Source organism: Nostoc mirabile CHAB5784 (assembly GCF_020829645.1).
GTDB classification, from domain to species: Bacteria; Cyanobacteriota; Cyanobacteriia; order Cyanobacteriales; family Nostocaceae; genus Nostoc; species Nostoc mirabile.
In genome coordinates this window covers 1-57,671 of record NZ_JAIVFS010000044.1, presented here as the reverse complement: position 1 = coordinate 57,671, position 57,671 = coordinate 1, and the positions used below count along the sequence as shown (strand labels likewise).

50 protein-coding genes and 4 pseudogenes (1 of these 54 running past the window's edge) are annotated in these 57,671 nt (G+C 44.2%); 32 read left to right on the top strand and 22 right to left on the bottom strand.

The window, feature by feature from the left end:
* The 15 genes from LC653_RS24865 to LC653_RS24785 form a co-directional block, all read left to right on the top strand.
* Positions 1–6,772, top strand: partial view of a type I polyketide synthase gene (locus tag LC653_RS24865; protein WP_229497383.1) — the 3' portion only. It extends 80 nt beyond the left edge of the window; only the last 6,772 of its 6,852 coding nucleotides appear in the window; its start codon lies off the left edge, out of view; it ends in the stop codon at positions 6,770–6,772.
* 109 nt (positions 6,773–6,881) lie between these two features.
* Positions 6,882–8,654, top strand: a complete 1,773-nt coding sequence (locus tag LC653_RS24860) for an NAD(P)/FAD-dependent oxidoreductase (RefSeq protein WP_372478222.1) — start codon at positions 6,882–6,884, stop codon at positions 8,652–8,654.
* A gap of 266 nt (positions 8,655–8,920) precedes the next feature.
* Positions 8,921–10,792 carry an NAD(P)/FAD-dependent oxidoreductase gene (locus LC653_RS24855; RefSeq protein WP_229497381.1) on the top strand — a complete coding sequence of 624 codons (1,872 nt, stop codon included), beginning with the start codon at positions 8,921–8,923 and terminating at the stop codon, positions 10,790–10,792.
* A 287-nt stretch (positions 10,793–11,079) separates the two neighbouring features.
* Positions 11,080–12,435, top strand: a complete 1,356-nt coding sequence (locus LC653_RS24850; protein WP_229497380.1) for an aldehyde dehydrogenase — start codon at positions 11,080–11,082, stop codon at positions 12,433–12,435.
* 65 nt (positions 12,436–12,500) lie between these two features.
* Positions 12,501–13,949, top strand: coding sequence for a carotenoid oxygenase family protein (locus LC653_RS24845; protein ID WP_229497395.1), 1,449 nt, complete (start codon positions 12,501–12,503; stop codon positions 13,947–13,949).
* 12 nt (positions 13,950–13,961) lie between these two features.
* A complete protein-coding gene (locus LC653_RS24840) occupies positions 13,962–14,906 on the top strand; it encodes a DUF1702 family protein (RefSeq protein WP_229497379.1) in 945 nt (314 codons plus the stop codon).
* 31 nt (positions 14,907–14,937) lie between these two features.
* On the top strand, positions 14,938–15,861 hold the full coding sequence (locus LC653_RS24835; RefSeq protein WP_229497378.1) for a DUF1702 family protein: 924 nt from the start codon (positions 14,938–14,940) through the stop codon (positions 15,859–15,861).
* Between the two features lie 211 nt (positions 15,862–16,072).
* On the top strand, positions 16,073–18,043 hold the full coding sequence (locus LC653_RS24820) for a calcium-binding protein (protein ID WP_267923169.1): 1,971 nt from the start codon (positions 16,073–16,075) through the stop codon (positions 18,041–18,043).
* Positions 18,044–18,302: 259 nt separating this feature from the next.
* Positions 18,303–19,457 carry a calcium-binding protein gene (locus LC653_RS24815; RefSeq protein ID WP_229497377.1) on the top strand — a complete coding sequence of 385 codons (1,155 nt, stop codon included), beginning with the start codon at positions 18,303–18,305 and terminating at the stop codon, positions 19,455–19,457.
* A gap of 102 nt (positions 19,458–19,559) precedes the next feature.
* On the top strand, positions 19,560–20,432 hold the full coding sequence (locus LC653_RS24810; RefSeq protein ID WP_229497376.1) for a DUF1702 family protein: 873 nt from the start codon (positions 19,560–19,562) through the stop codon (positions 20,430–20,432).
* Positions 20,433–20,776: 344 nt separating this feature from the next.
* Positions 20,777–21,136, top strand: a complete 360-nt coding sequence (locus tag LC653_RS24805) for a YciI family protein (protein WP_229497375.1) — start codon at positions 20,777–20,779, stop codon at positions 21,134–21,136.
* Entirely contained in the window at positions 21,136–22,371 is a 1,236-nt protein-coding gene (locus tag LC653_RS24800) for an RNA polymerase sigma factor (RefSeq protein ID WP_229497374.1), read from the top strand. Before LC653_RS24805 ends, LC653_RS24800 begins: the two co-directional genes overlap by 1 nt.
* Before the next feature lie 217 nt (positions 22,372–22,588).
* Positions 22,589–23,395 carry a nitrate ABC transporter permease gene (gene ntrB, locus LC653_RS24795; RefSeq protein ID WP_229497373.1) on the top strand — a complete coding sequence of 269 codons (807 nt, stop codon included), beginning with the start codon at positions 22,589–22,591 and terminating at the stop codon, positions 23,393–23,395.
* Between the two features lie 54 nt (positions 23,396–23,449).
* Positions 23,450–24,277, top strand: coding sequence for an ABC transporter ATP-binding protein (locus tag LC653_RS24790; protein WP_229497372.1), 828 nt, complete (start codon positions 23,450–23,452; stop codon positions 24,275–24,277).
* 271 nt (positions 24,278–24,548) lie between these two features.
* A complete protein-coding gene (locus tag LC653_RS24785; protein ID WP_229497371.1) occupies positions 24,549–25,856 on the top strand; it encodes a CmpA/NrtA family ABC transporter substrate-binding protein in 1,308 nt (435 codons plus the stop codon).
* 452 nt (positions 25,857–26,308) lie between these two features.
* Here the strand turns inward: LC653_RS24785 and LC653_RS24780 are convergent, their stop codons facing one another.
* Positions 26,309–27,316, bottom strand: a complete 1,008-nt coding sequence (locus LC653_RS24780; RefSeq protein WP_229497370.1) for a hypothetical protein — start codon at positions 27,314–27,316, stop codon at positions 26,309–26,311.
* Between the two features lie 195 nt (positions 27,317–27,511).
* On the opposite strand from LC653_RS24780, the gene LC653_RS24775 reads away from it, so the two are divergent.
* The 4 genes from LC653_RS24775 to LC653_RS47465 all read left to right on the top strand — a co-directional run bounded on the left by LC653_RS24775 (position 27,512) and on the right by LC653_RS47465 (position 29,224).
* Complete coding sequence (locus LC653_RS24775) at positions 27,512–28,051, top strand: TetR/AcrR family transcriptional regulator (protein ID WP_229497369.1); 540 nt, start codon at positions 27,512–27,514, stop codon at positions 28,049–28,051.
* Between the two features lie 154 nt (positions 28,052–28,205).
* Positions 28,206–28,418, top strand: coding sequence for a hypothetical protein (locus LC653_RS24770; RefSeq protein ID WP_229497368.1), 213 nt, complete (start codon positions 28,206–28,208; stop codon positions 28,416–28,418).
* 365 nt (positions 28,419–28,783) lie between these two features.
* Positions 28,784–28,984 carry a hypothetical protein gene (locus LC653_RS47470; RefSeq protein ID WP_372478219.1) on the top strand — a complete coding sequence of 67 codons (201 nt, stop codon included), beginning with the start codon at positions 28,784–28,786 and terminating at the stop codon, positions 28,982–28,984.
* 51 nt (positions 28,985–29,035) lie between these two features.
* The gene (locus LC653_RS47465; RefSeq protein ID WP_372478218.1) at positions 29,036–29,224 is read left to right on the top strand and encodes a hypothetical protein; all 189 of its coding nucleotides are present in this window, start codon (positions 29,036–29,038) and stop codon (positions 29,222–29,224) included.
* 66 nt (positions 29,225–29,290) lie between these two features.
* Here LC653_RS47465 and LC653_RS24760 read toward each other — a convergent pair whose 3' ends face one another.
* From LC653_RS24760 to LC653_RS24740, 5 genes are all read right to left on the bottom strand, one after another.
* A complete protein-coding gene (locus LC653_RS24760) occupies positions 29,291–29,905 on the bottom strand; it encodes a HEAT repeat domain-containing protein (protein WP_229497367.1) in 615 nt (204 codons plus the stop codon).
* A 136-nt stretch (positions 29,906–30,041) separates the two neighbouring features.
* Positions 30,042–31,367 (bottom strand): C-phycoerythrin alpha-cysteine-82 phycoerythrobilin lyase CpeY, encoded by a 1,326-nt coding sequence (gene cpeY / locus LC653_RS24755; protein WP_229497366.1) that lies wholly within the window; start codon positions 31,365–31,367, stop codon positions 30,042–30,044.
* A 166-nt stretch (positions 31,368–31,533) separates the two neighbouring features.
* On the bottom strand, positions 31,534–32,028 hold the full coding sequence (gene cpeA, locus LC653_RS24750) for a C-phycoerythrin subunit alpha (RefSeq protein WP_229497365.1): 495 nt from the start codon (positions 32,026–32,028) through the stop codon (positions 31,534–31,536).
* Positions 32,029–32,108: 80 nt separating this feature from the next.
* Positions 32,109–32,663 carry a phycoerythrin subunit beta gene (cpeB, locus tag LC653_RS24745; RefSeq protein WP_152591425.1) on the bottom strand — a complete coding sequence of 185 codons (555 nt, stop codon included), beginning with the start codon at positions 32,661–32,663 and terminating at the stop codon, positions 32,109–32,111.
* A 736-nt stretch (positions 32,664–33,399) separates the two neighbouring features.
* Complete coding sequence (locus LC653_RS24740; RefSeq protein WP_229488577.1) at positions 33,400–33,567, bottom strand: NblA/ycf18 family protein; 168 nt, start codon at positions 33,565–33,567, stop codon at positions 33,400–33,402.
* A 169-nt stretch (positions 33,568–33,736) separates the two neighbouring features.
* On the opposite strand from LC653_RS24740, the gene LC653_RS24735 reads away from it, so the two are divergent.
* From LC653_RS24735 to LC653_RS24725, 3 genes and pseudogenes are all read left to right on the top strand, one after another.
* A complete protein-coding gene (locus LC653_RS24735) occupies positions 33,737–33,895 on the top strand; it encodes a hypothetical protein (protein ID WP_229497364.1) in 159 nt (52 codons plus the stop codon).
* 56 nt (positions 33,896–33,951) lie between these two features.
* Positions 33,952–34,305 (top strand): hypothetical protein, encoded by a 354-nt coding sequence (locus LC653_RS24730; RefSeq protein WP_229497363.1) that lies wholly within the window; start codon positions 33,952–33,954, stop codon positions 34,303–34,305.
* Positions 34,259–34,564: pseudogene (locus LC653_RS24725) on the top strand (ABC transporter); the annotation flags it as partial. The gene LC653_RS24730 and the pseudogene LC653_RS24725, both read left to right, overlap by 47 nt.
* Positions 34,565–34,742: 178 nt before the next feature.
* On the opposite strand, the gene LC653_RS24720 reads toward LC653_RS24725, so the two are convergent.
* From LC653_RS24720 to LC653_RS24690, 8 genes are all read right to left on the bottom strand, one after another.
* Positions 34,743–35,105 carry a CpeR family transcriptional regulator gene (locus LC653_RS24720; protein ID WP_229497362.1) on the bottom strand — a complete coding sequence of 121 codons (363 nt, stop codon included), beginning with the start codon at positions 35,103–35,105 and terminating at the stop codon, positions 34,743–34,745.
* Positions 35,083–35,706 (bottom strand): chromophore lyase CpcT/CpeT, encoded by a 624-nt coding sequence (locus tag LC653_RS24715; protein ID WP_229497393.1) that lies wholly within the window; start codon positions 35,704–35,706, stop codon positions 35,083–35,085. The genes LC653_RS24720 and LC653_RS24715 overlap by 23 nt, the downstream gene beginning before the upstream one ends.
* A 345-nt stretch (positions 35,707–36,051) precedes the next feature.
* Positions 36,052–36,582: a phycobiliprotein lyase gene (locus tag LC653_RS24710; RefSeq protein ID WP_229497361.1), complete on the bottom strand. Its 531-nt coding sequence runs from the start codon at positions 36,580–36,582 to the stop codon at positions 36,052–36,054.
* A 406-nt stretch (positions 36,583–36,988) separates the two neighbouring features.
* Positions 36,989–37,747, bottom strand: a complete 759-nt coding sequence (locus LC653_RS24705; protein ID WP_229497360.1) for a phycobilisome rod-core linker polypeptide — start codon at positions 37,745–37,747, stop codon at positions 36,989–36,991.
* 286 nt (positions 37,748–38,033) lie between these two features.
* Positions 38,034–38,783: a phycobilisome rod-core linker polypeptide gene (locus LC653_RS24700; RefSeq protein WP_229497359.1), complete on the bottom strand. Its 750-nt coding sequence runs from the start codon at positions 38,781–38,783 to the stop codon at positions 38,034–38,036.
* Positions 38,784–38,824: 41 nt separating this feature from the next.
* Positions 38,825–39,685, bottom strand: a complete 861-nt coding sequence (locus LC653_RS24695) for a phycobilisome linker polypeptide (RefSeq protein ID WP_229497358.1) — start codon at positions 39,683–39,685, stop codon at positions 38,825–38,827.
* 688 nt (positions 39,686–40,373) lie between these two features.
* A complete protein-coding gene (locus LC653_RS47460) occupies positions 40,374–40,469 on the bottom strand; it encodes a hypothetical protein (RefSeq protein ID WP_372478221.1) in 96 nt (31 codons plus the stop codon).
* Positions 40,470–40,474: 5 nt separating this feature from the next.
* Entirely contained in the window at positions 40,475–40,813 is a 339-nt protein-coding gene (locus LC653_RS24690) for a hypothetical protein (RefSeq protein ID WP_229497357.1), read from the bottom strand.
* On the opposite strand from LC653_RS24690, the gene LC653_RS24685 reads away from it, so the two are divergent.
* A complete protein-coding gene (locus tag LC653_RS24685) occupies positions 40,798–41,028 on the top strand; it encodes a hypothetical protein (protein ID WP_229497356.1) in 231 nt (76 codons plus the stop codon). The genes LC653_RS24690 and LC653_RS24685 overlap by 16 nt on opposite strands.
* A gap of 73 nt (positions 41,029–41,101) precedes the next feature.
* On the opposite strand, the gene LC653_RS24680 is transcribed toward LC653_RS24685, so the two are convergent.
* Positions 41,102–41,761, bottom strand: a complete 660-nt coding sequence (locus LC653_RS24680; RefSeq protein ID WP_229497355.1) for a HEAT repeat domain-containing protein — start codon at positions 41,759–41,761, stop codon at positions 41,102–41,104.
* A gap of 345 nt (positions 41,762–42,106) precedes the next feature.
* Here LC653_RS24680 and LC653_RS24675 point away from each other — a divergent pair, with 345 nt between their 5' ends.
* Positions 42,107–42,262, top strand: a complete 156-nt coding sequence (locus LC653_RS24675; RefSeq protein WP_229497354.1) for a hypothetical protein — start codon at positions 42,107–42,109, stop codon at positions 42,260–42,262.
* Between the two features lie 475 nt (positions 42,263–42,737).
* Here the strand turns inward: LC653_RS24675 and LC653_RS47970 are convergent.
* The 3 genes and pseudogenes from LC653_RS47970 to LC653_RS24660 all read right to left on the bottom strand — a co-directional run.
* Positions 42,738–43,037 (bottom strand): annotated as a pseudogene (locus LC653_RS47970) (efflux RND transporter periplasmic adaptor subunit); the annotation flags it as partial.
* 188 nt (positions 43,038–43,225) lie between these two features.
* A pseudogene (locus tag LC653_RS47965) lies at positions 43,226–43,429 on the bottom strand (efflux RND transporter periplasmic adaptor subunit); the annotation flags it as partial.
* 116 nt (positions 43,430–43,545) lie between these two features.
* A complete protein-coding gene (locus tag LC653_RS24660) occupies positions 43,546–43,935 on the bottom strand; it encodes a hypothetical protein (RefSeq protein ID WP_229497353.1) in 390 nt (129 codons plus the stop codon).
* Positions 43,936–44,021: 86 nt separating this feature from the next.
* Here LC653_RS24660 and LC653_RS24655 point away from each other — a divergent pair, with 86 nt between their 5' ends.
* From LC653_RS24655 to LC653_RS24630, 6 genes are all read left to right on the top strand, one after another.
* Positions 44,022–44,699: a response regulator transcription factor gene (locus LC653_RS24655; protein ID WP_229497352.1), complete on the top strand. Its 678-nt coding sequence runs from the start codon at positions 44,022–44,024 to the stop codon at positions 44,697–44,699.
* A gap of 193 nt (positions 44,700–44,892) precedes the next feature.
* The gene (locus LC653_RS24650; RefSeq protein WP_229497351.1) at positions 44,893–46,167 is read left to right on the top strand and encodes a sensor histidine kinase; all 1,275 of its coding nucleotides are present in this window, start codon (positions 44,893–44,895) and stop codon (positions 46,165–46,167) included.
* A gap of 653 nt (positions 46,168–46,820) precedes the next feature.
* Positions 46,821–47,852 carry a FecCD family ABC transporter permease gene (locus LC653_RS24645; protein ID WP_229497350.1) on the top strand — a complete coding sequence of 344 codons (1,032 nt, stop codon included), beginning with the start codon at positions 46,821–46,823 and terminating at the stop codon, positions 47,850–47,852.
* The gene (locus LC653_RS24640; RefSeq protein ID WP_229497349.1) at positions 47,849–48,889 is read left to right on the top strand and encodes a FecCD family ABC transporter permease; all 1,041 of its coding nucleotides are present in this window, start codon (positions 47,849–47,851) and stop codon (positions 48,887–48,889) included. Before LC653_RS24645 ends, LC653_RS24640 begins: the two co-directional genes overlap by 4 nt.
* A 215-nt stretch (positions 48,890–49,104) precedes the next feature.
* Positions 49,105–49,914, top strand: a complete 810-nt coding sequence (locus LC653_RS24635) for an ABC transporter ATP-binding protein (protein ID WP_229497392.1) — start codon at positions 49,105–49,107, stop codon at positions 49,912–49,914.
* A gap of 235 nt (positions 49,915–50,149) precedes the next feature.
* Positions 50,150–50,311: a hypothetical protein gene (locus LC653_RS24630; RefSeq protein WP_229497348.1), complete on the top strand. Its 162-nt coding sequence runs from the start codon at positions 50,150–50,152 to the stop codon at positions 50,309–50,311.
* Here the strand turns inward: LC653_RS24630 and LC653_RS24625 are convergent.
* The 3 genes from LC653_RS24625 to LC653_RS24615 all read right to left on the bottom strand — a co-directional run bounded on the left by LC653_RS24625 (position 50,300) and on the right by LC653_RS24615 (position 54,020).
* Positions 50,300–51,094: an ABC transporter permease gene (locus tag LC653_RS24625; protein WP_229497347.1), complete on the bottom strand. Its 795-nt coding sequence runs from the start codon at positions 51,092–51,094 to the stop codon at positions 50,300–50,302. The genes LC653_RS24630 and LC653_RS24625 overlap by 12 nt on opposite strands.
* Entirely contained in the window at positions 51,094–51,783 is a 690-nt protein-coding gene (locus LC653_RS24620) for an ABC transporter ATP-binding protein (protein ID WP_229497346.1), read from the bottom strand. Before LC653_RS24620 ends, LC653_RS24625 begins: the two co-directional genes overlap by 1 nt.
* A gap of 131 nt (positions 51,784–51,914) precedes the next feature.
* Entirely contained in the window at positions 51,915–54,020 is a 2,106-nt protein-coding gene (locus tag LC653_RS24615) for an acylase (protein WP_229497345.1), read from the bottom strand.
* A 932-nt stretch (positions 54,021–54,952) separates the two neighbouring features.
* Here LC653_RS24615 and LC653_RS24610 point away from each other — a divergent pair.
* A complete protein-coding gene (locus tag LC653_RS24610) occupies positions 54,953–55,462 on the top strand; it encodes an RNA-guided endonuclease TnpB family protein (protein ID WP_229497344.1) in 510 nt (169 codons plus the stop codon).
* 105 nt (positions 55,463–55,567) lie between these two features.
* Positions 55,568–57,379, top strand: coding sequence for an ABC transporter ATP-binding protein (locus LC653_RS24605; protein WP_229497343.1), 1,812 nt, complete (start codon positions 55,568–55,570; stop codon positions 57,377–57,379).
* Positions 57,380–57,488: 109 nt separating this feature from the next.
* Here LC653_RS24605 and LC653_RS24600 read toward each other — a convergent pair.
* Positions 57,489–57,671: pseudogene (locus LC653_RS24600) on the bottom strand (IS4 family transposase); the annotation flags it as partial.

The following is a 57,671-nucleotide window of genomic DNA, read 5'->3' as shown; positions in this document are numbered from 1 at the left end:
GCTTTGGGAAAACATACTTTCGCGACGACGACAATTTAGAGAATCGCCAGATCGGCGGCTACCACTTGCAGATTATTACGATCCAGATCCAACAGTTCCAGACAAAACCTACGGGAAACGTATGGCTGTGATTGAGGGTTTTGAGTTCGATTGGGCAAGTAAGCGCATTCCTAAAACTGTAGTAGAGACAGCAGATATCGCTCACTGGGTGGCATTAGAAGTAGCGATCGCAGCTTTAGAGGATTCAGGTTATACACGAGTAAATGTTCCCAATGAACGTACAGGTGTAATTCTCGGTAATTCCTTAACAGGGGAACAAACACGCTCTAACAACATGCGACTACGCTGGCCATTTATCCAACGGGTAATACACGCAGCGGCAAAGGCGAAAGGTTTACCATTGCAAGTCATAGATGAACTGGCAATAGCAATGCAAGAATACTACAAGTCAGTATTCTCACCATTTACCGAAGACACATTATCCGGCAACCTTTCTAACACTATTGCTGGGAGAATTTGTAACTTTTTTAACTTTCATGGCGGTGGTTATACAGTAGATGGAGCTTGTTCTTCGTCCTTAATTGCGGTTGCCACTGCTGCTAACGCTTTAAGCAACGGCGACCTCGATTTGGCACTGGCTGGTGGTGTAGATATTAGTCTAGACACCTTTGAACTAGTAGGATTTGCCAAAACAGGTGCCCTGACTAGCAAAGATATGACCGTTTACGATCAAAAAGCCAGTGGCTTTATCCCTGGAGAAGGGTCTGGCTTCGTCGTTTTGAAGCGCTTAGAAGATGCTCGTGCTGACAATGATTATATCTATGCAGTGTTGAATGGATGGGGAATATCATCTGATGGCAAAGGAGGTCTAACAGCTCCGAGTCGGGAAGGACAAGCTAAAGCACTACGCCGTGCCTATAACCGAGCCGGTTACAGCTTAAGTAACGTTGATTTTATAGAAGGTCATGGTACAGGAACACCAGTAGGCGATCGCGTCGAACTAGAAGGTATTGCCCTAGCTATGGGTGCAAACAGTGAAACACCTTCCCGCTCTTGTGGTATTACCTCTTTCAAATCCCTAGTTGGGCATACCAAAGCCGCAGCAGGCATTGGAGGGTTCATCAAAGCTGTTATGGCTGTTAACCGCCGCATTATACCGCCATTGGCTGGCTGCAATGAACCAAACGAAGTATTTGACAAAGCTGCTCGCTGTCTTTACCCGGTGCTTCAAGGAGAAGTTCGCCAGACAACAGATACACTCAGGGCTGGAGTCTCCGCAATGGGATTTGGCGGCATCAATTGCCACGTCACTTTAGAATCTGGCGATGCTCCTGCTACTCAACTTGAACCATTAATTGATGAGCAGGCTTTGTTAGTTTCTGCTCAAGAAACAGAGATTTTTGTCTTGAGTGCAGCATCAATCCCAGCTTTGTTACAAGGCATAGATGCATTACTTCTGAAAGTACAAGGATTGAGTTTAAGCGAACTAATTGATCTAGCTGCACATCTTGCTCAACAACTAAACCAACAACTACCAGTACGAGCAGCACTCATCGCCCGTTCACCTGAAGAGTTAGTTGAACGTCTGAGTTTCTTGCAAGAATTGTTGAATGCTAAACCACTGGCTAAGGGAGAAATAATCCTCAACCCGCAGCAAGGAATTTGGATTGGCAATCAAGTCCAGCAAAGCCGCATCGGTTTTCTCTTCCCCGGTCAAGGTTCTCAAAAGTTGAATATGGCCCGTACCCTCGTACAACGCTTTAGCTGGGCCAAAGAACTAGTAAATCAAGCTGACAAATGGCTGCAAGAAATTGGCGCCCCAAGTATTAGTGAATCGATCTATAAACCTGTAGATCGTGCTATCAATCAAGAGCAGTTTGAAGAATGGTCTCAGAAAATCGCCCAAACTGAAATCGCTCAACCAGCCATCTGCCTCGCTTCCCTCCTTTGGATGCACTACCTCCAACATCTAGGATTAAAGCCGATCGCCGTAGGTGGTCATAGCCTGGGGGAACTAACTGCTTTTCACGCAGCAGGTGCGTTTGACGAGCAAACTTTGATCTGTTTAGCTGCTGTTCGCGGACGTGCCATGTCTGCTTCTGGCCAAGGCATGGGGGGAAGCATGGTAAGTATTGCTTGCTCCCGTGACAAAGCCGAGGAATTGTTAAAACAAGTCAATGGCTATGCCGTTATTGCAAATATCAATAGTCCTACCCAGATAGTCATATCTGGTGAGCACTTGAGCATTGAACAAGTAATTGAACTGGCCGCTGCTCAAGAAATCAAGACATACAAGCTTCCAGTTTCTAATGCTTTTCACTCTCAACTTGTCTCGGAAGCTGCCAAATACCTACACAACTATGAACTAGTTCCAGATACACTCCCGAAGACCACTATAGGCCTTGTTTCATCTGTAGATGGCAAACAGCCGCCAACAGGATTGCAATTGCGCGACCACTTTGCCCATCAGGTACTAGCGCAAGTGGACTTTGTATCGCTGGTGAAAACTCTAGAGCAGACATGCGACCTGCTAATAGAAGTTGGCCCAGGAAAAGTACTCTCTGGATTGGTAAGCGACATCAACGGGTTGCAAGGGCTGCAATGTCTGCCTGTGGAAGCCAAACCTGGATTTGACCAGTCGTTGAACATGATGTTAGCTAACGTATTTGCTCGTGGTCATGACATCAACTGGGAAGCACTTTACGAAGGTCGGCTTATACGTTCTTTTGTACCAGCCTCAGAACGCATCTTCATCGACAATCCTGTAGAACGACCATTTCATGTTGTATCTGCAACGCACTCATCTCCATCCTTGGAAATTACTTCTGAAAGCTTGCTGAATTATTCAGTGTTTGGCAAACACAACCATATTTCACCAGAGGTGCTGCAAGATTATTTAGCTCGACGCGGTAAGTTTATTGCTGAAGTTATCCGAGCCGATCTGCAAATGCCTTTAGTCGCAACTCCTCAAAATGCTGCCAGAACAACTCACACAGTTAATGGTAATGGCTTTCATACTGCTATTTCTACCTTACTTAAGCCTGTGCAAACCAATGGCGTTGTGGCAAATGGTAATCAGAGTGTTGAGTTTTTATTGGCAGACTTGATTGTTCAACAAACAGGATATGTCAAAGAAAGTATCACAGCAGAATTGCGATTACTTGACGATCTCAATCTGGATTCCATCAAAGCCGGTGAAATTGTCGCAGAAGCCGCCAAGCTATATGGTGTCGCCGGGAAAATTGACCCACCTGCTTTAGCTAATGCCACCATTCAAGAGATTGCCGAAACGATTCGCAGTTTTATGTCAAACGATCGCAGTACGAATGGTAATGAAGCAGCTTCTTTAGTATCGACAACTTTGATGGGTACAACTGATGCGATCGCCTCTTCACTGACCGACCTAATTATCCAACAAACAGGGTATGTCAGAGAAAGTATCACAGCAGAATTGCGATTACTCGACGATCTCAACCTCGACTCCATCAAAGCCGGTGAAGTTGTCGCAGAAGCCGCCAAGCTATTTGGTGCTGCTGGGAAAATTGACCCGCCTTCTCTAGCCAATGCCACGATTCAAGAGATTGCTGAAACAATTCATAATTTCATCCCAAATAATAACGGGAATGGAATTAAAATCTTAGAACCGATTTCAACAGTTTCTTTAAAGCAAGATTTCAAAAATCAAAACAACAGCAAAACACCAGCAGGCGGGCCAGAATTAACACGTAAGCAACTGGTGCGTGATTACATCATCCAAAATGTTCCAGAGGAACTTCCCTCAGTTGCTTTAGGCAGACAGATGCCAGAAAACTGGAAAACTGCGAATGTGCTGATTCTTTACGAATTCAGTAATGCAGACAAAATAGCAGTCTTGTCTGATGAGCTTCGCACTCAAGGTGCTCAAGTTCAAAGTGTAACCTTTGCAGAAGTCAGCCCTCAGACACTAACTAACAACGTCGATGTAACTCACTTCATTGCAGTATTGCCTTGTACACCCAACACCCAATTGTCGTCAGAAGCCCGTTTGATTGGCATGATTGAACGGTTACGCAGTGTCGCCACTCCACCTCTAGCATCCCGTGACCATACAACAGTTGCTTATGTCCAATTTAGTGGGGGACATTTCGGAGCGCAACTACCACTAGCAGATATTGAACAATGCTGTACAGTTGGGTTTGCAGCGAGTTTGCATCTAGAGCGAATCGATCTCAAAGTTCGGGTAGTTGATTTCTCCCCCACGGTAGATCCCAGCAGTCTGGCAGAATGTGTCTTCAGAGAACTCTCTACTCCCCATGTTTATACAACTGTAAGTTACGATGCCGATCTCAAGCGCTACGTTCCTCGACCTCAGGTGCAGCAACCTGTGGATTATCTAGACCGCAAAATTACCTGGTCATCTGAGGATGTCATCCTCGTCACGGGTGGAGCAAAAGGCATTACTGCCGAGTGTGCCCTGGCTCTAGCTAAAGACACAGGTATCCGTGTGGCACTTGTGGGACGTTCACCCCATCCTGATGACAACATTCAACAAAGTAGTAGTTCTGATATTACCCGTACTCTCCTGCGCTTTCATGCTGAAGGACTAACCTGCTGCTACTATGCGTGCGATGTTGCTGATTACGAGGCAGTAGTAAATCTCTTGCAAAAAGTCAGACAAGAACTAGGTGAGATATCAGGAGTAATTCACGGAGCTGCCCTCAATAAGCCAAGACTGATTGAGCAAGTTTCTACAGAAGCAGCATTTGATGAAATCAGTCCTAAACTTCTCGGTTTGATTAATCTATACAAAGCACTGGAAGCTACACCACTGAAGCTTTTCGCCGGTTTTTCCTCGGTCATCGGCTTTACAGGGATGCAACGCAATGCTTGGTATGGCTTCTCTAATGAAACTTTGGATCTGATTTTACGCCGTTTTAAAGCTCAACACCCTCAAACCGCCGTGATTTCAATGGCATATAGTGTGTGGGAAGAGGTAGGAATGGGAGCGCGGATGGGCAGCGTTCGGAGCCTGAACAAAATGGGTATTAGTGCCATTCCCAAAGATGCAGGCGTTAGTCGATTCTTGCATCTAATCAAAAATGAACCCGCAGATTTGCGAGTTGTGATCACAGCACCTATGCAAACCTTAGCTGCTTTTGAATCGAGTGGTTTTGATACCTGGTATCCAGGATTGTTCTCACCTCCTGCTTCGTCAAAGTTTTTAGAGAAGATTCTGATTTATCAACCGGGTGTAGAGGTTGTTCTGAGAGCGCACCTCAGTCTTGAGCGGGATTCATACTTACAGGATCACCTCTATAAAGGTTCATATCTGTTCCCGACTGTATTCGGTTTGGAGGCTATGGGACAAGCAGTTGCCTATGTCACTGGCAAAGATTCCTTACCAACTGTGCAGATAAAAGATATTCGTTTGGAACGTCCGATTGTTGTAGCTCCTGACAAAGGAGTGGACATAGAAATTCATGCAGAGGTACTTGAACGAGAACTGAAAAATGATCCACAGCAAGTTTATGTAACTATCAAAACCGAACAGACAGGATTTGCCATCAGCCATTTTTCAGCCACATTTTTACTAGGTGTTGAAAGTAATCCATCTGTAGAACAGGTTGAACTTCCAGAAGTACCTCTAGATATTGAGCCGAAAGCGGATCTTTATAGTTGGTTACTGTTCCAAGGCCCCAAGTTTCAGCGTTTACAAGAGATTTATAGCCTGAATTCTCACAGGTGTGTATTCAAAACCCATAGAAACTTGTATTCTGCCCAGGAGCAAGAACAATCTTTAGATAGAGCGCAAGGGCCTTTCTTGCTCGGAGATCCTTATTGCAGAGACTCATTGCTGCAAGCTGGACAACTAGTAATTCCGCAGGATCTTTGTTTGCCCATCCGCATCGACAGTCTTGAAATTGATCAATCAGATCGAGATGGAACTGGTTCATATATTGGTGTTACCACACCCCAAGGGCGAAAAGGTCAACAGTATCACAGTAATGTTTTTCTTTTAGCTCCCGATGGGCGTGTTATGGAAAGACTCAGTAGCTATCAATTGCGGATACTAGAACACCGTGAAGAGAATCCCACTGCTGAAGATTTGGCCGATCCCAGCCAGAGGGATGAACAGATTCTTTACAGAGAATTGAGCAATCGATCGCCTTTATTCAAAGTCGTTGCACCAGAGATATCATTGGCTTATCTTCCTGGTATCCATGCACTATTACCCACGGAACGTCATCAACTGGAACTACCTCTATTCCATAGAGCGATCGCTCAATTGCTGAACAATAATGCTAATCTCATATCCAAAGTGCGGATTCAGTGGACTGAATCTGGCAAACCAGTCGTTGTTGGACTCGCAGAAGAAAAAATAGAAGTATCGCTTGCCCATGACGAACGTGTTTGTTTCTGTGTTGCCGGTCGAGGAATGCAGGGTTGTGACATTGAACCAGTAACTCATCGAAGTGTGGAAGATTGGGTTGCCTTATTGAGTTCTTCTCGATACCCATTAATTCAACAACTAGAAAGCAAAGACTCGGTAGATCGGGCTGGTACGCGGATTTGGACAGCCATAGAAGCCTTGCGTAAGGCGACTAAGGTAAAAGACATTAACCTAGCGATCGAACGCATAGAAGGGGATAGCATTTTATTCAGTGATGTGGCTGCTAACAGTCAACTTAAAGTTCTCACTTTTCCCATTCAACTGACACGCAGCCCTGAAAGAATAATTGCCCTAGTTGTTGTCCCATTCCGCTCTTTAAATTGGATTGCTGGCTCAATTTAACTAACTTTAATCAATCAAAAATCTGCTCACGTCGCAAAACTTTTAGTCAACGAAATAGGAAATGTCAGTGAACAACACAACTCAGTCTCAAGCTTACGATGTCGTCATTATGGGTGCTGGGATCGCTGGAGTATGTCAAGCTCGTCACTTGCTGCTGAATATTCCCAACATCAAAATCGCCTTAATTGACCCACGTCCTGAAGAACGGACTGAAAAAGATTTAAAAATTGGTGAGTCAACTGTCGAAGTTTCCACTCTCTTTTTCGGCAAAGAATTGGGTCTTTATGATTACTTAATTGAGAATCATCCGCCGAAATTTGGACTAAACTATCATTGGCCCAAAGACCCAAAAAATACACAGACCATCGATGACTACTATCATGTCTGGTCTATTAAACAACCCCCGCTAGCTTCCGTTCTCATGAACCGCGCCAAGTTTGAGCGGGATGTCTTGAAAATGAATAAAGAGATGGGAGTTGACTTTTACAATGGTCGTGTAGTCAATATTGATTTAGGCTCTGGTGATATCCCAAACAATGTTAAGGTGAAAATAGGTAATGACTACCTAGAACTTACAGCCAAGCATCTTATTGATGCAGCAGGACGCAAATTTATCATTGGTCAGAAAACAGACAATCTACTCTTTGGCCCTGAGAAACTCGCTGATCTTAACAATGGTTCTGCATGGGTACGGGTTAAAAATGTCGATCGCACCATTTTTCACAGTGGTTATGATCCTACAGGTGCTACATGTAGCCATTACTATGCCACTAATCACATGATGGGTCACGGCCATTGGATCTGGGTCATTCCTACAGATACTCAGACTATGGAATTGTCGGTAGGGGTATCCCATCATCATGAAGTTATCCCAGCGCAGAGCGTTAACACCAAAGAAAAGTTTTATGCTTTTTTAGAATCAAATCACAACATTCTTTACCAACTAGTCAAGAGTGGAGAAGACATTGACTTTCATTACTTACCAAGGGTGGCACACAAGAGTAAAACTCTGTTTTCTCCAGACAATTGGTATGTGATTGGTGATGCAGCTGCCATCTTCGATCCTTTCTATTCCTTAGGAATGGTAATGATGACATTTCAAATGGAAAGTGTCACAGAAATTATCCGAGCAAAATTAGCAGGTGAACCGGATGCAGAGAAGAAGCGGGCTGTTTATAATGCATACAATCTTGGGTATGTAGAATCTTGCAATCATCTTCTCCACGACCACGCCAAACAACTTGGTCATGCTAGCATCATGAGCTGGCGCGTCTATCTAGAAAACATGTGGTGGTTCGGGATGATTGTGCCTTTGTATGTTGGCAAATGGCATTTAGATTTGAAGTTTCTCCGCAAATTTAGCCAACAAAGTCGTCAAGTGATCAGAACATTGATGTCTCATGTGTATGAACAGTTCAATGAACTCATAGAAAAAGATGCTAATATTGGCATGATGTATGTCCACCGAGGGCAGCAATTACCCTTCGGTTACTACATGACCCAAGAATTTGATAGCTATTTGCAAAACACAAAATATGAACCTCAAAGATGCAATGTTTTTGCATACATGAAAAACATTTACTTCTTTGTTGCTCTTTGGTATCTCAAATTCCTGTGGAAAGGTTTTGGACTAAAAGGTGTGTTGTCACCAGGGAATCTAAAACATGTTTTTGCTTTACTCAATGCATCTGCTCAATCTAGCTGGGATGATCTAATTTACCGACGCAAGACCAAAGGTATGGCAGCTAATAGCGAAATTGCTAGGGTAACAGAAGAGTTCAAGAGTTATAGACATCAACCTGAATTGGAGCCTTGGATCAAAAGTAAGAGTGCTGAATCTCAAAAATTGCAAGAGCAAGAGCTAGTCGCATCTGAGTTATAGCGATCCTATCTAGTAGTCCTTCATTTTCTAAGCACTAAAGTTATTACTACAAACTTTTCATTACTAGCTTAGAGATTGTACTAGATTGTGTTTAAAAGTAGCCGCAAAACGTCTACTTTTAAGAATTCTCTAAAAGAGTCGCCTGCTTTTGCTCATAAAGAAGCTCACAGAGGACACAAAGGAAAGAAGTAACTCAAAAGTCCTGAACTTTCCGACGAAATTTTTCAAATTCATCAAATTTTCTAGTTAGCAAAAAGGAAAATGCAATGAACAACACTCAGTGCCAAACCTCTGATTATGATGTAGTCATTATGGGTGCTGGATTGGCGGGAGTATGTCAAGCTCGCCACCTACTACTTAATGTTCCTAATATCAAAATTGCTTTGGTCGATCCTCGTCCTGAAGAACGGACAGAAAAGGATTTGAAAGTGGGTGAGTCAGCGGTTGAAATCTCTACCCTGATGATCTGCAAGGAGTTGGGTCTTTATGACTACATGGTTGAGCATCATCCGCCAAAATTTGGTTTAAACTTTCATTGGCCTAAGCATCCAGAAAGTACAGAAAACATTAATGACTATCATCATCTCTGGGCTATTCGGCAACCACCATTGGCTTCCGTTCTGATTCACCGCCCCAAATTTGAGCGGGATGTGCTGAGGATGAATCAGCAAATGGGCGCTGTCTTTTATCAAGGTCGTGTTGTTGATGTTGACCTAACGTCTGGGGATGGCCTGAACGTGGTGAAAGTCAAACTCGATCGTGAGTATCTCGAACTTAAAGCCAAACATGTTATTGATGCGGCAGGACGCAAGTTTATCATCGGTCGCAAGACAGATAATGTGTTGTTTGGCCCTGAAAACGTCCGTGGTGTTAACAATGGTTCAGCATGGATGCGCGTTAAAAATGTCGATCGCACTATCTTTCACAGTGGTTACGATCCTTTAGTTTCAACTTGTAGCCACTACTATGCTACTAATCACTGGATGGGACATGGGCATTGGATTTGGATGATTCCTACAGATACCCAAAATATGGAGTTGTCAATCGGATTAGTCCATCATCACGACTATATTCAGGCCCAGACTGTCAACACTAAAGAAAAGTTTTATGCTTTTCTAGAAGCAAACCATAACATTATGTATCGACTGCTCAAGAGCGGAGAGGAAATTGATTTCCATTACTGGCCCAAGCTAGCGCACAAGAGCAAGACCATACTCTCAAAAGATAACTGGTATGTAATTGGTGATGCAGCAGCTATCTTCGATCCCTTCTACTCGATGGGAATGACGATGATGTCCTTTGAAATAGACACTATTACAGAAGTGATTCGTGCCAAGTTAGCAGGTGAGCCAGATGCAGAGAAGAAGCGGGCGGTTTACAACGGTTTTAATTTAGGGATGATCGATCGCAACAATCTTCTTGTCAGCCATCATCCTAAGCATCTTGGTAACGCTAGCATCATGAGTCATCGCATGTTCATAGAAAACATGTGGTGGTTTGGTATGATGATTCCTTTGTATGTCGGTAAGTGGCATTTAGATTTGAAATTCCTGGCAAAAATTAAGCAACCAGGTCGTGTATATATTACCGAAATATTAACTGCTGTCTACAAACAGTTAACAGAGTTGGCAGAGAAGAACGCCAACATCGGGTTTATGTACACCCATCGAGCAGATGAATTGCCTTTTAATTACATAATGAGCCGGGATTTTGACGAATACATCCACCTCACCAAGTACGAACCCCAACGAACTAATGTTTTTGTATCTATGCAATACACTCACTTTTTCGTTGCTATTTGGTACCTGAAGTTTCTGTGGAAGGGTTTTGGACTAAAAGGTTTGTTAGCACCACAAAATCTTAAGCACATTTTCGCTTTGCTAAAAGCATCTGCTCTAGCTGGTTGGGATAACTGGATTTTCAAATTGAAAACCAAAGGTGTGCCAGACAACAGTATCACTGCAAAAGCTAGAGAAGATTTCAAGAGTTACCAACATCAACCCGACTTGCAGCCCTGGATTGGTTTGGCTAATGAAAAGACGTTACCAAATGGGACTCATGAATTCCCAAGCTTAAAGGACAAAAATACACTAAAGGTTCCAGAATTAGTCACACTGCCAGCGGAAATCAAGTCTTAATTTTAGCTGGAGAATAACAACAAATATGAAAATGGCAGTTGAGTTTTAAGAGGTTGTTTTAAAAGTCCTCTTATCGGTATCAAAACGTTCTAGATCCCTCTAAATCCCCCTTTTTAAGGGGGACTTTGATTCCAGTTCCCCCCTTAAAAAGGGGGGCTAGGGGGGATCAATAAGTGCCTAAAATCACAGCCAACCACTTTTCAAACATCCTCTAAGACTTGTATATTTAGCTACTGCCATCCTTTCTTTCAATTACTGTATAACTACCGTTTAACACCTAAAAAGCCATGCTAACTCAAGTAGATTATAATGAAATTGAATATCAGCAACAGTTTTTTCATACTGGTAAAACCAAAAATATTGATTTTCGGATTCAACAACTGAAAATCCTTCAACAGGCAATTGAGAATAATAAAGATAATATTGTTCAAGCTTTAAAAGCTGATTTGCATAAATCAGGCTTTGAAGCTTATTTTGAAATAATTGGAGTTTTAGAAGAAATTAAATATGCTCTCAACAATATTAGAGCATGGACAAAACCACAGAAGGCTGCTACTCCCTTTTATCAGTTTCTTTCTTCTGCCCAAGTTCGTTCTGAACCTCTTGGTGTGATTCTGATTATTGCCCCTTGGAATTACCCATTTCATTTAATGTTTGCGCCATTGGTGGGTGCGATCGCTGCTGGGAATTGTGCGATTTTAAAACCATCAGAAATAGCTCATCACACTTCTGAAGTCATAGCAAAAATAGTTGATGAAAATTTCGATCCATCTTTTATTGAAGTGATTGAAGGCGGTATTGAAACCAGTCAAGAACTATTGTCACAAAATTTTGATCATATCTTTTTTACTGGTGGCACTGAAGTTGGTAAACTTGTAATGGCAGCCGCCGCTAAAAATCTAACTCCAGTTACCCTTGAGCTAGGTGGAAAAAGTCCTTGTATTGTTGATGAAAATATTCATCTTGAACATACAGCTAAAAGAATTGTTTGGGGTAAATTCTTTAATGCAGGTCAAACTTGTACTGCACCTGATTATCTGTTAGTAAATCGCAAAATTAAACAAGATTTATTGACTAATATTAAAAAACAAATACGAATTTTTTACGGCGACGAACCTTCAGCAAGTAAAAGCTATGCTAGAGTCATAAATCAAAAACACTTCCGCCGCCTTTCGCAATTGTTAGAAAGTGGTAAGATTTTAGTGGGAGGCGAAACGAATTTAGAGAATCTTTATATTGCTCCTACTATTATCGATCAAGTCTCTTGGCAAGACAATATCATGCAAGAGGAAATTTTTGGGCCGATTCTTCCTGTTATAGAATATACAGATTTATCAGAAGCGATCGCCCTTGTGAATCGACAACAAAAACCCCTTGCTTTATACTTCTTTTCCAGTAATAAAAAAAATCAAGAGCGGATTCTACAAGAAACTGTCTCTGGTGGAGTCTGCATTAACGATACCATTATGCATTTGACTGTTCCTTCTTTACCTTTTGGTGGAGTTGGTGCTAGTGGAATGGGTCGTTATCATGGTAAAGCTGGCTTTGATAACTTTTCTTATCAAAGAGGCATATTAAATAAATCTTTTCTTATTGATTTGAAATGGAGATATCCTCCCTATCCAGAGAAAAAGAAACACTAAGTAATAATATTCTCAACCAACTGATTCTGAATTTCTAATCTACTAATCAAGTAGTCTTGACTATGATCGTCGCAAAAGAAATTAGTCCCTATCTTACAGATAACTTTTCTCCAGTACAAACAGAAATCACAGCCGATGACCTCCCGATAATTGGAGAATTACCAACTGATTTATCAGGAATATTTGTCCGCAATGGCCCTAATCCCCAGTTTCCTCCCAAAGGTGATTACAAGTGGATTGATGGAGATGGGATGTTGCATGGGGTGCAGATTAGTAATGGTAAAGCCACTTACCGCAACCGCTATGTCCAGACACGGGGATTTAAACTGGAGCAGAAAGTAGGTCGAGCCATCTGGACAAGTCTGATGGAATCGCCACAACTTCACAACCCTCCTAATAATCTTTTCAGTCCGTTCAAGAACACTGCTAACACTGGCATAGTGTGGCACGCAGGTCAATTATTGGCACTTTGGGAAGGAGCCGAACCATACGAAATTACGATACCTGACTTGACAACAATCGGGCCATTCACTTATGGAAATCAACTGAATTCTCCCTTCACCGCTCACCCCAAAGTTGATTTTGTAACTGGGGAGATGATGTTTTTTGGATATTCTCTACTAGAGCCACCTTATTTAAGATACAGCGTGGTTTCAGCCAAGGGAGAGTTACTAAGAACAGTTCCCATTGATTTGCCTACAGGGGTGATGATGCATGACTTTGCTATCACTGCAAACTACACAATATTTATGGATTTGCCCCTGACATTTAGCTTAGAAAGGCTACGACGCAGAGAACCAGCTTATATGTTTGAACCAAATCTGCCCAGCCGCTTTGGTATTATTCCCCGTCATGGCGATGCCTTTGGCAACCCCTCCGGTGTACGCAAAAATATCCGCTGGTTTGAAGTTTCTACCTGCTATGTTTTACATACTCTCAACGCTTATGAAACAGAAGAAGAAGTCGTCGTCATTGGCTGTCGCACAGATGATGCTCAACTACTGAACATACCTACAAAGACAAATTTATGTTACAATCAGGTCAATAAACCGCAGTTATATAGCTGGCAATTCAATCTCCGCACAGGTGCAGTGCAAGAAGGAACAATTGATGATTTGGCTTCAGAATTTCCTAGTTTAAATCAGCAATTTGTAGGAAGAGAGAATCGATACGGCTATACAGCCAGAATAGTGCCGGAACTGCTGCCTATTTTCGCTTTAGACGCACTAATTAAGTATGACTTTGCTGATGGTTATTCTCAAGTGCATGAGTGGGGGACTGGTCGCTATGGAGGAGAGGCAATATTTGTCCCTCGTTCCAACGCTACTCAAGAGGATGATGGTTGGTTGTTAACTTTCGTCTACGACACAGCTACAAAAACCTCAGAGCTAGTAGTGGTCAATGCCCAAGACATCACAGATAAACCTGTAGCCCGCATTCTTCTACCCCAGCGAGTTCCTTACGGTTTCCACGGAACTTGGATTCCAGAAAAGTCAATGCATCCAGCTTTTTAAATCAGGAGAACGATGATGATACAAGACGCTTGGCAATCAAGTTTGAATAAAGCGACACTGCCGACAAATTTGATAGCTACTTGGGCTGAACGCGATGTGCAAGAAAGTGATGGTGGTATACAGAAACGATTAGAACAGGTTGGTCGTTCGTTAATGAAAGGATACCACACAGCTGTTAATGATGAATTAGAAGCGATCGCCCCCAAGTTAAATGAAATCGATGAGGAGTTGCGGGGATTTGCTTACGAAGGCGTCGGTATGGGACTAGCACAGCGCGATTTTCTGACACCCACTAGCCAAAATCGCATAGCCACGTTTGTTGCAGGTGATGGTGCAGCTTATGCAAACATGGTTTATGTGGGTTTGGGTTTGATGTTAGCTAGAGTTGGGCGACCTGTAGAACCGCATTTGCAAAGACTCGACACCACCAAAGGTTGGTTATTACTCGATGGCTACGGGTACTATCAAGGCATGTTCTACTGGCGAGAATCACTCGATAATCAAGTCATCTCGCAACCAATTTCTGGTTATACCCGCAGTGTCTTTGACCAAGGTTTAGGTCGCAGTATTTGGTTTGTCGATGGTGGCGATGTCAATCGCATCGCACGCACGATTGAGGCCTTTTCACTTGATAGGCGAGAAGATTTGTGGGGTGGTGTAGGTTATGCCTGTGCTTACGCTGGTGGTGCAGAACGTGCAACCATAGAAGCCTTAGCAAATACAGCAGGTGCTTATCGCTTGCATTTAGCGCAGGGTACTGCTTACGCTGCTAAGTCCCGTCAATGTCTTGGCAACCAGTCAGTCTACACAGAATTGGCTTGTCAGGTGTTGTGGGGAGTGAGTGCTGATGCAGTGGCTGATAGTTTAGCTACTATTGGCGAAACTCCAGAATCTCGCTTATGGCAACATTATCGGGCACGGATACCTCATCCAGTTAGAACAACCTTAGCAGCTTAGTACTTATTGCTTCACGAGGATAATTTAGATAATGCAAATTAAAGCAAATCAGGCCAACACCTTAATGGCTGATACTTGGGCTAAACGAGGAATCCAAAAAAGTGATGCCGGAGTGCAAGAGCGATTAAGCAAGATTGGTAGTACAGTTTTACAAGGATATCATGTAGCGATCGCTAGTGAAGATTTAGAAGCGATCGCTCCCAAAATGAATGAAATCGATGAAGAATTGCGAGGATTTGGTTACGAAGGCGTAGGCATGGGTCTAGCACAACGCGACTTACTCACACCCAGCAGCGAAAATCGCATGGCAACTTTTGTTGCAGGTGATGGTGCAGCTTATCATAACTGGGTTTATGTGGGTTTGGGTTTGATGTTGGCTCGTGCTAGACTGCCTATCAAGCCACATTTAGAAAAACTCAACTTTGGTAAAAGTTGGTTAGCGATCGATGGCTATGGCTACTATCAGGGGATGTTCCATTGGCAAGACTCACTTGATAATCAAGTCATCTCGGAACAAATTTCTGGTTATGCTCGCAGTGTTTTTGACCAAGGTTTGGGACGCAGTATTTGGTTTATCGGTGGTGGCGATGTCAATCACATCGCACGTACCATCGATACTTTTGCACCAAATAGACGGGAAGACTTGTGGGGTGGTGTAGGTTACGCCTGTGCTTACGCTGGCGGTGCAGAGCGTGCAACCATAGAAGCCCTAACAAATACAGCAGGTGTTTACCGATTTCAATTAACCCAAGGAACAGCTTACGCTGCCAAGTCCCGCCAATCTCTTGGGAATCACTCAGTTTACACAGAATTAGCTTGTCAGGTGTTGTGGGGAATGGGTGCTGATGCTGTAGCTAACAGTTTAGCGACCAATGGCGAACCACCAGAATCTCAAACCTGGCAACATTACCGAGCGCGTGTTTTTCATCCAGTTATAACGACCATAGTATCCTAGTAATAAAATATACATTTATCTTTACCAAGACAGATAATGACATCATTGTAGCCGGTGATGGTAATATTCAAGTAACTAACGAATACGCGGTACTGTGGCGCTTGCTGATAAAAACAATACGCTTATACAAATCGGCGTCAGGACTACCGTACTGCTTAGATTTTAAGTTACACCCCACATAACTTTGCAAAAGTAAAGAGGTAAATAACGTATGGCTCAGTTTTTTGGTACTTCCAATGATGATACTTTTGTTGGCACTTTAGATGCTGACATCATTTATGGGTTAGACGGCAACGACACCATCTTCACCGAGACTGGTAACGATATTATTCTGGGTGGTAATGGCAATGACGATTTCACCGCTGGAGGTGGAGATGATTTTGTTGATGGCGGGGATGGAGACGAGCTATTTTTCGGTGACTTTGACCTCAACGAAGACTTAGACATCGGTGAGCCTGGAAATGATACGCTCAACGGCGGTGAAGGAAGAGATTTTTTCTTCGGTGGTGGGGGCAACGATAACTTGAACGGCGGTTCTGGGAATGATGTCTTCTTTGCACAGGATGGCAATGACATCGTCAATGGTGATGATGGAAATGATGACTTTAATGGCGGAAATGGTAACGACATCCTTAATGGGGGTGAGGGTAATGATCGCATTCTTGCTGGTGCAGGCAACGATAAAGTCATTGGTGGTCTTGGCAACGACCGACTTGGTGGTGACAGCGGCAACGACACCCTTGACGGTGGTGCTGGTAACGAGATTCTGATCGGGAATGCTGGTAACGACGTACTCTTGGGTGGCGAGGGTAACGATATCTTATTTGGTTCTAACCCCTTCTCCACCCCCGCATCCGGCGAAGACACAAGCGAAATAGATATTTTAACAGGCGGTGCAGGTAGGGATATCTTCTACCTGGGAGAGGAGAGGATTGTCCGGGACTCCGAAGTCTTTTACGACGAGGCAGGTGACAATGACTATGCTCTGATCACAGACTATCAGCCTGGTGTGGATCGTATTGCACTGCCTTCAAATCTCCAGTTTGTTCCTGGTGGTAATTATGCTATAGGTCTAGCCCCTTCTAACCTCCTACAAGGAACAGCAATCTATCACGAGGGTGACCTGATTGCTATAGTTGCAGGTATTTCACCTCCAGCAATTAGTGGTAACTTCATCTTTGATATCGCTGATAGCCTCACCCAGACCTCGTTCAGTGGCGATGAAAGCGACAATACCCTCGTTGGCACTTTGGGAAATGACACGATCTCTGGATTAGGTGGCGATGATACCATCTTTACTGAGTCTGGGAATGACTTAATCTTTGGTGGTAATGGAAATGATGATTTCACCGCCGGAGCCGGAGATGATGTCGTCAACGCGGGGTCTGGAGATGACCTGGTTTTTGCGGACTTTGACCTCAATGCAGACTTAGACGTGGGTGAGGCTGGAAATGATACCGTTAACGGTGGTGATGGCAGAGATATTATATTTGGTGGGGGCGGCAACGATAAGTTAAACGGTAATGCTGGAAATGATGTCTTATTTGGGCAAGATGGAAATGATGTCCTCAAAGGTGGAAGTGGAGATGATGATTTCAATGGTGGAAATGGCGACGATATAATCCGTGGAGGAGATGGCAACGACCGAGCTCTTGCTGGTGCAGGTAATGATCAAGTTTTTGGTGGAAATGGTTTTGATCGCCTGAATGGTGATAGCGGTAACGACACCATCAACGGTGGAGATGGGGATGACATCCTGATTGGGAATGCTGGTAGCGACATTCTCTTGGGTGGCAACGGCAATGATACATTCTTTGGAGCCAACCCCTTTTCCACACCAGAATCTGGCGAAGGCCAAAACGAGGTTGATATCTTAACTGGCGGCAGCGGCAGCAATATCTTCTTCCTGGGAGAAGAACGGATTATCCAAGACTCCGAAGTCTTCTATGACGATGCAGGGGATAAAGACTATGCTCTGATTACTGACTTTAAGCCTGGTCAAGACCGTATTGGACTGCCTTCAAATCTCGCGTCTTTTCCTGGTGGTAACTTTAGTCTTGGTCTAACCCCTTCTAACTTCCCAGAAGGAACAGCAATTTACTTCCGGGGCGATCTGATTAGTATCGTTCAAGGTGTTTCGTTTGCGGAGTTATCGTCTAGTGGTTCCTTTGTCTTCAGTTAGATAAGCTATTTTGCATTTAATTTTGATGCACTTTGTGCATCAAAATTAAAGTTCCCCATTCAAATTGCCTCATTTGAATGGGGAGAAACAGCTTATATGCATGTCTATCTCAAATGACATGGGTACGAACATTTTGGTATAAAAGCCTGTATTCGTTGTTTGATAAGCTTTACAGGCTTTTTTGGATTATGATTTCCACGCAACTTGGATTTCAGAGTAGTTTTTGAAATAGTTTCACTTTAGAGGGTAATTAAGAGTTATGGCTACGATTATTATTCCCGGAACTGATAAAGACGATTTCATTTTCCAAGATGCTGAAGGTGATACAGTAGTTGATGGTCTTGGCGGAAACGACATAATTATAGTCGGAGGTGGAAATGATGTCATTATTGGTGGAGAGGGCAATGACTTCGTTTCTTCGGGAAGCGGAGATGACCTGGTTATAGGGGGAAAAGGCTCAGATACTATTTTTGTTGGTGATGGCGATAACCTAGTTTCTGCATCAGAGGGAAATGATACCATAATTGGTGGTAATGGTGACGATAAGCTTTTGGGCGGACTTGGACGTGACTTGCTGATTGGGGGAGATGGTGATGATATTCTTTTTGGAGATACTGATGTAATCGCTGGAAAGGGAGGCGCAGACAAAATTTTCGGTGGTGATGGCAATGATGAAATTGAAGCCGGCGCTGGGGATGATTTAGTCTATGGGGGTGCAGGCAAAGATCGGATTTCAGGAGGACGGGGTAATGACATCATTGAGAGCGGATCTGGTAATGACTTGGTAGAAGCTAGCAGTGGCAATGATTTGGTAAAAGGTGGAGGTGGAAATGACGTACTCTTCGGTGCAGAGGGTAACGATCAACTCTTTGGTGACTCAGGTGATGACAAACTTAATGGTGAAAAAGGCAATGATATTGTAGCTGGTGGTGACGGGGATGATTTCCTGTTAGGTGGATCTGGAGATGACACATTAAGAGGAGATATAGGTAACGATCAGTTACTCGGTGCTGAGGGCGATGATGTACTAATTGGTGTTAATCCTGGGGGATTGCCAGGAACACCGATTTCTAACTTTGGTGTGGGTGAAATAGACGTTCTAATTGGAGGTGATGGTTCAGATACATTTGTACTAGGTGGCAACAATAATGTCTACTACGCTAACCCATTGTTAGAGCAGGGATTAGAGGATTATGCTCTAATAACTGATTTCAGTACCGAATCTGATACTATTCAGCTTTTTGGCAACTCAGATAATTATTTGCTACGCGAGTCGTTTGGTTCATTACCTGCTGGAACATTGATTTTCTCTGTTGATCCTACATCTTCGCCTGAACTTATCGGCATAATTCAGAATGTTTCGATCTCAGCTTTAGACCTAAACAATTCGAGTCAATTTACTTTAGTTTCCTGAGCTTTTGGCAAAAATTTAAGTAATTTTTGATGCTGCTTAAAAAGGAGAATCAAGATGATACAGGATGCTTGGCGAATAAGCGCAGATGAGGCTAGAGCACAAATGAAAGCTAATTTGATAGAACGTAAAGTTGCAGTGAGGAATGCCAGAGTGCCGCAGCGATTTGGACACGTTGCTGAAGGAATGTGGCAGGGCTATCATGCAGCAATCGCCGATGAAGAACCAGAGGCTCTGGTAGCCAGACTGAATGCAATTGAATCCGAGTTGTTTGGATTCGCCTTAGAGGGGGTAGGCATGGGTCTTGCCGAGCTGGATGCACTCAAGCCTAAGAAGCAGAATCGAGTGCAGGCATTTCTGGAAGGCGCTAGGACAGCTTATCAGACTATGGTATACTTAGGCGTGGGTTTGATGCTAGTTCGACGCGAACTGCCCATTAAGCCATATTTAACACAACTTAATCCCATAAGGAGTTGGCCGATAATTGATGGCTATGGCTTCAATCATGGTATATACCGATGGCGAGAATATATTGATGGTCAAGCTATTCCAGAGCAACTTGTCGGCTACGCTTGCCGCGTCTTTGACCAGGGTTTGGGTCGTAGCATCTGGTTGGTGGACGGTACTGATGTCACTCGGATCTCGGTGACTGTAGGTGCTTTTTCCTCTATAAGACAAGCAGATATTTGGGGTGGTGTTGGTTACGCTTGTTCCTCAATCTGTGGTGCGGAACGTGGAACCATAGAAGCCTTAGGAACAGCAGCGGGGTCTTATCTATCTGAGTTGGCTAAGGGAGCAGCTTGTGCCGCCAAGTTCCGTAAACTGCTCGGTAACCCAGCAGGTTATACAGAATTTGTCCATGAGGTACTGTGTGAGATGGCAGGTGATACCGAGACTAACGTTAGAGACATTCCAAATAACGAAGCAGAACCGAACCAACAAGTCTGGCAACACTACCGGGAGGTACTGTTAACTTAATTCAGCAGGAGTTACGCAGCTTAATTGAGATTCTCAGTATTGCTACAAACCCTCAGCGATCGCTATTGTTATGGGTTGGATGATGAAGCGCTTTTCAAAAGCCTTCCAATCTGCATAATTATAAATTTTGCTCGATGCACGACAAATTAAGAGTTTTGGGCTACTATTCTGGATGTGCTTTGGAAAATACCTGCTTTGACTAATAAGCACAGGACGATACCCAATAATTGGTGTTCACAAAAAAAAATTTTGCGATTTCTGTCGAAATGTCCATAAATTACACGTCATATAATTGAGCGCGGAAAATACCAAACTCGAAATCAACTCACAACAAAGGAACTAACATGCAATACGCAATCCTAGTCTACGAGAGCGAAACCAATTTCAATAATCGTACAGATGAACAGCATAAGGATGCTTATTGGGGCGCTTTCAGCTCCTACTCACAAGCTCTGGCTGAAGCTGGTGCAATTGCTGGTGGTGCTGCGCTCTATCAGCCTCATGCTGGTACAACAGTGCGATTGCGCGATGGTCAACGGCATGTCCAGGACGGGCCCTACGCCGACACCAAAGAGCAACTTGGCGGTTTCTACCTCATAGATGTACCAGATTTGGATGCAGCTCTGGATTGGGCGGCTCGTTGTCCGACAGCAGCTGACGGTGCGGTTGAAGTTAGACCTTTACTGCCAATGACTCAAGGCTAATGACTACTGTGAATGCACGTCAAGCCGCAGAACTCGCAGCACGTAACTCATACGGGCAATTAGTTGCCTACCTCGCAGTTCGCACACATGATGTGGCTGCTGCAGAAGATGTGCTTGGCGATGCATTCCTGGCTGCGTTGAAAGCTTGGCCAGAAAAAGGTGTCCCTGATAATCCAGAAGCATGGCTGCTGGTTAGCGCACGGCGTCGCCTGATCGATGATGCCCGACACGCTAAGGTGAAAGCCTCAGCAGCCTATGCACTCAAGCTGATAGCTGATGATGTGCAACAGGAGACATCTCTAGAAGTTGTGTTCCCAGACGATCGCGTAAAGCTCCTATTTATCTGTGCTCACCCAGCGATTGATGCAGGTATCCGTACCCCCTTAATGCTGCAAACAGTGCTTGGGCTGAATGCTGCTCAGATTGCCTCAGCTTTTCTGATCGCCCCAGTAACAATGAGCCAACGGCTCGTCCGTGCCAAAGCTAAGATTCGAGATGCTGGTATTGCCTTCGAGTTGCCAGAAGCCAAAGATTTGGCGATGCGGTTGGATGCTGTGCTAGAAGCAATCTATGCTGCCTACAGTAATGGCTGGGAGAATGTGACTGGGGTCGATCCACGGCGTAAGGGTTTAACAGAAGAAGCAATCTGGTTGGCACGTCTGTGCGTACAGCTCTTACCAGAAGAACCTGAGGCACGGGGGCTATTAGCGCTGATGTTACATTGTGAAGCGCGCCGTGATGCCCGTCGGACGAAAAACGGTGCTTATATTCCGCTTTTAGAGCAAGACGTTACACTTTGGTCGCAGCCAATGTTAAACGAGGCGGAGCGCGAACTTGCCGAAGCAGCAAAATTTAAGAAGCTCGGAAAGTTTCAGTTGGAAGCTGCTATTCAATCGACACACGCTCAACGTAGAGTGACTGAGTGCACAGATTGGCAGACTTTAGCACTTTTATATGAAGGGTTGATTCAGTTTTCGCCAACACTGGGTGCTTTAGTTGGACATGCCGCAGCGATCGCAGAAGCCAAAGGGTTGGAACAAGGTCTGGCGCTCCTCGAAGCACTCCCTGCCGAGTCTGTCAAAAGTTATCAGCCATATTGGGCGCTTAAAGCTCACCTGCTTAAGCATTTGGGTCAGAATTCACAAGCTAAACAGGCTTACACCCGTGCCATTGGTCTAGTAGAAGACCCAGCTATCCGCGAGTTTCTTGTTCGTCAATCTAGCGTTATCAGCTAATAGAATTTAAGTTGCGATCGCTCTCCCAAAAAGATTTGCATCATCAAACTGTAAAAAATAGGATAAGTCGAAAGTAAAACAGATTCTATAGCTAAATTTGAGAGTTAAATTGTATACTTTATCAAATTTTAATTGGCTATATTTATTCTTTTATTTTTTATCCAAATAGGTACGATCTTAATGCAACTAGTATTGTTATACCTGAGGATTTGACTCAATGTTGATAAACAGTAAAAATGATATATACCATAGTTTATACAAGCAATATAAGAAAATTATTCCCTCTGTTTTTGGCATCATAATTCTGTTAATTGTATGGTATTTAATCAGCTTAAATCCTGAAACATCACTGCCTTCTCCTTTTAAGGTTATAACTGATACCTGGGACTTAATTATCGATCCCTTTTTTAACAAGGGAGGTAATAACAAAGGATTGTTTTGGTTGGTTATTGACAGCCTTGGACGAGTGGTTTTTGGCTACTCCCTAGCTGCAATAGTAGGTATTTTTGTTGGTTTTATTATTAGCTTGAACAAATTTACTAGACTCGCATTCGACCCAATTATCCAACTGTTGCGTCCGGTTGCGCCTCTGGCTTGGCTACCTCTTGCTCAGGCTATTTTCCTCAAACCCGATCCCTCAGCCATCTTTGTAATCTTTATCACGGCAATTTGGCCAATCATCCTTAATACTGCTTTGGGTGTGCAATTGATTCCTAGAGATTACACCAACGTTTCCAAGATTTTAGGACTCACAATTTTTGAGAACTTTTTTAAAATATTACTGCCTGCTACACTTCCCTACATTTTCACAGGCTTAAGGATTGCACTCGGTCTATCTTGGTTAGCTGTTGTTGCAGCTGAGATGTTGCTTTCTTACGACGGAATTGGCTTTTTTATCGTCAATGCATACAACAACTCAGATATTAGTGAAATCATCTTGGCAATTATTTACTTGGGTGGAGTTGGTTTAATTCTAGACAAAATGATGGCTTATCTATCCTTCAAATTAACTCCACAAGAATAGCCTGCTTGCAGAAAAAACTTCTAAGCTATAAGACATAAAAGGAACATAATAAATATGTCTAGTTTTGTTGAAATTAAAGGGATAGAAAAGGAATTTAAACTATCGGATGGTAGTAAAAATCTTGTCCTCCAAGATATTAACCTGAAAATCATGCCGGGAGATTTTGTTTCCCTCATCGGTCATTCCGGTTGTGGTAAGTCTACTTTACTTAATATTGTGGCTGGCTTGGAGAAACCAACACAAGGCTATGTGCAAGTTGACGGTCAATTAGTACGCAGACCCGGTTCCGATCGGATGATGGTGTTTCAGAACTATTCCCTCTTACCTTGGTTAACTGCTTGGGACAATGTTGCCTTAGCTGTTAATAAGGTAATGCGTCATAAATCCAAGAAAGAACGCTATCAGCTAATTGCTGATTCCCTGGAAATGGTGGGGCTGAAAGATGCCATTCGCAAAAAACCAACACAACTTTCTGGCGGAATGAAGCAACGAGTGGCGTTAGCACGAGCCTTAGCGATTAAGCCCAAGCTGCTACTTTTGGATGAACCGTTTGGAGCTTTGGATGCTCTGACTCGTAGTTCTCTGCAAACTGAGTTGATGCATATTTGTAATACAAACGATATCACTGCCATGATGGTTACTCATGATGTGGATGAGGCACTATTGCTCTCCAATCGCGTGGTAATGTTGAAAAATGGCCCTGGTGCAACTATCGATCAAGTTTTGGAAGTGCCTTTTGTATATCCTCGGTTCCCGACGGAGATTATGGATAGTACTAAATATCATGCACTCCGGCATGAGATGATGCAATTTCTGCACAGACAGCAGCAGGTTAAATATATAGAAAGCCAAGTTTTAAGCGTTTTGCCTAAATCAGTTTAGACTCTATCACACAAACTTGGCTAGTACAATATCTAAGCTAGTAATGAAAAGTTTGTAGTAAGCACTTTAGTGCTTAGAAAATTAAGGACTTTAGTCCTTAATTTTCTATTAGTGGAATTCGTAATTACCACCATAACGGCATTTTAAATTGCATAGTTAAATTTGCTAGAAAAACATGGGGATACTGTTATACAGAGATGCAATTTAAATAACGATTAGCTTATTACTATCAAAGTATATATATTTGTTTACTTGCAAGAGATGAATCGATATGGCAAAGCTTTCCAGACGCAAATTTTTAGCAACCACAGGTGCAGCAGCACTACTGACTCAAACCATAACCCATCGTGGCACTTCTGGCTCCCCTCTTACCCAGTTGAGTTCAGGTGTATATGCTGGTTATAGCGATACTCCTGAGGTGACAACCGCTAAACTGGGCTTCGTCGCCGTTACCAGCTGCTCTCCTTTAATCATTGCCAAAGCTAAAGGCTTTTTTGCTAAGTATGGTATGCCTGATGTCCAGGTAAATAAGCAAGCTTCTTGGGCTGTTACGCGTGACAAACTGATGTTAAGTTCAGCCGATGGTGGCTTGGATGGTGCCCATTTACTCTTTCCCATGACATACCTGATCGCTACAGGAGAGATTACATACGGTCGTAAAATACCTATATATATCCTGGCTCGTTTGAATTTGAATGGACAAGGAATTTCACTTGCCAATGCCCATAAAAATTTAAATCTTGGTTTGGACAGTTTTGCCCTCAAATCAGCTTTGGCTCAGAAGGCGTTGACTGGAGAAATCTCCCGCTTTGCTATTCCCTATCGACGGGTAACAGGAGATTTTTTCATGCGCTGGTGGCTTGCTTACGGCGGTATTGATCCGGAACGAGATGCATCCCTGATGGTGGTACCACCGCCTCAAATGGTAGCTAACATGCGCGGTGGGACGATGGATGGTTTTTGTGTGGTCGATCCTTGGCATCATCGTTTGATTAAACAGAAGCTTGGATACTCAGCTGTAACTAGTGGAGAGTTGTGGAACAATCACCCTGAAAAAGCACTCGCCATGCGTGGTAACTGGGTAGATAAGCATCCTAAAGCAGCTAAAGCCCTGCTAGCTGCTGTTTTGGAAGCTCAGATGTGGTGCGATCGCCCTGAAAATAAGGAGGAAATGGTAAGCATTCTCTCACAACGCCAATGGATAGGAGTCAAAAGTGATTTACTTCGCGATCGCTTACTGGGTAAGTTTGATTATGGAAACGGTCGCGTCGTAGAAAATAGTCCTCATGCGATTAAGTTTTGGCGCGATAATGCTTCCTACCCTTACAAAAGCCATGATTTGTGGTTTTTAATTGAAGATATGCGATGGGGGCATCGTTCCCCAGAATTTCAGACTAAACCTTTAATTGAGGCTGTAAATCGCGAAGATTTGTGGCGAGAAGCAGCTAAACTGATTGGTCAAGAAAAAGCGATTCCGCCAAATACATCACGGGGCGTAGAGAAATTTTTTAATGGTCTGGAGTTTGACCCGGAGAATCCTCAGGCTTATTTAAATGCTCCTACGATTAGAAAAGTTTAATGAGTTAAACCTGGGGTCATGACGAAATACGTGTAAAATGGGACACGCTGTAAAGAAATGTTAAGGATTCTCCTGACAACAGGCAGGGGTCAGCACATAGAACGGGCACAGATATACGGTAAGGAATGGCTTGGCTGGGCGGTATTCAGACCGTCTGGAAACAGCGAGGTAGGGTGGAAAGCGGACCGTCCGCTTCTCGCGCGAACCGGTGGAGAAGCGGACGGTTTTAGCTACGTGAATCAGCGCCGCCGTTCACAAGGCCGAAAATGGACTGAGTCAGACCAATCGCATGGGGTCGGTGTGTCCCAACTTGTCGGCCGGCCCCAAAGGGCTTTCCTATCGTATGTCGCAATAGGGAGCGGCATATCCGAACCGCGAGCGCGCGGCCAAGGCGGCGATCTTGCAGAGCTGTCCGCCGCTGCCATCGGGAAGCAGGACGGAATCGTTACTCGTCAGAGCACATCCAGTGTCATGACCGTTCCGCCGATCTTTTCGAGACGGGCAAAATAGGCCGCAGGCTCAAGAAGCTGATAGGGAAAGTAGAGGCCAGGGAGGGTTGCCGGTTTGTTGTCAAGCCCGACGAGCCTTTCGAGAACCATTGCAACGCCGAGAGCGGTCAGCGGCATCGCTCCTTTCGGATGGAGAACGGCGTGGCGGGTGCGAAGAGGCTGGCCCGCATGATCCTCTCCGGCGAGTTCGATGACGATCTCGGTCGACATCGGCTCCCCGCGGCGTCGCGTCGAGCTCACCCCAATCGCGAGATTGAATTGAACGTTCGGCGCGCCGGTCGCGGTCGCTAGGCCGACAACGTCATAGGGGGTGAAGGCAGAGGCCTCCATCTCGGTGCCGTCGGCGGCGCGGAACTGGGCCTTGGCATCGTCGCCGACGCGCCAGAAGTAGGCGCCGTCGCGACGAGTAAGCGCCGCGGGCATGGTCTTCGTCAGGCGCTCTAGGTCGACGGCTGTCGCCGGACCGCCGGTATCCTGCTCGTCGAGCAGCGCGCCGATGGCGATGTCGTGGACCCGGCCGAACTCCTTGGCGAACTCGAGCGTAGAGACCGTCGTGGCGCCCACGAACCATTCGGCGCCGAGGACGACCGGCGCGGCATCCGGCTTGTGTATGTAGGCCGCTACTTCGGGGCCGATCTCGGTGATGCCTCCAGAGATGCTGATGTGCGGCACGCCGCGTGCCTGCGCGAAACGGAGCCCGGCGATCCTGTCGTCCTTCGGAAAGACGGCGACGGCACTGACTGGGCGCTCGCCGAGGCCAAGATCATCGGCTGCGAGATCGAGCGCTACGCCTTCGGCGTTTTCAATCTCGGCTGCGACCTCTTTTGCCTTAGCAAGATTGCGACCGCCAATCAGCAGAGGAACGTCGGGACTGGCAGCACGAAGATACTGGGCTGTGCAGCAGCCAGCAATCCCGGAACCGCCGACCAAGAGAATGGGAGCTAGTGACATTGTGATACCTTTCAATCTTTGGTAACATAACCTACTATCCGTAGGATACCATTAGTAACCTACTAACAGTAACCTACTAATGGTAGGTATTGCAAGGGGGAAATCTGGATCGTGAAACACTCTTCCGGACCGGAAGCGCATAAGACGGTTCCTGGCCGGCTCTCGAAAGCGGATCGACGGCGCCAGTTGCTTGATATGGCACTCGTCATTGTCCGCGAGGAAGGGGCCGATCGACTGACACTGGGACACCTGGCCGCTCGTGCCGGAGTCTCCAAGCCAATCCCGTACGAACACTTCGGCACACGGTCGGGGCTGTTGACCGAACTCTACAAGTCGCTCGACAAGGAACAGGCGAATGCTCTGCGTGAAGCCTTGAGGAGCGTCCAACGGAACTTGGAGGACACTGCCGATGTCCTCGCGACCGCCTATATCCACTGTTCCGTGGATACGAGTGGCGAATGGCACGCGGTGGGCGCGGCGCTGTCGGGCAGCGAGGCAATGGGCGCGGTGCACCAAGAGCTGATAGATGGGTATGTCCAGTTGTTCGTATCGGCGCTTGAGCCGCACAGCACGCTGCCGCCCGATGAACTACAACGGCGCTGTGTCGGTCTTATCGGGGCGGGCGAAGCGCTCTCGGTCATGATGATCGGTGGTCATTGCAGCGAGAAGGAAGCTGCTGAAGCATTTTCCTCGCTGATCCGAGGCGGACTTTGCGCGCCTTCGCCACAACCGTAACGCGATCGGGTTGAAGCTTTCTCGACACGTCGCGGCTGGACGAACGACCGATTTTGGGCAACGCGGATATCAACGCAAACGTCTTGGTTGGATCGACACCTGCCTGTCGGCAAACTAATGTTTGCCGACAGGCAGGCGACGCGTTGGGACGATCATGGATTGTCTGGCGGATTTTACGCGACAAACCCTGTCGGATTGGATAGCTGTAGGGGAAGGCTCAATCGAGGGTTTTCCGCACATGCTGGTCGGCTACATGCGCGTCTCCTCCAGCGTCGAACGAACGCTGTTCACGCTCGACTGGATCGAAATCCATTTTGAAAACTGGAGTTTTTCTAGAAAACATATTACTGTGAATAAGTGGGTGTAGAGAATGAAACAGGGATGCTCAAAGTAGAATGCGATCGCTGGAATGAAAGTGCCTCTGTCTTGAGAGTGTTGCATTGAAAGCAGATCATGCTCGGACTCGCGAACGCTTAATGGCACTGTACGAGATATGTAACGGAAAAAGTGCTACTAATTGCGCTCTTTTGCGATCGCTTGCGTTCTTCCTCTGTTTGGGTATTTGCGATGCCTTCGGCGAGCAACGCTTACACCTGTTCGATTATCTTTGCTGGAATCGCCGTCTCGATTGCTTTAAGCAGGTCACCACTTTGTATATCAGGAGACACTAACGACAAATCCTTGAGATGCACCACACTCAACTTCCATTCTTAGGAACAATGTCTAATTTACATGACTTTCAGCCTTAACCCAAGCGTATTGTGCTATAACCAGTTTGACACGAGCGCTCTAGCAGACCAACGGTATCATAACCCAGGTAAAGAACCAAACTTAACAGATGTAGAACAAGCGCAACTGTGGCAAGTACTGGAAGACAAAGCACCAGATGGAGGGTTGTGGAATGGTCGAAAAGTGGCAGATTGGTTAAGTTAACTGACAGGGAAACGTATAACTCGGCACAGAGCATGGGAGTATCTACAACAAATGACATATAGGCTGCGTGTTCCTCGACCAGAACATGGGATGAGCGATCGCGTAGAGCAAGAAAATTGGAATTCTTTAGATGAACTAGAAGCTCTATTAGTGCTTCGTTGCCACAAATTGATGACACAGCATGATTTAATCTCTGGTTTAACTTGCTACCACTGGTGGCCAAAAACAAGGGTGTCTTAATTATAAGTGATTATCCGAACTTGATATAACATCAAAACAAAAAAGCTGTTTTTCGTCCTGTGGGTATTATTTTTCTGCCTGCTGAAACTTCATTGTCATTTCTAGGCGAGATAATGCACTAGTGGCAGACTCGCGTACATAGGAGTCAGTGGATTCATCCTGAATGAGGGATTGTAATACTTCCACACCTCGGCGATCGCCAATTGAGCCAAGGGTATTCACGATAGAGATTGCCAGCGCTGGGTTGTCTGTGGTTTGCAATGCTTCAATCAAAACATCCACCACGGGAGAACCAATTTCACCTAGAGCCATGACAGCAGCAATATGCACTACAGGATTGGGGTCATTGAGAGCAGTCGTTAAACCCTGCACACCTTCAGCTGCAAAGGGAACATCTGGATGATTAATGGCGACTTGTGCCAGTGCTTTGGCGGCACTTCCCCGGACGGTGACATTATCACTATTGAGCAAGGCTTCAACTAGAGGAGTCACTGCATCATGGCCGATCGCTCCTAGAGCTTTGACGGCAGCTCGTCGATAGGTGGTATCCTCTTCATCGAGAATACTCATCAACCGGGGAATAGTTGTCTCATCGGGATTCTCAGCCAATGCCCACATTGCTTGCTCGCGTAGGTGGGGGTTGGGGTGTTTCAGTTGTTGGAATAGTTCTTCTGTGGACATAACAAGGTTTTAATAAATTATCAAAAATGTGCAATTAATCTCTCAACTCAGCACTCGGTACTTTTTCTGTGAACTAAAAAAATCAGGATACTAGCACCATTCTTAATTTATGGAGAACAGAAAAAGTCAAACAACATTAATAATTCAAGCCTCTGGATTTATCATTGGTGTGATTAATTTTGACTTTTGAATTCCCCGTAGGGGTTGACTTGGCTTTCTCGCGAATTAGCCAATCATCATCATTGGTGACTTGTTCATAACCACTGGTATCACCAAGTTTTTCCAGCGCCATCAACGCCGCATACTTCAGATCCCAAATTTTGGTTTCTAGACAGGCTTTCAGTTCGGGAATTGCCCGTGGAGCGCCGAGTTCACCAAGAGCGATGGCTGCTGCTGCCCGTGATTTTTGAAATTGTGGTTGTTTGTTATGCAAGCCTTCAACTAGTAAATCGTAAGCTGGGGAATGTTTCAACCAACCGAACAGCTTTATCACATGGAAGTGGGCACCATAATCATTATTTGCTTCTTCGGCGTAGGTAGCAAACAAAGCCTCAGGAGCAGCATCGGCGTGATGGTCAAGTATGGTTTTAGCTGCCAAATAACAGCGCCCAAAGTCTGTTTCATACAACCCCCGAATCAGAACTGGTAAAGTAGGGGGGCTTGGGTAACTATGCACCAAACTCAGATCATTTGGGTGGTCGTATAACGTCTGCTCTAAATGAGGTTGAATCGTGGCAAAAGTTGCTCCCGCAGCGATTCCGGCTTCTGCCAAAGTCCGAATTCCTCGTAGCCGAAACACCAAAGATACTGGACATCGGGCAATATAGGGAATTGCATCATAGTAACGGGCATCCATTAAATCTTGGATAGACAACCGCCGTCCTAACACATTTGGGTGTTGTAACATTGCCACTACCTTCCCCATCTGGGAATAGTCGCCAGTTAAACGGCAAACTGCGGCCATTGCCGCACTGGCTGTCGGTGGATCGCCATCATCTACAAATTTGCGAATTCGTTCTAGGGCAAGTTGATAATTAAACTTTGTGAGTGTGTGGATGATTACACGGTAGGTTTGCCCTGGTTTATCCAGCAATTGAGCCACATCTTCTAAAATATCAGGGTCTTGAGTCCCAATTTCACCGATCGCCCAAACGGCATTTTCCACAGTGTAGCAGTCTTCATCAAAAAGACAGGTGCGGATCACTGGCAGGGCTGACTCAGCTTGCAGTCGCCCCAAAGTCTCTACCGACTTGCGGCGGACGATGCGGTTATCCAACGAGGGATCAGTTTGCTGCACTGCCCGCATCAGCGCCTTAATTGATCGCTCTGTGGGAAAATTGATTAAATGAGAAGCGGCAATATAACGTGAATCATCCTCACTCAATTGGTCTTGAGGCGTATTCAAAAGAGCGATCGCCTGGTCTTCTGTGAGATTAAAAAAATTAAAAAAGCGTTTATCCATATATAGATATATCATCTGTCAGCTTGCCGAATCTTATTAAGACAAAACAAACCCGGAGATTCTTTGCCATTACTCAACCTTAACAGGCAAAGCAAAGAGCCAAGAACCTCCAGGTTTGTAGGGTCACAATGTAACCTCGCCACCAAATGACAAGTTTGGCAACTAACTAGGAGAGAGAGTTAATAGCGTAGTCTAGTAAAGCATTGTACTCAGTCAATGCTTGAGCAGACATATCACGAGGCGCACAACCACGGTTACGAGCAAAGCTTAAAGCTTCAACGTAAGGAGCGGTGGGCAAGCCTAAAGCGCGATAAACTTCACGTTGTCCAGCAATACCCCACTCATCCAATGGGCCAGTACCACCAACTACCAAGCTGTACTGAATGAGCCGCAGATAGTGTTTAATGTCACGAGCACACTTGGACTTGAAGGTATCGGTGGAATTAGCTTCACCAGCGTTGTTCAAGTAAGGATATTTCTTGATAGAAGCGTTGTAAGCTTCGGTTGCAACTGCATCGATGTTGTTAGCTAGCTTTTCAGCAGCTTCCAAACGAGCAGCTGCACGTTGGATAGAACCTTGTACTGATTCTAAATCAGAGGTGCTGGGGAAACGACCTGCGGCATCAGCAGATGCAATAACAGTGGTAACAACTGATTTCATTTCTTAAATCTCCCAAAAGGCTTTTAATTTAAACTGTGTTGGATGTCAATCTGTTGAGTGAATTGCAAATTGCAAGTTCCTTAGCTCAGAGCAGAAATTACGCGATCAAAGTAGCTGGAAGATTCAGCAACTAGGCTAGCGCAACGATCTTCTACGACAGGAGAACCCATCTTACGCAATTTGGCACCAGCACGAGCCTCACTGGGGTTATCTTGAATGTGAGCAGCTGCACACGCCTTCATGATTTGAACGGCACGCACGGTAGAGGTGGTGGGTACGCCAAGAGCTGCATAAGTTTCTTTCAAACCGTTCAAACAACGATCATCTAGAACTGAAGCGTCACCAGCTAATAAAGCGTAGGTTACATAGCGTAAGATGATTTCAGCATCGCGCAGACAAGCAGCCATGCGACGGTTAGGATAGCAGTTACCACCAGCTTGGATCAAACCTTGGTTTTCGCAGATCATTCCAGCAACAGAATCAGAGACGATGCAGCTAGCGTTGCTAGCGATCGCATTTACAGCATCCAAACGTCTGTTACCATTAGCAACGAAGGCTCTGAGGGCAGCAATATCAGATACGCTAGAAGTGCTGGCATCTGCTGAAACTACAGCTCTAGAAAAAGCGTCAAGCATTTCGCTCTCCTTAAAAATTGGTTTTCTCTGAAACTTGATTGCCTGTTCTCTGAACAAGACAATATAGAACATAAAAGATGACACCTATCTTAGTCTCAGTTATGAGAAACTAAGTAATAATCCTTAACAAACAATCCCCAGTCAGGATTGGTCTGACTGGGGAACTCAGGGTACGCTTTGAGGATTAGGGGGATGAAGAAGATGAAGCAGAGGGAAATAACATTGACAAATGCCAAACACCAAACACTCAATGCCTCATGCCCATTTTTATGAACCTATCCCATTATTCTAAAAATCCCTACTTCTTTTCGTAAAATTTGCTTGAAAACCTTAATTTTTCGTTTTAAACAGTTCTTACGCAAAATACCTCTCAAACTCTTATTCTTCCGTGTCGCGCCAGTTGCTACCCTGCCTTAACGCTAAGAGCGTAGCAAGATACCCGTAGGGGTACAAGTCGGGAAACCGCAAGAGCGCACTGGCTTCTTTGTGCCTCTGTGGTAGCCGGAGGGCAAGCCCTCCGGGTGACGCTCGTACCTCTCTACGAGACGCACTCGCGAACGCTTTCGCTGCGCTAACAGCAGTCGCTCATGGGGGAAATCCCCAATACCGCGCTGCTTCACCGCTTTGCGTCTACGATTTTCCGTTACCTGTGCGTAAGTCCTATTAAATTCTCAATAAGCTTAAGCTTTGTAGCACAAATATTATTAGTGGGATAGATTCAAACATCCCCAGTTAGTTAAGCCTGCTTGAGAAGATGCTTGATCATATTGTCTTTGACCATTAACTGCCGCAGCACCTCTAAAAGCAATTTGTGAGATTCTTCTTGGTTTAACCCCTTAATTTGCTCTTCGTAAAGTTTGAGGTTGAATTTCTGCTCTAAGTTAAGCTCCATCGGGATATCCATAGTTTTTACTCTCCAGTGTTTCGCAATATTAGCTTTATATATTCCCTAGATTAAGGTTAACAAAAGTTACACATACTTGACAAGTGGACAGTTTTAGATAGTGGCGAATAAATCCAGATGATGCTACTCATTGGCGTTGGTCAACAAACGCCTTTGGAGCAGGTAACCTATGGTGTACACACAAGTGCTGTCGCCCGCAGGCGATCGCACTTGTCCTGTTTCTCCCTTTTCCAGAGTTCTTGTAACAAATCTACACTTTTTCAGAGCTTTGAGTCCTCTACCAATTGGTGGTAAGTGTGGGTGGAGATGTCGAGTGCCAAATTATTGACCACATCGGGAAGTACCTGCGTTAGTTGGCAAAGTAACAACAAGAGTGCCTTTTCGATGCCTGCAACAGATCAAAAGCTGTTGCTAGTTCTACAACCTTTGATTGTGCTGACTACCAATTGTGCTGGTAATGAGCGCTTGCGTTCCTCTTCCGTTTGGGTGTTAGCGATCAATCGCCTCTTCGATAGCCACAGCTGGTATAGCCATCAAGATGGCTTTCAGCACGTCATTATTTTGTATATCAGGACACACCAACGAAAAATTTTTGAGATGCACAACACTTACAGCTATTTTCAGGTAAATAGACCACGCGGTAAGGGCACAGCAACGACAAAGAATTGCGTAGGCGTAGCCCGCCGCAGGCATCGCTCGTGCTATTCTCAAAGACCCACCAGTTCTGATTTTGGATGAGGCGACCTCTGCGGTGGATAATGAAACGGAAGCGGTTATTCAGAAATCGCTGGCTATGATTACCCAAAATCGGACTACGATCGCGTTGGCGAAGCCTCTCTGAAAGAGAATCGCTTACCGTCTTTCTACAATTCGTCAGAGTCATTGCATATATGTGATGAATGACGGTCAAATTGTTGAGCAGGGTAAGCACGAGGAGTTACTGGCGATGGATGGAATTTACGCCAGTCTGTGGCGCGTACAGTCTGGGATTCATTAACGTAAGTTCGACGGATAGGAAAGCCCAAAGTAGAACGGGCGTTTTTTGAAACGTGTAAGGCGCTGATGGAGTTACGCGATCACATTAGTAACAGTAGAAAATTCTCATAATTGAGATTAAACATAAGCCAAGTTACCTTCTCAATCGCTTTTGAGGAAAACTTTGCGATTTACTGACTTTACGCCTGCTCATCAAATCGGGTGCGAAAGCCTCCGTATTTTATCCAATATTGTTTCAAATTGTGGCAGGGTGTATGTAAACTGGCTCTTGCCTGATACAGAATCACTTGACGATGAGCGCCCATCCAAATTTTGTCAATTAGTTCAACCGAAATAATAGTGCCTCCTAACGCTTCCACACATTGGGAAAAACGCTCAATAGCACTATAATCTACGGTTTCAAAAACAAAAAAATGACCTGAACAAATTAAATGCCTGCTGCGAATCCAGCACTGCATTTTTTTCTGCGCTTCTGGGGGTAGCATATTCGCTTTAATGGCCAGATTAGGCAAGGAAAGATCATAGGATGTTTGGGACTTCATGGGCAAAACCCTCCCGCTTTTCAAACCGCAAAGGGCCAAAGGTAGATCCCCAAACCTGCTCGTGTGTATTGACATCCAGCCCTCTATCTAGACTTACCCAAGTGGTTTGTGTGATTTCAACGTAACTATCGAGATAAGTCTGGCAGCCATTTTTCTCAATTAAGCACAAGTTTCCAGGCTCAACAGCGCCTATAAATCTATCTCCCTCTTGTTTGAAAATCATCGAGCAGTGATATCTGCGTGCGATACAATCTGGGGTGATCGTTCTAAGAATGCTTAACTCACGGGCTGCACCAGCAAAGAATTGGGCATTTTTTAAACTGTAGTTTTCGATATAAATCTCATCGCCACGATCTACTAAGCGATGTACTCCCTGTCTATAAGGTCTCCACAAATCATAGTCATAAACCTGTTCTGAATAAAGCCCGATTCCTGAGAAGAATTCAAACGGTAATGGACGAAATAATACGTGAATATGGGCGTAATCTTTAGGATTTTCAAATGCCTGTTTATAATTGCTGAAATCCCCTGCCATCCAACGGGCTAGGGTGATTAAATGATTTGATGTACTGTCGCAAATATGTGGTGGTGAAGAATTCATAAGTAGATGAGGATAAATAAACAATACAGAATTTGTCTTGTAAAGTTGCTCCTCTTGGGCTTTGCCCAAGACCGCACTTTCCGCAAAATTCAAAATTATGACCAAAAAATAATTTGGATGCAGAGCAATTAAATTATTTATGGGGTTCAAAATTATTGAATGCGTGACTTTTAACTTTTAACTTTTGACTTCCCCGAATGGGCTGACCTTAACCTATGGCAAAAGTGTCTATTGACACACTAATGACATGACGAAGCTAACGTGGTCAGTTCATATTGAGACTGCACGCTTTGACGTTGTATATATATGACTAGAAATGCCTAGGGAGGCATTTTTGGATCTAGTTTATTTGTGAATATCCTGGCGGATTTCGGAAGAAAAAGAGGCAGTGACAACTCCTGTACCAGCACTGGTTTTAATTAGAGAAACCCGACAACGGACATTGGGGTTGACAAACCAGATTTTTTCTTCGGCGGCGGCGCGCTCGTAGGCGGTGACTAGCACGAATGTGCTGTCTTCTGTTAAGTAATAATCGCCAGCCGCTGCAATCGTTTCGGCATAGCCTTGATCGCGCAGGAGTTTACCACGATGGGGATGAGTTGGATCGGGGATAGGAACTAGGACGCAACTACCTTTGATTTCATTTTCATCCCAGTCTGATTGGCCTTCCCAACTCATCCGAAAGGGAGAAACAACTGTTTGAGGATCAATGTTATAGGCTTTACACAACTCAATTACTGCCGGATCGTTATCTGGGAGAGCAATGATATCTATCTCAGACTGTACGGCTTCAAAGTGACCGAATGCTAAATGATGGGCACTGCGTTGCGATCGCCAACGCCCAATAGAATTTGCAACAAACTCCGTAATATTCATCAACTCTTTGGTTTCTGTTTTTAGCTATTTGCTTTTGGATTGGAGAATGTCCCAATGGAAAATGTTGAAAAAGGCAGGAGGCAGTTTTTACTGGAGGAGCAATTCACTTATAGGATTCAACCCCTCCTGAATTGAAGCCACTGAACTTTCGTTCAGTGGGGTCTTAAACCCTTACCCTTGCTCTCTCTGGTCGCGCCAGGAAACAGATAGCGCAGCGTAAAGGTAAAGCCTTCTCTTCTCCCAAGGGGAGACGCACTCGCGTTCGAGAGGCAACGCCTTCGGCATAGCAACGCTATGGCAATAACTGCCCTCTACCTCCTGCCTTCATCGATAAATATCCCAATTTACCTCTATAGATCATCGATTGACAAAATGTTAGAGGTTGGGAAATTCTCCATTGGTAGCGTTAAGCTATTTCCGTGATACTAAGAATCTTGCCTCCTGTTTTCTGGATGCTCTGAATTTTCTGGGCTAGCTGGTTGTATCCCACGTCAAAGGTTGCCATGCTTTTAGTCATCCGAAGACCAAAATTGGCTTTGGAGACACCGATACGGAACCGCTTCCCTGTATTGCTGATAGCACCGGAACCACGAGGGGGGGAAACAATTTTGGTTGCGAGGTTAGAGCCAATGTCGCTAATCAATTTTGCTGATTTGCCCAAATCATTGGCAGCAAATCCCCGCATCAATGCAAAGGTACGGTTAAAACCGACATTCTTGACCCCAGCTTGGGTACGATTACCACGGGCAGAGGGTACAATATTTTGGCCAAAACTCCTGATATATTCATCGCTATCAATGTAGGAGTTGATTTCTGCTGCGTAGCCCTGGGTGTTGTAAATTTGCACATGTTCCGCCACTTCAGCCTGATCTTGGGGGGAGCGACCGAGCAAATGTTTGAAGTTTAATTCGATAAAACGATAGGGAGAGGAAGTTTCAAAAAACAGCGAACGGTATAGATCAGATTGAGCCACGGCTCTGACGAAGCCAGTAACAGTGATGTCACCATTTCGCAATTGAGACTCTGCACTGGTAAGTCGTTGGTTTTCAAATACATGAGCATTACCCAGAACGTGCCGATACACTGCTCGGATCACGGTTTGCAGATCATCCTCGGTGGCGTTGGGGCGTAATTCAACGGACTCAGCTTCTATCCAAAGTGCCATGTTAATGCCTCCTAAATTTAGGATTTTCGTGTGATTTTTTGAAAAATTGTAAATTAAAAAAGTTAATCATCTTGGGTAGGCATTGCCCACTCTGCTAAACGTTACTGAAGAAGAATTCAGTCCTTCTGGAGCCAGAATCCAGCTTGGGGATTTGTAGCTCCTGGACGTATAAGAAAGGTTTAGAGCAAGCGATTTTAAACGCGTGTGATATTAAATTCTTTCCGTGACTCTTCGCCCTGATTTGACAGAGTTAGGGTATTCTGAATTCTGTCTTCAGCAGGACTTCTCATACAATTTCAGTAATGCTGACGATTTTGCCAGAAGTGCGATTAATCCGCTGAATTTGCGGGGTCATTTTACTAGCTGGAACAATGTACTCAGTAGTACTCATGCGGCGGGGACTGTCGAATTTGGAACCTGTCACCACGATTTTGAACCGTTTTTCGGTGCCAGAACCAATGACGGTAGACGAAGAGGCTTTAATGACATTGGCACTGTTGGTAGCAACAGCATAGACCAATTGTGCAGACTTGACTGAGCTGTCAATTTGGGCAGGGCCTCTATCAATAGCAAACATTCGGTTGTAGCCTATTTGCTTGGAGTTAGCTTCGCTGCTTCTACCGCGATAGTAGGGTACTACGTTTTCGCCAAAGGCTGCTTGATATTCACTGCTATTGATGTAGGAATCAATTTCAGCATCGTAGCCCTCGGCGACAGTGCGAACAATATGCTCAGACACTTCTCTTTGATCCTGGGGTGCCCGACCAAGCAAGTGCAAGAAGTTAAGTTCTACAAAACGGTAGGGAGCGCAGGACTCGAAGTAGCGGGTACGATAAAAATCAGATTTGGCAACGGCGCGAACAAATTCCCGCACGGTGATGGAGCGATCGCACAATTGTGATTCTGCTGTCACCAACCGCTCGCTCTCCATGACATGAGGGTTGCCTAAAACTTGTTTGTAAACTGTACGGATGATACTTTCAACTTCCTCTAAGCCACTAGAGGGCCAAAGTTCAAGAATTGTCTGGGATGCCATTGAAATTTATGCTCCTCAATTTTTTAAGTTTGCACCTGAATTTATACAGCAGTGATACTTGCTATCACACCGCCCTGCTGGTGAATCCGCTGATACTCTTGAGAGAGCTTTTCGTATGACACCAGAAAGACTTGGTTGGAACGGCGAAACTTGGAAATACTATTGAAGGTTTTGGCACGATAACCTGTGACTTCAATGCGGTAAACTTTACCACTAGCACTAGCATCGACTCCATGACGAGTACGGGCACCAGTGGGAGGTGGAGAGAAGGTTGCCCCAGCACTAGCAGGTGAAATTACTGCTGTGGGTGTGCCTTGAATTACTAATGAATTTAGCTTGGGAGCCTTGCCCGACAGGTCACCCTTTAGGCTGCTGCTAGAAGCACCCCGCACCAATTGGAAGGTGTGAGTAAATTGCACCATGCTCTGAAGAGCTTCGGTTTTGTAGCCTCGGATATAAGGCACAAAGTTTTCCCCAAAGATAGACTGATACTCATCACTATCGAGATAAGAATCGATCTCAGCTTCAAACCCTTGAGTATCAAGAATGGTGCTGTGTGCCCGCATTTCTTCTAAATCCAGCGGTGGACGACCCAGCAGATGGCGGAAGTTGAGTTCGATCGCCCGGTAGCGGGCACAACTGGTGAAAAAGCGAGAACGATAGAGTTCAGATTTAGCCACTGCTCTGACAAACTCGCGGACGCTCAATTCACCCCGCTTAAACTGGGATTCGGGCACAGTGAGCCGCTCACTTTCCATCACATAGGCATTGCCCAATACTTGCCGATAGACTGCCCGAATGATTGTTTCTGCTTCTTCTTGTGAGCGACCTGGCATCCACTCAACGGGAGGGGTTTCATCAAATAGACTTACTCCCAGGCGGGAAGCTGGTCCAAATGTCATTAATTGTTTCTCCTGTTAACGAAAGTTTAAGAAAATTGTTTCAATTTATAAAGAAATTTCAGATTGCTCACCCAGGTCAATCAAATCGCTGGATTAATTTGTTGAAAGTCAAATTGCCAGCTTCTAGTAAGCATGGAGGTTGTAAATTCCTAAATGCTCAAGCTTTTTAGGCGTTTTATACGCTTTGTTATGATCATTTTCTTATGAGCGCGTAACGATAAACATCAAGATTTGTAAATTTTGATCAAATGAGAGGATTTTGCACTCAGTTTGCACAAACGATTCTTATGTCATGGGGTATTGGGCATTTGTTAAGAGGAAACAGGGAACACTTCGACATGGTTCGACTCCGCTCACCAGCCGTTCAATGCATCGCAGGGTACAGGCATTCGTGAGAGGTTAAGGTCAGATACCATTTGTCAATAAGCACTCTTTACTTAAAATATTGCTGAAAATCGGGGTTGGAAACAGAATTTTTAAGCAGGCGATGCCTACGGTAAATGCTTGCCTACGCGTCACAAAGAGGAAAAGGGGCAGGGGGCAGGGAGCAGGGGGGAGAACCCCATACATTTTCTTTTCATAGGAAGTCCTCAAGCCCCGAAAAAACGTGACTTTTTCCACAGCCTAATTCTCAATAGCTTTAAATTAATGAAAATAGCTAACGGAAAAATCAGGGCTTGGAAAATCCTTAAAATGGCCTGTCACCAATAAAATTGGTGGCATTCACCTGGGCGCCCATTTTCACTAGATGTTGCACAATATCTGTTTGACCACGCCGCGCCATTGTCATCAGCACAGTCTCCCCATAGGGATTGCGATCGCAGATACTAGCACCACGACACGATCCAGCAGCAACAAAACAATGTTGCGGCGATCGCTTTCTGCGGCAAACATCAAAGTGATAGTTTTCCACTGAATGGAGCCATTACCTAATCCTTTGTGTCGTCTACTTTTACTAGGGCTATCAATACTTGGGGGTATTTCCGACTGTTCGGCATCGTTACTAGGGCTATTTTCGATATCCCCCAGTAATATGTTTTTACTAGGGCTAGGCACAACACCCAGTAATGTCCTTAATTTGACGGCATTCTGATGCAATTTGTGAAACGGTGATGCCCCTTGAGTCATCAAAACTAATAGCGCTACTTTTGGCTATTCCGGTAGAAGCTAGGCTGTGGTATTTATCTGAGTTATTTGGTCAGAGGCCAGGAATTAGCCTGCGATCGCTGATTGCTGAAGCACCTCCAGAAGAACAAGCTGAAGTTTTACGACTAATTGCTGATATTTTTGTGAATAACAGCCGTGAGGCTACAGCTCCAGTGCAGTTACTTAAAGCTTTATAACTCACCGTTCGCAATAGGATTTGACTAAAACTCGTAAGTGTAGGTGCTTTTTTTGAATTAGCCACCCTGCTCCTCAAGAGATTAAATTTTCCATTGCCGCCCCCACCACCCGATGATCGGCATCCTGTCTCAGTTGCGCCAAGGCTTCCTTGGCTTCAGGAGTATTAAAGTGCTTGAGGGCATAAGCAACTCGTACCCGAATATATTCAGACTCAGAATTTTTCAAGTTTAGAAGTTGGGACAAAGCTACCTCAGACTGACGGGAAGTCGCCAATGATCCCAGCGCATCTACAGATGCTTCCTGGACTGCGGGATCGTCACCTTCTAGCCCCAGAATACAAACCTCTACAACTTTTTCAGGGCAATCCATTTCTGCCAAAGCTGCCAAAATACTGCGACGTACCAACCAGTGATCGTCTCGTAAAAATATTTGCACCAGATGAGAGGCTGAAATTCTGCCAAACAAGGACAGGGAATTAGACGCTTCTGCGCGGACATTGGGGGTGTTATCAAATTTCATAATTTGCAACAGGGCAGCGAAGGATTCTGAGGTTCTTAGCTTACCTAACTCCCTAGCAACAAAGGTTCGCACCAGAAACTCTGGGTCTTGGATATGGCGGTTGAGCAAAGGAAAAGCGATATCAGCCGGATAATCTTGCAGGGCAGAGATCGCCTTCAGGCGGTATTGAAAATCCGAGTTTTGCAGATCGGTTTCGATTTGACTGAGATCCATAGAATTGACAATCTAAAATTAAATTACAGTTTTAAACCCTTTTCAAAGCCATTCAGGAATGGGAAAGCGTTCTCCTTTTAAGTAAGCATAAGGCTCAAAACGGGTCGAGGTATTTTCAGTTTCGCTTGGAGTTGATAGCGTACTAGACGATAGACTGTCTTATATTTGACTTCTACATTCCATTCCTGCTTGAGCCACTCTACGATTTCCTTATAGCTACTGAACCCCTCAGGGCATTCAAGTTTCTCCTCCAGCCGCGATCGCATTTCTGTTGTAATCTTGGGAGTTGCTCGCCTGTGATGTTTTCACCTCTAATAATTTTCTTAGTCCCCCTTGCCGATACTTTTGTCTCCTTCGTTTGGTGAATCTGCAACAGCAAAAGCTAGCACCCCAGACCCAGAAATTGAAGAACTTATTGAAGAAATTGACTTAGAGTATATCACTGAGGATTTACCAAAAGTTATTTATCTTATCAATGCACCAAGGAATTGGTCGTCTTAAAGAGATTTGCCTCTGTTTAAGAACCTTTGCTCGATCCGATATTTCATCTAAGGTAGAATTTCAAATTCACGAAGGAATTGATAGTACCTTAATGCTATTAAAACATCGACATTAGGGGTCAAGTGGGGTACATAAAATTAATAGAGCAAATATACCCTAAGTATAATCTATATGTAACCTATGTAGGGGTTAAATGTTGTAAAAACTCCAATTTTTTTGGGGGGGGTTATATGGGTAATACATAGGGCATACATAGCACCCATAAACAATACTCTTTTTTGGCGCCAACGAACGGCGGTTTCAATAAAATTCATATTAATTCGTAATTCAGAAAGTCATATTTAAACTGGGTTTGCAGTATTTTGAACAAGAAAGGGTTAAAAGAGAAAGGGAAAAGGAAAATCTATACCTCTGATTCTTCCTCTTTAACCGGCTTCTGCAAGAAGTCTATGGAAGTGTAGGTACAACCTATGTTTTAAGTTGGATCAACTATCTTTACAGGCGCACCATCTTGCAATCCATCACCGCCACGTAGCACAATGCGTTGACCGATGCGTAAAGTGGGATGATAAATTGTGACATTTTTACCCATGTCAGAAACCATCTCGACTGGAATTTGTTTAGCTTTGCCCTCAGCAACTGCAAAAACTAGCCACTCGTTTTGCCTTCTGGTTAATGCATCTCGTGACACCACAAAGCTAGAGCGGTTCGAGGGCATATTTAGGTTGCCTGCGATCGCCATTCCTGGTATTAATCCTGACGGGGTTTGGTGAAGAAGGCAGAAGGCAGGAGGCTCAGTTGGCACTTATGGTGCAATATGGTGGGGGCTTCTAACCCACCACCAATTGCTTGCCACCTGTGGCAGAGATTTTGGTGGGGGACTTAAACCCTTGCTCCGCAACGGTTACGCCAGAAGTTCGAGAGCATAGACCTTCTGCCTTCTGCCCTCGAACTTCTGCCTTTCTTGTTAATTTGGACACGCACACGCTGGCGACGGAAAGCTGTATCGGCAGAAGGGACTACAGCAGTGATGGTGGCGCGTTGTTTCCATTGCGGTAGGGCGCGAGTTGTAAGATCGATTGTCATACCTGGGGTTACAGAACCACTGAGTTATTCAGGTAACTCTAGGAAAATATCGAAGCGATCGCCTGTTTGAAAGTGAACAATGAATAGTCAAATGTTCGCTATCAACAGTCAATTATTTAGATAAAAGTAAAATTACGTTACTTTTCTTGTAGTTTATTAGATAAATATGACAAAGAAGTGTCAAGGTTAATCAGTTGTCATTTGTCATTCGACTCAACTATTAGTTCTTTAACGCGATCGCGCGGTAAGCCTAACTCCTGACTAAGAGCGGCTTCAAGTTTGCTTATATCTGTGATTGGAAATTCAAATACTATCGTTGTGAGAACTGAGTTATTTGTTTTAACGTTCACCCGTGAAATTCCTTTTTGGGGAAGAATTTCCACTTTGATCGCTACTATTCTTTTCCTAATCTGTCGTGCCGATTGGGTATCTGCTAGCAGATATTTCTTGGTGAGGTTGGAACGACTTAAAATCTGATCTCCGACAAAATTGCTCCCCAGCCAAAAAACTAACCCAATCAACGGCAAGGACAACCAAAACACAAAGCCTAATGATCGCAACGCTTGAAAAAGTTGGAGCTGCTGCATGAAAGGTATAAGGTTGAGTGTTTCCCGTCACTTTTACCTTAATCTAAAATTAGCAAACAAAAATTACGGCAACCTGAGCAAATAGGATGTTGATCTTACTAGTCGAAGATGACCCATCGCAGTTAGAGCCACTGCGGGCAGCGTTATTGAAGGTGGGGCATACAGTCGATGCGATCGCTGATGGAGAAACAGCACAATGGTTTGCCTTTCGCAAAGACTATGACTTGCTGATTTTAGATTGGATGTTGCCCAAAGTGAGTGGCGTAGAATTGTGTCAAGTATATCGACAAGCAGGTAAGCTGGCTCCTGTATTGATGCTGACGGCGAAAGACACGGTTTTAGATAAGGTAATGGGTTTAGATGCTGGAGCCGATGATTACTTGGTAAAGCCTGTGGATGTCCTGGAGTTATTGGCACGAGTCCGGGCACTAGGACGGCGATCGCCTATGTGGCAAGGAGATATACTTAGCTTGGGCGATTTGCAACTTCATTTATCCAGTTTGACGCTCGAACTTGGTTCGTTGACAACTCAACTTTCTAGCCGGGAGTTTCAATTGATGGAGTATTTAATGCGTCATCCCCGCCAAGTATTATCTCATAGCCAGATTGAGCAAGCCCTTTGGAGCTGCGGAGAGGAACCAGAAAGTAACGCCGTTACTACCTTGGTTCGCCGCTTGCGCCAGCGCCTACAAACCATTGGTGTGAAAGATTGGATAGAAACAGTACATCGGATGGGCTATCGAATAAATCCGCCAAATTTGTAAACCGTCAAACGGAGGTAGGGGGCAGGGAGCAGGGGGCAGGGGGCAGGGGGCAGGGGGCAGGGGGCAGGGGGCAGGGGGCAGGGGATGAAAAAGTAATGACTAATGACTAATGACTAATGACTAATGACTAATGACTAATGACTAATGACTAATGACTAATGACTAATGACTAATGACTAATGACTAATGACTAATGTTTGATCGTAGCCGTCGTAATCTTGCTCACTGGTTTGCCCTATCAATGGGTGGAATTTTGTTCGCTTTTGCAGGGGTGGGCTATTGTCTGAGTGTAGAAGAACAGTTGCGGGTTTTTGACGACGAACTCTTTTCACAAAGTAAAGCCTTTGCCGTCAAAACCCAATACTCGCTTTATCAAAGTCAATGGCAAAATCAGCGCGGCCAGACTCCTGTAGAAAGCGGTGTATCGTTGAATGGCGGGTTAATGTACGCGCGGTGGTATAACTCTAATAAACAACTTTTGCAGTTTATCGGTTCATCGGGTGGCAAACAGTTGACCGCAGAACCTGGATTTAAAACGTTAGAAACACCAATAGGCTCAGAGTCATCTACTACAAGAACCTGGGTTCGCCAAGTTACACTTCCTGTTTTGGAAGGTAAGGTGCTGATTGGCTACTTCCAAACGGCGGCTCCAATGAACTCTTTACGCGTTGGGCTAAATCAAGCCCGCTTGTTTTTAACTTTCGGGGTTCCCGTGACCTTTGGTGTAATAGGCATTACAGGTTGGTTTTTGGGCGGATTGGCAATGCGACCAAGCCTTCGTGCTTATCAGCAATTGCAGCGATTTACAGCCGATGCTTCTCATGAACTACGTACACCCGTTGCTACGATATTGAGCAATGCCCAAGTTGCCCTGATACCCCCCGAAGACCCCTTGGAGCAAAGATTGCGGTTGCAAAATATCGCCCAAACTGCTAAGTCTATGAGTACGCTGATCAATGATCTGCTTTTTTTGTCGCGTCATGATGGTTCCCTTGCGGAAACCGGATTAAAACCCGTTGATTTGTGTGAGATATTGCGATCGCTTGCCCAGGAATTCGCAGCCCTTGCTCCTGCCCAAAGTCTCAATTTCAATGCTCACCTTCCAGAGCATTCCATCATGTTAAAAGCCGATGCTAATTTGCTCAAACAAGCTGTGATTAATCTTCTGACTAATGCCTTCAAGTATACACCAGCAGACGGTAAGGTAGAATTACATCTTTTTACCCAGTCTCACTATGCGGTAATTCAGGTCAAAGACAACGGGATTGGGATTCCGTCCACTGATTTGCCATATATATTTGATCGTTTTTATCGTGTAGATACTGTCCGATCTCGGCAAACAGGCGGCTTTGGACTTGGACTTGCGATCGCTCAACAAATTGTGCAACGATACGGAGGGCAAATTACTGTAAATAGTATGCTAGGTCAAGGCTCCACTTTTCAAATTAGCCTTCCCCTGAAACTTTGACAAAAATAATTCAAAATGTTTTTCGCTTTCGGCTAGGAAGAGAACTTGAGATAGCGGTTCAGTCCTAAGTTTATAAAATTGAAAACATCTTAATTAGCTCAAGAAAGTTTAGATTTGATTTTTGAAAAAGCTCGGTACAACTCGAAAAGCCTAATTCCTTATTCCCTACTCCCCACTACTTCGGCTTCGCTCAGTACAAGTCCCTACTCCCCGCCTATCGCGCTTGCGCTTCTCTGCGAGACGCTTCTCTACGAGAGGCTCCGCCAACGCGAATGCACACCACGTAGATAATTTCAAAAATCAAATACGATTCCTATATCTTGGTTTATATTATATTATTTTATCTTATAAGTTGAAAAATAATTGCAATAAGTTTAAAGTAATATCTTAATTTACCATGTAATACCACTTCTTTTTAAGCCTGCGCTTAATTTCACCCCCTATAGTCCCCTCTTAGTAAGGGAGGCGGGAGTTAAATATAGTGCAGCTTCACAGAGGAAGGGTATAATACCTAAAAAATAGTGATCCAAAACTAGTATATTTGGTTACTTTTTTTTCAAGTTAATAGCCAAAAATTTTATCAAATTATCAAAAATTATTATCAATTTAATGGCTAATAAACAGTTAACTGTTGAGAGAGTACATAAATAGCAATGATAAAAGCGTCCACAACGTCGCCTAGAGAATGGAAAAAGCCTCAAATATCACCCTTAGCTGGTCTGGTTTTGGGGCTGGTTATCTTGTTGATTTGCTTGGTATACAGTGTCACGCTAGGTGCAGCAGAAATACCTCTAGAAGAGATTTTGGCATCCTTTGTCATCTTTGACGGTTCATACCAACACTTAGTTATTCAGACAGTGAGATTACCGCGATCGCTCATTGCTATACTTGTAGGTTCAGCCTTGGCAGTCTCTGGAGCCTTAATGCAAGGTTTGACACGCAACCCCTTAGCAGAACCAGGGATTTTAGGTATTCAGTCGGGGGCTGCATTGGCTGTAGTAGCCACGATTTTTATTTTTGGCAGTTCGAACTTGAGTATTTTAACCATTGTGGCCTTTTTGGGTGCAGGAGCCACAGCGATGTTAGTCTACTTCCTTGGTTCTCTAGGAAAAGGAGGGCCTACACCATTGAATCTCACAGTAGCAGGCGCGGCACTCACAGCTCTGATTTCTTCCCTGACCACTGCTATCCTTATCGTCAGTCAACGCACCTTAGAAGAAATTAGATTTTGGTTAGCAGGTTCACTGGCTGGGCGCGATATCAATATGTTCTTGCAAGCACTGCCCTTCGTCGCCCTTGGATTAGTCGTTGCTTTTGCCCTTGGTAGACAAATTACTACCATGAGTCTCGGTGAAGATATAGCAAAAGGCTTAGGTCAACAGACAGCTTGGGTGAAAATCATCACGGCTATTAGCGTTGTTTTACTGGCGGGAAGTTCCGTATCTATTGCCGGGCCAATCGGCTTTATTGGCTTAGTTGTTCCCCATATCGTGAGATTTTTCATCTTTGCTGATTACCGTTGGATTTTGCCTTATTCTGCAGTGGTGGGTGCAATTTTACTTTTGGTTGCAGATGTTGCGGCGCGTATATTACTCAAACCCCAGGAATTACCTGTGGGTGTGATGACAGCACTCGTTGGCGCACCCTTTTTTGTGTACCTGGCTAAATCAAAGGTGAAGAAATGAAGTTGGATTGGCTAGTCATTCGTTCCGAGGCGATATCTTTTCGCATAGACAGACGTGTACCACTGATGCTGTTATGTTTGGCAGTAGTGATTATAGTGGCGATGGTGATGAATGTGGCCAAAGGTGAATATCCCATCTCACCTTTGGATATCGTCAAAACTGTCTTAAATTTAGATACAGGCAACCCAGACCATGCTTTTGTGATTCACAACCTGCGTCTACCCCGCACCCTTGTAGCTTTTATGGTAGGCATAGCGTTTGCTATTTCTGGCACTATCTTTCAAGGTCTAACGCGCAATCCTTTAGCTGACCCTGGTATTATTGGCATCAATGCTGGGGCGAGTTTAGCAGCAGTGACAGTAATTGTCCTACTTCCATCAGCACCGATTTACACATTGCCTGTTTCAGCCTTTGCTGGGGCAATGCTTATGGCTGTTTTAATTTACTCGCTGGCTTGGAATAATGGTAGTTCGCCGATTCTATTAATTTTAATGGGTATTGGCTTGTCTGCGATCGCCAGTGCATTCACCAGCTTGATGATTACCTTTGGGAATATTTATGACGTTAGTAATGCTTTGGTTTGGTTAGCTGGCAGTGTCTACGGACGCACTTGGGAGCAAGTCTTCTCCTTCTTACCTTGGTTGATTGTTTTCGTACCGATGGCGTTGACATTGGCAAGACATTTGAACGCCTTAAATTTAGGAGATGATGTCGCCAAAGGTCTAGGTACTCGCGTGGAATGGGAGCGCGGTTTACTAGTGCTTGTGGGTGTAGCTTTAGCCGGTGCAGGAGTCGCCACTGCGGGAATGATTGGTTTTGTTGGGTTAATTGCACCCCATTTAGGACGACAGTTGGTAGGTACAAATCATGAAGGGTTAATTCCCACCTCGGCACTGTTGGGAGGAGTGATTGTTGTAGTCGCAGACTTGCTGGGAAGAACGCTGTTTGCACCTATCGAACTTCCTTGTGGCGTGGTGACTGCTGCTATCGGCGCTCCTTATTTTCTGTTTTTGTTAATTCGTAACCGGAAAAAATAAGGGACGAATCAATTCAAAATGACGCTCTCTTCTTACGCTCTTGCTAGCTTGCAACTCTTACAGAGTACGCGGACTCGCTCATAGCGTTGCCATGCCGTTGGCGGAGCCTAAGAAGAGAAGGCTTTACGCTGCGCTAACAAAATTCAAACATTTTAGAATTCTCGCTCCTATCCTTCTGCCTTCTGTGTTCTTCAAGATTCAAAATGGTATCAACTATGAAAGGATTATCAACCAAAAGTCTGTCTTTAGCTTATGGTGGTGTGCCAATTATTAAAGATTTAAATTTGGCCATTCCTACCGGACAAATTAGTGCTTTAGTTGGTGCTAATGGTTGCGGTAAATCAACTTTGTTAAGAGGTCTGGCCAGACTTCTCAAACCAGAACACGGTACAGTATATCTTGACAGCACCTCAATTTTTAAGCTTTCCACCAAGGAAGTAGCGCAGCAGTTGGGAATTTTACCTCAAGGGCCAGCAGCACCGGAAGGGTTAACAGTCAAAGATTTGGTCGCACAAGGACGTTACCCTTATCAAAATTGGTTGCAGCAGTGGTCAGCTAAAGATGAAAAAATCGTGCAGCAGGCACTCTTAATTACAAATTTACTGGAGTTGGCAGATAGAGCATTAGATACTTTGTCTGGTGGACAACGACAGCGAGCTTGGATTGCAATGACACTAGCACAGGATACAGATATTTTGCTTTTGGATGAGCCGACTACTTTTTTGGATTTGGCACACCAGATAGAGATTTTAGATTTGTTGTATGAGTTGAACCAAAGTCAGGGAAGGACGATTGTCATGGTATTGCATGACTTAAATCAGGCGTGCCGTTATGCTGATTATCTGATTGCTGTCAAAGATGGTCGAATTTTTGCTGCTGGAGAACCAAAGCTAGTGATGAGCGAGCAAATGGTACAAGAGGTTTTTGAGTTAGAGTGCCGTATTATTCCTGACCCGATTCTGGGAACGCCAATGTGTGTACCGATAGGACGTAAGGGACTTCCAAGAAATAAATTATCCAAATGAACGTAGACGCGGAGCGGCTTGCCGCAGGCTACCACTCCAGACGCAGAGAACACAGAGAGGGAAGAAATAGAGAAGATTTTTGCGTCAGTTTTGGGATATTTTTTTATTTGGAAGTCCCTAAGGGAAAGTTAACTGACTCGTAAACAAACAGTTTTTCTTCAAAATTCTAAATAGAGTTAGGGACTTCCAAAGAAAAATTAATCAACAAAAACCAAGAATCCATGCTTTAGCAATAATGATTATCATTCTATTTATTGGTGATTTTATTTTTTGGAAGTCCCTTATTCTGCGTGCGGATTTTATTGTCCTATTAGATAAAGGACAGTTAAAAATGCAAGGTGTTCTAGAGGAAATGCAAGTTATGTCTGGAGAAGATTTAGATTTTTTAACTCCTTAATATCGAATGTGTAAACTGATGATTTCGATTAAACAGAGCCAGAAAAGCTAGAGTAACAACGCCCATTGTGGCGATCGCTGTTCCTGATGCCTGTGCAAAAATAATCACAATCTGGTAACGTATGGCATCATTAGGACTAGCCCCAGCGAGAATTTGGCCGGTCATCATTCCCGGTAGGCTAACCACTCCCATCACCATCATTGAATTTATAGTAGGAATCATTCCTGTTCTCAGGGCTTCTTTAATAGTTTGATGTGCAGCTTCCCAACGAGTTGCACCCAGAGCCAGTAGCGCCTCTATTTCTCCCCGACGACTGGTCAAGTCTTCCATAAACCGATCTAAACTCAAAGACGTACCTGTGAGGGCATTACCCAACACCATACCCAAAAGGGGAATGAGATACTGAGGCTCGTACCAGGGTTGTACACGCAAAATACCGCTAACTATTATCCCTGTGACTAAAAAGGAACCACTCAAAAGCGAAATAAAATTATTCCAATAAATACTTGCAAACCTTCTACGTGTACGGTTAACACTAGATACAGCAGCTATAACCGTCATACCCAAAGCCAAAAGTATTATCAATACAGGGTTGCTGAGAGTAAATACCCACTGCAATATATATCCGACTAGTAACAACTGCACTACCATTCGTAGCGAGGCTATCCCTAGACTTTGCTCTAGCCCCAACTGTAAGCCCAAGGAAAGCCCTATATTGATCAGAATAAACAAAGTCGCTAAAGCCAGTTGTCCGTAACTAATCTGGATATAATTGGTTTCCATCAGTCGTTTTCCTTGAAGGTAATTTGGCGGTTGGTAATGCGTTCCAATTGGGTAGAATCATGACTTGTCCAGAGATATGCCCGTTGTGGGTCTTCATTTTGCCAAGCTGCAACTAAAGCCTCCAAACTTTGAGCAGTTCCAGCATCGAGTGAGGCAGTTGGTTCATCTAGTAGCAGTATAGAAGGTGAAAGTTGCAAAGCTCGTAGAAAGGCGACTATCTGCGCTTCCCCACCGGAAAGAGCGCTAACCGGACGCTGTAAAAAGTCAGCCGTTTTATGTAAAAGATGCAGATAGTTTAGAATCAACTGACCGTTGTAAGCTAGATGGCGGTGAACTGCTAATCGATAAACTTGTTGGAGATTTTGCTTTACAGTTCCTTCCCAAAGGGCTGGTCGTTGTTGCAAATAGATAATTTGGGAACGATACCTGGGCATAAAGTGGGAATTCATCGGCTGTCCCTGAAAAATAATTTGTCCTGCTTCTACTGGATCAAGACCAGCTAATGCTCGTAGCAGCAAGCTTTTACCAGAGCCAGAAGCACCTACTACCGCTACTCCCTCCCCTGGAGATAATTGAAAACTTAGGTTACTCCAGATCCACTGATTCTGAAGTTTTCGACCTAAGTTTTCTACGCAAAGAATAGGGGTGTTGGGAGACAGTTCTAGCTTAGTAATCTGGCTTGTGGTCATTTGATTGAGAATGGGGAGTCGGGAGTCGGGAGTGGTGTAGTTAAATTACTTGAAAAGCGCTGTAATTAAACCCAAGAACCCTAGCCTGCTAAAGCTACGCTTTATCCAGTGCTAGAAGCAGACTATTGACCTCAGAATATTTTACGTTCTTCTAGATGGGCAAGAATATCTGAGCGATCGCGCCACACAGTTCGCAACTTTTGGTTAGCGAACATCTGTAACTGGTCGCTAATGTGGGGCGATCCAGGTTGAGATGCATTACCGTAGCTGGTGAGTGCCATTGCTCGTACAGGGTTAGAAAATTCAATTGCAGCCACATAAGAATCACCTGCAACGCCTTGGAACTGACCATTTTCTCCAGGAGCAAAATTCAGTACCCGAAAAATTCCCAGTTCCCCATCCCCACCATTACCAGGCAAATCCACATCAGCCAACCGTAGCCGAAAAACATCTCCCCATGCCACATCGATCGCCCCATAAGCCTTTTCCACCTTAGCTGCTACTGCTTCCAATGTTGCAACTGCACTTTTAGGATTAGCTAACCCATCGGGTGTAGTCCGTGGGGAGTTTTCACTCCAAGGTTTACGAAACGTCTTATCTAAGTCCATTTCTTGAACCCAAAAGGCAAATAGTACCGCCCCTCGACTATCGGCATTGGCTTGGTGATCCCAGGCTTCTAGGACACTAGCTGCTTTGCGCCCTAAGTCTTGACCATACTTGCGTGCAGCCGGAATTAAATCATCCAAAATCCGATCAGCCAGTTCCATGCGGGTAGAGTGCTTATATGCAACCATCTCATCAAAAGAGATTTTGTCATCTTCAGCCAACATCCTTACAGAACCTTGTGAGCGGAAATCCATGAAACGAGGTGCCATGTAAGGTGGGTAATTATCTGCTTTAATGGCGGCTGGAAATGTAGTAGTCCAAGGCGGGTCATTGGTATTTTGTAGCCAACCGCTCTTGGGGTCAACTATGCGCGGTAAATCTTGGTAAGGATGAATTTTTGTCCACAAGGTTTTAGATGTATCGCCAGGAATGACGCCTTGCCAATATGCAAAATCTCCTTGAGAACGCACCGGAACTTGACCGTTGAATAGGTGCATGATATGCCCTTCTCTATCTGCATACATCACCGTAAACATCGATAGTTGCAAGCGCTTGAGTGCGGTTTCAAACTTCTTGAGATTTTGGGAACGTGCCATATCCCACCACTGCTGGAGTACACCTGGTCGGTCAAGACCTGCAACTCTCAGGGCTACGGCTTTACCATTTTTCTCGGCGACTACTGGCCCGTGAATAGAACTTTTTACTACTAATGGTTGCTCTTGCAAGGAGCCATCTTTCTGCTTCACCTTTAGGGAGAGGGTTTTGGTTTGGAATTTACGAACTTTGTCATCAAAGCGGTAACCATTACCTGCCAGTGTGAGTTCATACAAATCCCAACCATCATAGGTGTTAACGGTGTGAGTCCAGCCTAAGTTGTTGTTAAAGGCGATCGCCAATACGGGAATACCCACAAGTGTTGCCCCATAAGCATCAATTCCTGGTGCAGTGATTTGAGCTTCATACCACAAAAATAAATCTGACCAAGGTAGGTGTGGGTTGGCTAACAACATGGCCTTCCCACTGGCAGTATGAGTTGGTGCGATCGCCCAACCATTAGATCCTGCTTGCAGCTTTTGTTTGCTCAGATCGAATACTGACTGTGGATTCACTACAAAAGTGAAATTGAGTACCCGATGTAAATGAGCCATGACATCTTCTGCCTTGACTGGTAGCACCACTTCAAAGCGATCGTCAATCAAGTTAGGATTTTGTTTTGCATAAGCATTGATCCCAGCAGCAAAAGCATCAAGATAACTGCGAAAAGTTGGACTCTGTGCTTTGTACCAAGAACTAGCGCGTTCTGGTACTCCCATAGTCTGTACCCAACGATCTGACTCCAGGTATTCTTCTCCCCAGTATTCAGCTGCGCGTCCCCGTGCTTGACCATAGAGACGCAAAAGTAAATCTCCATGACTTTGCGTTTGTGCCCAACCAAAGGCATAAAATGCACTCCGGTCATTTTTACCATAGATGTGCGGCACACCAAACTTATCCCATAATATCTCTGTAGATTTTGTTGTTACAGCTATAGTCTGGCTTCCTACCAATAAAATCAGTATCAAACTGAGTATGAAGGGTAAGATGCGTATTGATTTTCTTTTGTAAGCCCTGAGTAAAATATCGATCCTCATTAACACTACCATGTGCAGATGTAACGCCTGGTGACTGAAACTGCTATTGGTCACAAGGCAAAGCGGCACACAAGTGACTTTGACAAAGCAAATTCAGGTCGATCTAACAATACCACTTTATTGAGAAATAATATCAAACCTGAAACGGTATCTTTATTCCTTTTAAAAATGGGTAAATGGCTAGATAATAATGTAATCTATATATTTGAACACTTACTGGGCTTAGGAGGCAATAAACAACGGTAAAGAAAGGTCTTTGAGTTGTACCTAGCTTTGCAAAAATCAAATAGGAGTCCTATATCAGGAAAGATTATCAACTTAATGCTTAAAAAGCTGTGAAATATTGAAAGTGCCAATTTACCAAGTCATCCGTGCCGAGAAAGCCCCTAAATTCCATTTATGGGGGTTAGGAAAAGAGCGAATTTATTCGCAGTGAAAGTGAAATTGTTTAAGTTTTTGTGATATTATTACGTCAGCGAGTTAGACGTAATAATGCTAGTACTTGAGGCAAAACTAGAAGGATTGAACGAGCAATACGGAAGGCTGGATGAAGCTATTCGTGTTAATCGTCTCTGGAGACATCGACCTCTGCATGGGTGGGGAAACTCCTCTGGGTAAGCCGAGTCGTGGAAAGAGAAAATCTAAGAAGGCAACTTCTTAGAATCCCCGCCATTTATGGCGCTTGGTGGATGTCAAAACCTCTTTCATCTATTGGAACCACAATTCGATATAGGCATAAAATCTTATCTTGTTACTAGTAGCAGTGAAGTCGTAGACAATCCCAAATATCATAGAACTCAGTCAAGGAAGCTGCGTAAGGCACATAAAAAACTATCCCCAGTGTAAAAGGTACAGACGCGATTAATCGCGTCTGTAGCAATAGAGTCAAAGCGAAAATCAAGCTAGCTCGTACCTACGAACGGATTACGAATTTGAGAGATGACTTTCTGCACAAGCTCATCACGAGCCTAATCAAAGAAAACAGTGTTATTTGTATCGAGGATTTGGCTGTCTCTAACATGGTGAAGAATCATAAATTAGCTTTGAGCCTGGCTGATAGCGCAGCGTTAGCGAGTCTTCGAGCGTCTGCTTCTTGGTCTAAGTTTGTGGAAATGTTGGAATACAAAGCTTTATGGCACGATAGGCTTGTGCAAAAAGTTAGTACATTTTACCCATCATCTCAAACTTTTATCAAAAGTGGTTTCATTAACCCGCAAGTCAAAGATTTAAAGCTACGTGAATGGTCTTGTCCTACTTGCAGTAATTACAACTTGAGAGACAATAATGCCGCTTTAAATATACTGGGAGAGGGATTGAGATTAATAGCAAAAAGCCCCGTGCGGGGGTTCCAAGAGTTGAGGGGACTTTTCAAGACAGCCGCCGTGGGTATCCCGGAGGCTCTAAACGCCTGTGGAGAACTTGTAAGCCCTGAAGTAATTTAGGCACAGATCATTGAAGCAGGAATCACGCGACTTCAAGTCGTGTGAGGTTCAATTCTACTAAAGACATAGCTCTCATCAACCACGTAACTACAAACAATAATAATTGTGACAATAACATCAAAACCTCCTAGAGTATCCAACAAGGGTAGGAATTCAGCCCATCCTTTACAACGTTTGCTAAACTATGGAAGCCAATATCGCCAAAAAATTTGGCAGGCAACATTATTTTCTATCATCAATACGATTTTAGACTTAGCACCACCGTGGTTAATTGGTATTGCAGTAGATATTCTCGTGGAGCAGCAAAATTCTGTATTTGCTAAGTTGGGTGTAAAAGATATAATCTGGCAATTTTTACTGCTTTCATTTGCCACCATAATTATCTGGATATTAGAATCAGCTTCTGAGTATGCATATAGTACACTTTGGCGTAATTTAGCCCAAGATATCCAGCATGATTTACGTTTAGATACCTACAATCATGTACAAGAATTAGATTCAGCTTACTTTGAAGAAAGCAGTACTGGTGGTTTGATGTCAATTTTAAATGATGATATCAACCAACTCGAAGATTTTTTGAATTTTGGAGCCAATCAGATTATCAATATAATCACCTCAATGATCATTTTAATTGGTGGTAGTTTATTGATTTTGCCTTTCTCTATAACCTTGGCAGCAATGTTGCCAATACCATTTATTATTTGGGGTTCCTTTACTTATCAAAAACGTCTAGAAGCTCGTTATGCTGAGGTGCGGGAAAGGGTAAGCTTTCTGAACTCACGACTAGCAAATAATCTCAGTGGTATTACCACAATTAAAAGTTTCACTGCTGAAGCTTATGAAAGCGCTAGATTTGCAGGAGAAAGTGAAGCTTATAGAAAAAGTAACACCAAAGCAATTAAACTTTCGGCTGCATTTGTACCCTTAATTAGAATGCTAGTTTTAATAGGGTTTACAGCCTTATTATTTTGGGGAGGTATGGCGACTTATGCTGGGAAGATATCCATTGGTAATTACAGTGTTTTACTTGTTTTAGTACAGAGATTGTTGTGGCCATTCGTAGAATTAGGAGAAATATTTGACAAATATCAAAGGTCAATGGCTTCTACCAATCGTGTCATGAATTTATTAGATGCTCCCATCAACATTATTACAGGAGATAAATTTTTACCGATCAATGGAGTACGTGGGGAAATTGACTTCAAACAAATCACTTTTGCGTATCCAACTAGAGAGCCAGTAGTTAAAAAGCTATCCTTGCATATACCCGCAGGCAAAACAATCGCTATTGTTGGTTCTACAGGTTCCGGTAAAAGTACTTTAGTGAAATTATTATTGCGATTTTATGATATTTCTTCAGGAAAAATTACTATTGATGGTATTGATATCCAAAACTTAAATTTAGGTGATTTGCGTCGCAGTATTGGCTTGGTGAGTCAGGATGTATTCTTATTTCATGGTACCGTTGGTGAAAATATCGCTTATGGTACTTTTGATGCTAGGGATGAACAAATAATTGCAGCTGCAAAAATTGCCGAAGCCCATGATTTTATTATCCGGCTACCCCAAGGCTATGAGACAATAGTTGGAGAACGTGGACAAAAATTATCTGGTGGACAACGCCAAAGAATTGCGATCGCCAGAGCTGTTTTGAAGAATCCACCAATTTTGATTTTAGATGAAGCTACATCAGCTGTAGATAATGAAACTGAAGCCGCGATTCAGCGTTCTTTAGAACGGATTACTGTAAATCGAACCACAATTGCGATCGCTCATCGTCTTTCCACTATCCGCAATGCTGATTGCATTTATGTGATGGAATATGGGGAGTTGGTTGAGTCGGGAACCCATGAGGAATTGTTGGATAAGAATAGGATTTATGCGAGTTTATGGCAGGTGCAATCCGGGGTTAAATGATTTAGTTGAAGAATTGAAGGAGGCAGGAGGCTCAGTTGGCAGAAGGTTTTACCTCAGTTGAGGATCAGGGCAAACGCATCTAAATTACCTTACGGGGGGACAAAAAGGGCTAGGATGCAGATAGAATAAGCCTCATAGCTCTCTGTCCTTGTTGGTAGTACTTACGCTTATTAGGACTTAATCTCAATAATTCGGTGACTAACTCATAGGAACTTTCTGTGAAATTGACCCAATTATGGCCATATAACCCAATATAAAAACTACTATGTCGTCGAACAATCCGCTTAGATTC

What these genes read in the sequence shown, in the direction of transcription:
- LC653_RS24685 (WP_229497356.1), top strand. Translation starts at nt 40,798, where the DNA reads ATGCCCCTTGAGTCATCAAAACTAATAGCGCTACTTTTGGCTATTCCG.
- cpeA (WP_229497365.1), bottom strand. Translation starts at nt 32,028, where the DNA reads ATGAAATCAGTTGTTACCACTGTTATTGCATCTGCTGATGCCGCAGGT.
- LC653_RS24695 (WP_229497358.1), bottom strand. Translation starts at nt 39,685, where the DNA reads ATGACATTTGGACCAGCTTCCCGCCTGGGAGTAAGTCTATTTGATGAA.
- LC653_RS24690 (WP_229497357.1), bottom strand. Translation starts at nt 40,813, where the DNA reads ATGACTCAAGGGGCATCACCGTTTCACAAATTGCATCAGAATGCCGTC.
- LC653_RS47465 (WP_372478218.1), top strand. Translation starts at nt 29,036, where the DNA reads ATGACATATAGGCTGCGTGTTCCTCGACCAGAACATGGGATGAGCGAT.
- LC653_RS24850 (WP_229497380.1), top strand. Translation starts at nt 11,080, where the DNA reads ATGCTAACTCAAGTAGATTATAATGAAATTGAATATCAGCAACAGTTT.
- LC653_RS24810 (WP_229497376.1), top strand. Translation starts at nt 19,560, where the DNA reads ATGAAAGCTAATTTGATAGAACGTAAAGTTGCAGTGAGGAATGCCAGA.
- LC653_RS47470 (WP_372478219.1), top strand. Translation starts at nt 28,784, where the DNA reads ATGACTTTCAGCCTTAACCCAAGCGTATTGTGCTATAACCAGTTTGAC.
- LC653_RS24645 (WP_229497350.1), top strand. Translation starts at nt 46,821, where the DNA reads ATGATAAAAGCGTCCACAACGTCGCCTAGAGAATGGAAAAAGCCTCAA.
- LC653_RS24650 (WP_229497351.1), top strand. Translation starts at nt 44,893, where the DNA reads ATGTTTGATCGTAGCCGTCGTAATCTTGCTCACTGGTTTGCCCTATCA.
- LC653_RS24840 (WP_229497379.1), top strand. Translation starts at nt 13,962, where the DNA reads ATGATGATACAAGACGCTTGGCAATCAAGTTTGAATAAAGCGACACTG.
- LC653_RS24630 (WP_229497348.1), top strand. Translation starts at nt 50,150, where the DNA reads ATGATTATCATTCTATTTATTGGTGATTTTATTTTTTGGAAGTCCCTT.
- cpeB (WP_152591425.1), bottom strand. Translation starts at nt 32,663, where the DNA reads ATGCTTGACGCTTTTTCTAGAGCTGTAGTTTCAGCAGATGCCAGCACT.
- LC653_RS24680 (WP_229497355.1), bottom strand. Translation starts at nt 41,761, where the DNA reads ATGGATCTCAGTCAAATCGAAACCGATCTGCAAAACTCGGATTTTCAA.
- LC653_RS24770 (WP_229497368.1), top strand. Translation starts at nt 28,206, where the DNA reads ATGGATTGTCTGGCGGATTTTACGCGACAAACCCTGTCGGATTGGATA.
- LC653_RS24625 (WP_229497347.1), bottom strand. Translation starts at nt 51,094, where the DNA reads ATGGAAACCAATTATATCCAGATTAGTTACGGACAACTGGCTTTAGCG.
- LC653_RS24700 (WP_229497359.1), bottom strand. Translation starts at nt 38,783, where the DNA reads ATGGCATCCCAGACAATTCTTGAACTTTGGCCCTCTAGTGGCTTAGAG.
- LC653_RS24780 (WP_229497370.1), bottom strand. Translation starts at nt 27,316, where the DNA reads ATGTCACTAGCTCCCATTCTCTTGGTCGGCGGTTCCGGGATTGCTGGC.
- LC653_RS24705 (WP_229497360.1), bottom strand. Translation starts at nt 37,747, where the DNA reads ATGGCACTTTGGATAGAAGCTGAGTCCGTTGAATTACGCCCCAACGCC.
- LC653_RS24835 (WP_229497378.1), top strand. Translation starts at nt 14,938, where the DNA reads ATGCAAATTAAAGCAAATCAGGCCAACACCTTAATGGCTGATACTTGG.
- LC653_RS24615 (WP_229497345.1), bottom strand. Translation starts at nt 54,020, where the DNA reads ATGAGGATCGATATTTTACTCAGGGCTTACAAAAGAAAATCAATACGC.
- LC653_RS24640 (WP_229497349.1), top strand. Translation starts at nt 47,849, where the DNA reads ATGAAGTTGGATTGGCTAGTCATTCGTTCCGAGGCGATATCTTTTCGC.
- LC653_RS24815 (WP_229497377.1), top strand. Translation starts at nt 18,303, where the DNA reads ATGGCTACGATTATTATTCCCGGAACTGATAAAGACGATTTCATTTTC.
- LC653_RS24715 (WP_229497393.1), bottom strand. Translation starts at nt 35,706, where the DNA reads ATGAATTCTTCACCACCACATATTTGCGACAGTACATCAAATCATTTA.
- LC653_RS24805 (WP_229497375.1), top strand. Translation starts at nt 20,777, where the DNA reads ATGCAATACGCAATCCTAGTCTACGAGAGCGAAACCAATTTCAATAAT.
- LC653_RS24740 (WP_229488577.1), bottom strand. Translation starts at nt 33,567, where the DNA reads ATGGATATCCCGATGGAGCTTAACTTAGAGCAGAAATTCAACCTCAAA.
- LC653_RS24790 (WP_229497372.1), top strand. Translation starts at nt 23,450, where the DNA reads ATGTCTAGTTTTGTTGAAATTAAAGGGATAGAAAAGGAATTTAAACTA.
- LC653_RS24730 (WP_229497363.1), top strand. Translation starts at nt 33,952, where the DNA reads ATGCCTGCAACAGATCAAAAGCTGTTGCTAGTTCTACAACCTTTGATT.
- LC653_RS24735 (WP_229497364.1), top strand. Translation starts at nt 33,737, where the DNA reads ATGGTGTACACACAAGTGCTGTCGCCCGCAGGCGATCGCACTTGTCCT.
- LC653_RS24820 (WP_267923169.1), top strand. Translation starts at nt 16,073, where the DNA reads ATGGCTCAGTTTTTTGGTACTTCCAATGATGATACTTTTGTTGGCACT.
- LC653_RS24710 (WP_229497361.1), bottom strand. Translation starts at nt 36,582, where the DNA reads ATGAATATTACGGAGTTTGTTGCAAATTCTATTGGGCGTTGGCGATCG.
- LC653_RS24785 (WP_229497371.1), top strand. Translation starts at nt 24,549, where the DNA reads ATGGCAAAGCTTTCCAGACGCAAATTTTTAGCAACCACAGGTGCAGCA.
- LC653_RS47460 (WP_372478221.1), bottom strand. Translation starts at nt 40,469, where the DNA reads ATGGCGCGGCGTGGTCAAACAGATATTGTGCAACATCTAGTGAAAATG.
- ntrB (WP_229497373.1), top strand. Translation starts at nt 22,589, where the DNA reads ATGTTGATAAACAGTAAAAATGATATATACCATAGTTTATACAAGCAA.
- LC653_RS24635 (WP_229497392.1), top strand. Translation starts at nt 49,105, where the DNA reads ATGAAAGGATTATCAACCAAAAGTCTGTCTTTAGCTTATGGTGGTGTG.
- LC653_RS24655 (WP_229497352.1), top strand. Translation starts at nt 44,022, where the DNA reads ATGTTGATCTTACTAGTCGAAGATGACCCATCGCAGTTAGAGCCACTG.
- LC653_RS24860 (WP_372478222.1), top strand. Translation starts at nt 6,882, where the DNA reads ATGGGTGCTGGGATCGCTGGAGTATGTCAAGCTCGTCACTTGCTGCTG.
- LC653_RS24775 (WP_229497369.1), top strand. Translation starts at nt 27,512, where the DNA reads ATGGCACTCGTCATTGTCCGCGAGGAAGGGGCCGATCGACTGACACTG.
- LC653_RS24720 (WP_229497362.1), bottom strand. Translation starts at nt 35,105, where the DNA reads ATGAAGTCCCAAACATCCTATGATCTTTCCTTGCCTAATCTGGCCATT.
- LC653_RS24800 (WP_229497374.1), top strand. Translation starts at nt 21,136, where the DNA reads ATGACTACTGTGAATGCACGTCAAGCCGCAGAACTCGCAGCACGTAAC.
- cpeY (WP_229497366.1), bottom strand. Translation starts at nt 31,367, where the DNA reads ATGGATAAACGCTTTTTTAATTTTTTTAATCTCACAGAAGACCAGGCG.
- LC653_RS24760 (WP_229497367.1), bottom strand. Translation starts at nt 29,905, where the DNA reads ATGTCCACAGAAGAACTATTCCAACAACTGAAACACCCCAACCCCCAC.
- LC653_RS24855 (WP_229497381.1), top strand. Translation starts at nt 8,921, where the DNA reads ATGAACAACACTCAGTGCCAAACCTCTGATTATGATGTAGTCATTATG.
- LC653_RS24620 (WP_229497346.1), bottom strand. Translation starts at nt 51,783, where the DNA reads ATGACCACAAGCCAGATTACTAAGCTAGAACTGTCTCCCAACACCCCT.
- LC653_RS24660 (WP_229497353.1), bottom strand. Translation starts at nt 43,935, where the DNA reads ATGCAGCAGCTCCAACTTTTTCAAGCGTTGCGATCATTAGGCTTTGTG.